We start from the raw sequence: 57,671 nt of genomic DNA on the forward strand, positions 1-57,671 counted from the left end.
GAGCGGGTTCTACGTTGGCCGCATTCACCGGCACTTCGTTGTTCCACCATTGGAATCCGTAAATGCCGTCAGGATGCGCCGCTGACACCGAGCCCGCTGCCCGCGTCCAGTTGGCCGACTGGGCTACCCAATCGGCCGGCAAGATCTGTTTGCCGTTCGGCAACCTCCCGTTATGCAGAATAAATTCGCCGAAGCGCCCCCAGTCTTCCAGCGTGGCGTTAAAGCCGTGCGCGCCCACGTCGTGCTGGCCTTTGGCGTAGGCATGCCACACGCCGTCGCTCGCCATGCCGTAGGGCTGCCAGATGCTTTGCTGCAGATAGGCCGCCAGCGGCATGCCGGTGGCGCGCTCCAGCACGTCGCCCAGCAGCCACGCGCCGCCGGAGGAGTAAGACCAGTTCTGCCCGGCCGGATGCGCACGCTGCAAACCGGCCACCAGCTTGCGCACGCAGGCGTAGGTGCCGGGCTTGGCTTCACACTCGGTCAGCTGCGCGAAGTCCGATTTCGGGTTGGTGTAATCCTCATTCCACGCCACGCCGGAGGTGTGGGTGATCAGCTGCCCGAGGGTCACGCCGTCCCACGCGGTGCCTTTCAGATCGGATTCGTATTGCGTGATGAGATCGTCGAGCGAGCGGATTTTGCCCTGTTTAATCGCCACGCCCACCAGCGTGGCCACCACGGATTTACCCACCGAGCGCGACGTCCACAGCGTGGCGTCGGTATTGCCCTGCCCCAGATATTTCCAGGCGATTTTGCCGTCTTTCAATACCAGCATGCCGCTGACGTTCTGGCGCTGCAGGTAATCCTGCAGGTGGTAGGTTTTGCCATTCACCCGATAACTGGCATCGGTTAGCTGTTTAGCGGCAGTAAGCAGCGGCGTGGCGTTGCCATGGTGAAATACATCCCCCGCATAGTTGCGGTAGTCGTTACGAAAACCGATCACCCGGTCGCTCTGGCTCCAGGTGAGCATCTTGTGCGTGTCCGGCAATTGCGCATCGAAAGGCGCCGGACAGGCGCTGAGTTCGGTGCCCGCACAGGCGGCCAGCGCGGCGGGCGCCAACAGACCGCTGCAGAGACTGATGACAACGCCCGCCAGCAGGCTGCGGTTAAACACTTTGCTTTTCATATTTTTTCTCGCTTAGCTCAGGAAGGCGTTCAGCTTAAAAAAACGCGGCCTATAATAAAAAACGCCTGATGGGGGAAAATCCCCCGCAAAATCGACGGGAGAGCCGCGTGCCAAGCCTGATTTATTCCTTTGCCCAACTGGAAGCCTTCACCGCCGTGGCCGAGCACGGCAGCCTGGCGAAAGCCGCGCTCAAGCTGGGCAAAGACCGCACGACGCTGCGCGATTTGATTGATTTTCTCGAGGATGGCTTGGGCTATGCACTGTTCCTGCGCGAGGGGCGCAGCCTGCACCTGACGCCGGAAGGCGAACAGCTGCAGCGCCAGGCGCACCTGCTGATGCGCCAGGTGAAAGCGTTTGAGGCGTTTGCTAAAGACGTGCCGAAGAGCGCAACGCAGGAAATCTCGCTGGTCTACGATCCCTTCACGCCCCGCGCGCTACTGCAGGCGCTGATTGCCGCGATGGCCCAACGCAACACGCGCCTGAGCCTGATTAACGCCTCGCGCGACGAAGCGGAAAGCCTGCTGGCAAGCGGCCAGGCCGATCTGGGCATCTGCCAGGCGCGCCATCGCAGCGTGGGCGACGCCATGGAGTGGCGCGCCTTAGGGGCGATAGCGATGGATTTTTACGCCGCCAAAACGCTTTTCCCCGGCGCGGAACAGCCGCTCTCGCTGCTGGAACTCTCGCTCACGCCGCAGGTGATCATGCACCCGGATTCTGACGAACCGGTGGCGCGCCGCCTGCAAATTTCCGGGCATACAATATTTACCAACGAGCTGGAAATGCTACGCGCCCTGCTCGAACAGGGCTGCGGCTGGGGATTCTTGCCGACGCACATGCATGCCGAACAGTGGAAAAACGTCAACACGCTGCGCACCGAAGTGGGCAGCCAGGGGATCAGCCAAACCATGGTGACCATCTGGAAACCAGGCAATGACCGACGCGCGCTGATTGATGAGACGCTGGGGTTGTTGCCGGGATTGTGGCGAAGGGGGTTGGGGTGAAAAGTCGCTGCTAGATTAGCGGTGTTGTTACTGGTAATCGAGCCTAGAACTCATCGTCTGCGTTGTTTGTCCGTTCGCTCTTAAGCGGGGATTGTTGTTTTCCCCAGTGAGTGCCTCACCGCCGTCGCTCCAGCGCTGCTGGCGCTGGTTTATTGCTTTGAATGGTGGCATTTGAAGGGCGGCTTTGAGCGAGGAACGGACTTCAAGAAAAGCACCCAACTGCGTACCGATTGCAAAATATGAAGATATGGCAGTATGACTGCATTAAGGGCTGTGAGTGCAGCCCTTAAGAAAAAAGGTTTAATAATACTTCCTAGCTTTCGCGCTCGTTTCAGTTAAGTTTATTTCATGGTAGTGATTGTTTATAAAGTCACAAAAATTACTAATTTTAACTTGGAGATTGCCCATGCTATGCGTGATTTCGTCGTATAAATCGTTCTCCTCCTGATTTCGACAGAAGTCACCGGGATTTATAAAACTAAAAGTATCTTGCGATGCTAAATAATTATATGGGGCTTTTCTAAATAAGGAAATTAGATTACTCCAGGCCGTTGCGAAATCATATATGACGCGTTCTAAATCTGCATCACTCAGCTGAAAAACTGGTGAATTTAAAGTGTTCAGAATATTATCGTATTCAGAAATAATTAATGAATGAATATATTTTGCGCCCCACTGCAAGTGGTCTATTGTTGAAGAAAAATCAATCACATTCAACAATGTCGACAAATTTGAGATATCTCTCTTACGCAAAAGTTCTTCCCTCGTCGGTTGGTGTTGTTCGAACATTTGCGGGTAGTACATTCTGAGTACACTTGGGTCTTTCCTTAAATCAAAGCTAACATCGTCCCAGAAAGCAACATCGACAGGAAACAGGCTATTTAATCGTCTGGCATCGTTGAGTGTTCTTACATAGCTCTGAATGTTGACATCCCTGGGAGCCGTCGTAGCGATGTAAAGAGCCGTGATTTTTGGGTTAAATTTTTCAGCCTTAAGTAATTCATCATCGATTATCGCTCTGCTAATTCCTGATACTGTATTTTTACACTGGATTCCAACGAAGTGCCCGAAGGAGTCAGCACCATACACATCAACTCCATCTTGCTTCTGTCCTGACCGTCCATGTCTGTTCAGATTAGGATTGGACCACCGCAGTTGGAATGAACTTTTGCACATATCCTCAAACTCGTCCCATGATTTAGGGGGTGCTAACCACATTGAATTATATGTAACCACTTACTAATCCTTTATCTAAGATGCTTCATTTTTGGAAGCACCAATATCATAATTATTCTCCACGTGCAAGATATAACCTAGCATGGTTATATGACGTGAACATAATATCTTCTGTAAGTGCATGCAGATTTGTTAATGAGGTTCCCCGCTCAATGCAACGTGTGTCACACTCTAAGGCTCTTTTTTGATAAATCAAAAGATTATGGGCAGTGAAAATAATATCGGAAATGGCGACTTTTAAATCGAAAAATGGCACATACATAGTACACATGCGTATGTGCTAATCCATTTTTCAGACGTTTTTTTTCGCCTGACATGAGATTTCGTTCGACTGGGCACCAAACCTAATTGCCACTATTTAATGAGTACAATTGCTTTACTTTAGGTCGAGTAGTAGTAACGTCCGCTCCTGGCACAAAGCAGCCATTGTTACCTAACTTCGACCATGAAACACACCTTATCAAACTCCCCGCCAACAAAATATAGCCACATAAAATAATTAAACTTACAATTAATAAACTAACGACATTATTACCTCTATATTCATTCCATTATTTTCCCTCCCCCCAACTCCCCCCTAGCACCGCCCCCGCCCTTTCCCTACAATAAGGGATCTGTTGAGGCATAACGCAAGGAAAGACGGTGTCGAAAGCCAATCCCAATGCCACTATCGTGGATATCGCCCGCCGCGCCAGGGTGACCAATATCACCGTTTCCCGCGCCTTCAATAAGCCCGAGCTGGTCAAGCCGGAAACCCGCGAGCGCATTCACGCCATCGCCAAAGAGCTGAACTATGTGCCCAACGCGTTCGCGCAGGGGCTGAAAAGCAGCAGCAGCCAGATTATCGGCATCGTCACCAGCAGCATGTACAACCCGTTCTATTCCGGCCTGATCAAGACCGTGTCGCGCATTGCGCGTCAGCAGGGTTACCAGATCATGCTGTTCGACACCGACGGCAGCGAAGAGGCGGAAATGCGCGCCATTCAGGCGCTGTTCGGCTACAAGGCGCGCGGCATCCTGCTGTCGGCGGTGCGCGACGACAAGCGCTACCGCCCCGCCTATCTCGAGCTGGCCGAGGTGTACGGCGTGCCACTGATCCTGATCGACCGCGATCTCTACGATCAGCAGCTGAGCGGCGTGTTCCTCGACAACCGCGAGATCGGCGTGCTGGCCGGGCGCTATCTGGCGGAGCAGCCGGAGCAGAAGCTGCTGATTATCGGCGGCCCGGCGGATTCGGAAATTACGCTAACGCGCACCGCCGGCATCGTCGCGGCGCTGCAGGGCAGCGGGCGTGAGATCCATATCATCAACGGCGACTACGATTTCACCTCGCAAGAGAGCGAGGTGCGCGCCTATCTGGCGCAGCCGGAGAACCGCCCGGATTACATCATCGGCCTGAATGGCATCATCACGCTGGGCGCCATCGCCATCTGCCACGAGATGGGGCTTTATGAACAGGTGAAGTTCTTCTCGATAGACGAACCGCCGCGCGCCGGCGCTTACGGCCTGCACATTCCGGGGGTGTATCACGATACGCAGAAACTGGGGGAGATCGCCGCGGAGCTGCTGTTCAGCGCCATTAACAGCCCGCGCGGCGAGCTGCCGGTGCGCAGAGAATTCTTCACCGGCTCGCTGTTGAATCGCTGACGGGCGCTATTGCCCGTAGTAGGCGTGTTTGCCGTGCTTGCGCAGGAAATGTTTGTCCAATAGCTCCGGCTGCATCGGGGCGATGGCCGGCGCCAGCTGGCGCGTCGCCATCGCCATGATCGCTACCTCCTCCAGCACCACCGCGTTGTGCACCGCATCCGCCGCGCACTTGCCCCAGGCGAACGGGCCGTGGGAATAGACCAGCACTCCCGGCACCTGCTGCGGATCGCGCCCCGCCTGACTGAAGGTTTCGATAATCACCTTGCCGGTTTCCCCTTCGTAATCGCCGGCGATCTCCGCCTCGCTCATCGGCCGGGTACAGGGAATGTCGCCGTAAAAGTAGTCGGCGTGGGTGGTGCCCAGCGCCGGGATCGGCTGCCCGGCCTGCGCCCAGATGGTGGCGTTGCGGCTGTGGGTGTGCACCACGCCGCCGATATCGGCGAAGGCGCGGTACAGCGCCAGGTGGGTGGCGGTGTCGGATGAGGGTTTGCGGTGCCCTTCGCGCACCTTGCCCTCCAGATCCACCACCACCAGATCCGCCAGCGTCATCGCCTCGTAGGCGATGCCCGAAGGCTTGATCACCACCAGCCCGCTCTGGCGGTCGATCGCCGAGACGTTGCCCCAGGTAAAGGTCACCAGCCCGTACGCCGGCAGGCTGAGGTTGGCGGCCAGCACCTGCCGCTTGAGTTCGTTCAACATACGATGCCTCCCTCAATCATCTGTTGTGCGATCCAGGCCTTGGCCTGGGCGATGCGTTGCTTATCCTGCCCGTCTTCGCGCGCCCACATCTCCAACAGGTAGGGGCCGCGATAGCCGAGCGCGTTGAGCACGGAAAAGGCGTGGGCGAAATCCACGCAGCCCTCGCCGAACGGCACGTCGCGGAACTGCCCGGCGCTGCCCGGCCCCACCGCGACGGTGTCTTTGAGATGCACGGCGGTGATGCTGCCGATGCCCAGCGCCAGCTCGGCGGCGACGTCGTTGCCCCAGGCGCTGAGGTTGCCGAGATCGGGATACACCGTGAACCACGGGCTGTTAACGTGGCGTGCGATGTCGCGCCATTTGCTGATGCTGTTGATGAACGGCGTGTCCATCACCTCCACCGACAGCATCACCTGCGCCCTGGCGGCCTGTTCCGCCGCCCACTGCATGCCCTCGATAAAGCGTGCGCGGCTGTGGCGATCGGCGGGTTCGTAATAGACGTCGTAGCCCGCCAGCTGGATGTTGCGGATGCCAAGATCCGTTGCCAGTTCCAGCGCCTTGCTCATCAGCACCCGCGCCCGCTCGCGGGTGGCGGCGTCGGCGCTGCCGAACGGATCGCGCCGGTGCGCCGACAGGCACAGGCTTGGCACCGTCACCCCGCTGTCGAGCCGCGCCTGGATAAACGCCAGCCGCTGGCGGCGATCCCAGTCCAGCCGCTGCTGGCGCGCCGGCTGCTCGTCGATCGACATCTCCACAAATTCAAAGCCCAGCTCGGCGGCGATGGCCAGCCGCTGAGGCCAGCTCAGATCGGCGGGCAGCGCCTTTTCATACAGCCCCAGACAGGCGGCGTTAGTCGTTTGCATCAGTCACCTCACTCAAAGCCTGGGCGACCGCCAGATAGCGCGCCTGCTGGGCGCGCAGGCGCCGATGGGCGGCGGTCGCGGGATAATAACAACGCAGTTTTGGCGGCGCGGCGGCGATCGCTTCAGCGAACCCGGCGTACTCCCCGGCGCCGACGGCGGCGCACAGGGCGGCGGCGCGGCAGCCGCTTTGGCGGGTTTCCACCACCTCGAGCGGCAGGTTGCCGGCGTCGGCGTACATCTGCATCCAGACCTCGGACTGCGTCGGCCCGCCGGTCATGCGCACCCGCTCGATGCGCGGGTTCAGCTGCACCATGCGCTCCTGATGAATCAGGTGCGAGAACACGATGCCCTGGTAGATCGCCTGCACCACGTCTGCCATCTCGTGGTGGGCGCTCAGGCCGATCAGCCCGCCCGGCGTGTTGCCGCCGAGGTTGGAGCCGTACAGATACGGCAGGAACAGCAGCCCGCTGGGCTGCTCGCGGCGCTCGGCCACCCAGGCGTTGAACTGGGCGTAGCGCTGCCGGTCGTCGGCGCAGAACTGGCGCAGGAACCAGGCCAGATTGCCGGCCGAGGTCGGGCTGCCTTCGTGCACGAAATAGCGGCCGTCGATGCAGTAGCGCCCCCAGGCGTAGGGGTAATCGGCGGGAATGATGCGCTCGGTCACGCAGGTGGCGATCGACCAGGTGCCCGCCACCGCGCTGAGCGTGCGATCGTCGGCCACGCCGGAGCTGAGCGCCGCACCCACCACGTCGAACAGGCCACCGTACACCGCGGTGCCTGCCCGCAGGCCGCACTGCGCCGCTGCCGCGGCCGTCACCCGCCCGGCCAGCTGCGCCGAGCCGATCGTTGGCGCGGTTTTCTCCTGCGCCTCTTCGATGCCGAAGGCCGCCATCAGCGCCGGATCGTAAGCGCCGCTGCGCTGGTTAAACAGGTTGCTGCCGGAGATGTTGGTCACCTCGGCCGCCGCCTCGCCGGTGAGGCGAAAGCGCAGGTAGTCGTGCGCCATCAGGATGCGATCGACGGCGGCGTACTGCGCCGGTTGCTGCTGCTTCAGCCAGCGCAGCAGCAGCGCCGGGTGGCTGGGCCACAGCGGCTGCAGGCTGCGCGGGTAGGTCTGCGCGTCCACCCCGGCGCGGCGCAGCTCAGCCGCCGTGGCCGCCGCGCGGTTGTCCGAAGAGAGAATGCCGTTGCCGACCGGTTTGCCGTGGCGGTCGATGGCGTACAGCCCTTTGCCGTGCGCCGAGAAGCTGACGCCGCGCACCTGGCCGGCCTCCAGCCCCGCCGCGTGCAGCGTCTGGCGGATCGCCGCGCAAACGTCATCCCACAGCGCATCCATATTGCGTTCGCTGAAGCCCGGCTGGGCGGCAATCGCCGCGCCGTCGCGCTCGGCGATCGCCAGCTCTTCGCCGCTTGCCCGATACAGCCCGGCCTTGATCACCGTGCCGCCGACGTCTATGCCAAGAAAGACTGCCATCGCGCCTCCTATTTGCGCCGCACGGAGCTGAGGTAGATGGCGGCCAGGATGATGCCGCCCTTCACCACGTTCTGGATATATGGCGACACGTTCATCAGATTGAGGCCGTTGTTGAGCACCCCGAGCATCATCGCCCCCACCAACGTGCCGACGATGGCGCCGCGCCCGCCGGAGATCGCCGCCCCGCCCAGCACCACCGCGGCGATGGCGTCCAGCTCGAAGCCTTCGCCGGCGTTGGGCTGCCCGCTCATCAGGCGCGAAGTCAGCACCAGCCCGGCCAGCGCGGCGGTCAGGCCGCTGATCACGTACACCAGCATCTTGTAGCGCGGCACGCGGATGCCGCTCAGGCGCGCCGCCTCTTCGTTGCCACCCATCGCGTAGACGTAGCGGCCGAACGGCAGCTGGTTGAGCATCAGCCAGGCCAGCAGGTACACGCCGAGCATGATCAGGATCGGCACCTGAATGCCCAGCACCGTGCCGCGGCCGAAGAAGGAGAAGACGTCGGGCAGGCCGGAGATCGGGTAGCCGCCGGTATAGAGCAGCGCCAGGCCGCGGGCGATGCCCATCGACGCCAGGGTGACGATGATCGGCGGCATGCGCAGGTAGGCGATGCAGGCGCCGTTGGCCAGGCCGAACAGCGCGCCGACCGCCAGCGCCGCCACCATCGCCAGCGGGATCGGCACCGCCGCCAGCATCAGCCCGGCGGCGACCGAGCCGGCCAGCGCCATCACCGGCCCCACCGAGAGATCGATGCCGCCGGTCAGGATGGCGCAGGTCATGCCCACCGCGATGATGGCATTGATCGACACCTGGCGCGCCACGTTGGTCAGGTTGTTGACGCTGAGGAAGCTGTCGTTCAGCAGGCTCATCAGCACGAACAGGACAGCGAAGCCGATAAACGGCAAGACCGCCGGGTGATGCAGCAGTTTTTCCCAGCGCTTGCCGAGGCTGGGGCCGGCGGCGCGGCGCGCCACGGCGGGTTGTTCAATTCCGATCATAAGGCACTCCCGGTCGCGTGAAGCATGATGTGGTTGGATTCGATGTCATCGCCGGTCAGCTCGGCGACGATGTGGCCGCCGCGAAACACCAGCACGCGGTCACACACGCCGATGATCTCCGGCAGTTCGGAGGAAATCATGATGATGGAGATGCCCTGCTGGGTCAGTTGCTGCATCAGCTGGTAGATCTCGGCCTTGGCGCCCACGTCGATGCCGCGCGTCGGCTCGTCGAAGATCAGGATGTTGCAGTCGTTGTTGAGCCAGCGGGCGATCACCACCTTCTGCTGGTTGCCGCCGCTCAGGGTGCTGACGGCGGTCCCGGCGTCCGGGGTTTTCACCCCCACGGCGCGGATCAGCCGCTGCACCACGTCGCGATCCTTCCGGGCGTTGACGAAGATCTTGCCGCGCCGGTGGTGCCGGTTGAGGGTGATGTTCTGCGCCACCGAGAACGGCAGCACCAGGCCCTCGGTTTTGCGGCTCTCCGGCAGCAGGCCGATGCCCTGCGCCAGCGCCTGCGCCGGGGAGCGCAGCGCCGCCGGTTGGCCACCGAGGCTGACGCGTTTGCGGTGGCAGCGGCCGGCGCCGATCAGCGCCGAGACGGTCTCGGTGCGCCCGGAGCCCACCAGCCCGGCGAAGCCGAGGATCTCGCCCTTGTGCAGGTGGAAGCGGTCGGTCACGCCGTGTTTCTCGCGCTGGATCTCCGCCTCCAGCAGCACCGTCGCGGTATCGACCGGGTGCTGTTTCACCGGGAAGGCGTTCTCGATTTTGCGCCCGACCATCAGCCGCACCAGCTCTTCCACGTTGGTGTCGCCGGTAGCCAGCGTTTCGATGTAGGCGCCGTCGCGCAGCACGGTGATGCGATCGCAGATGGTGAAGATCTCGTCCAGGTGGTGCGAGATAAACACCATGCCAACGCCCAGCAGCCGTAGATCGTTCATCACGCTGAACAGGTGCTCGGCCTCGCCCGGCGTCAGCGTGGCGGTCGGCTCATCCAGCACCAGCACCCGCGCCTCCAGCGACAGCGCCTTGGCAATCTCAACGAACTGCTGCTGCGCCACGCTCAGCTGTTCCACCGGGCAATCGAGATCGATAGCCACCGTCAGCCGCTTGAAAATGGCCTCGGCCTTGCGCCGCATCGCCCGCCGATCCAGCAGGCCCCAGCGGTTCCTGATCTCCCGGTTGAGGAAGATGTTGTCGATGGCGCTCATGTAGGGAATCAACGAGAATTCCTGAAAAATAATGCCGACCCCGGCCTCGATCGCCTGACGATAGTTGTTAAAGCGGCGCTGCTCGCCGTCGATAAAAATATCGCCCTCGTCCGGCTGATAGATGCCGCACATGATTTTCACCAGCGTCGATTTGCCGGCGCCGTTTTCGCCCAGCAGGGCATGCACTTCGCCGCGTTGAATGGCCAGATCGATGCCGTCCAGCGCCTTCACGCCGGGAAAGCTCTTTTTTATTCGCTTCAGTTCCAGTAAAGGTGTCACCGCATAGCCCTCCACGCCGAACGCCCCGCCGCAGCGGGGCGAACCCGGCCGCTGTTACCAGCTAAAGCCGGCCGCATTACTGCGGTCGATCAGCTTCACTTTGACCGGCACGGTTTTCGGCACCGTGGCACCCCAGTAGCGGGCCAGCGCAATGCCGAGCGCGATGCGCAGCTGGTCGCGCGGGAACTGCGCCGAGGTGGCGATGAACGGCGAGTTCGGCTTGAGGATCTCTTTGATGGCTTCCGGCTGGCCGTCGACGCTCACCAGCTTGACCTTGGCGCCGTTGCTTTCGATCGCCGCCAGGGCGCCGAGCGCGCCGACGTCGTTGACGCTGAAGATGCCTGCCAGATCCGGCGCCGACTGCAGCATGTTTTCGGTCACGGTCAGCGCGGTGTCGCGCTCCTGCTTGCCGTTTTGCTTGGTGACGATCTTGATGTCGGGGTATTTCTTCATCGCCGCTTCAAAGCCGCGCACGCGCTCCAGGATCGGCACCACCGGGATGCCGTCGAGGATCGCCACCTTGCCTTTGCCGCCCAGCGCTTTCGCCAGGTACTCGCCCGCCTGGAAGCCGGCGTCGTAGTTTTCCGAGCCGACGAACGAATCCAGCGGCCCTTCCGCCTGGGCGTCGATCGCCACCACCACCGCGCCGGCCTTATGGGCGGAGATCACCGCCGACTGCACCCCCACCGAATCGGTCGGGTTGATCAGCAGGATATCCACCTTCTTCTGCAGCATGTCTTCCACGTCGCCGATCTGTTTGGCGACGTCATGGCGCGCATCGGCCACGTACACCTTAGCGCCGATATCCGCCGCCGCCTGATCCAGCGCCTGCTTCATGGTGACGAAGTAGTCGTTGTTCATTTCCTGGAACGACATACCGATCGTGATTTGCTTGGCCAGCGCCCCATGGCTGGCCGCCAACATTCCACCGGCGACGATAAAAGGTAAGGTCTTTTTGAATAATGAAAACATAGCCAATTCTCCTGTAGGGAAGCTTCTTGTTGTGGTTATCAGAGCAACAGCATGTCTTTACGTTTGGCCGACCGGCCGGCCCCCCATTGCGAACGGGCCGGCGATCGTGACTGCAACAGCGGTACGGCGGGAGGGTCAGGGAACCAGGATCACCTTGATGGAGTCGGTCGAGTCCGCCAGGGCGAAGGCTTCGTCCCAGTCGTTCAATGAATAGCTGTGGGTAACCACGCCATTGGAGGTCACCAGCCCGCGCTCGAACAGATCGATGGCGATTTCGTAGCTGTAAGGCGCCAGGTGCGCGCCGCGAATGTCCAGTTCTTTGCGATCGCCGATGATGGACCAATCGACGGTGGTTTCCTTGCCGAACACGCTGAACTCCACGAAGCGGCCCAGCTTGCGGATCATCTGCAGCCCCTGGGTGACGCCGATCGGCGCGCCGGTGGCCTCGATGTACACGTCACAGCCGTAGCCGCCGGTCAGCGATTTGACGATCTGGTCGGCGTCTTCCTTCAGCGGGTTGATCACCACGTCGGCGCCAAATTCCTTCGCCAGCGCCAGGCGCTCGTCGATGGCGTCGATCACGATCAGTTTCTTCGGCGTCTTCAGGCGCGCCACCTGCACCATGCACAGCCCGAGCGGCCCGGCGCCGGCCAGCACCACCACGTCGTCCAGCTGGATGTCGCCGCGCGCCACGGTGTGGATGGCGCAGGCCATCGGCTCAATCAATACCGCGTCTTCATGGCTCAGGCTTTCCGGGATCTTGTGCACGATGGCGTTTTCGGAAAAACGCATGTACTCCGCCATGCCGCCCTCCGCCACGTCTTTTTGGAAACCGTAAATGTTATGCGTCTCACACATCCAGTAACTGCCGGATTTGCAATAGCGGCACTCCCAGCACGGTACGATCTGCTCGGCGATCACCCGCTCGCCGATCCGGTATTTGCCTTCCGCGCCCTCGCCCAGCGCGGCGATGCGGCCGTAGAACTCATGCCCCGGCACCACCGGCGGTTTAACCCACGGGTTCTCTCCCCAAAACATCTGCGCGCCGTTCTTGCACTTGCAGTCGCCGGCACAGATGCCGCAGCCTTCCACCTTGATCACCAGCTCGCGCGCCTTCGGTAGCGGCGTGGGCACCTGTTCGAAACGATAATCCTGCGGGCCGTGGCAAACGACCGCGCGCATTTTTTCCGGCAACTGGCTCATCTCTTCCTCCAATACACTCGTTAAACGCTTGAATTTTCTTAATGTTGACGTTGTCATTTTTATCAAACAAAAAACAATAAGCGTTATAAAGTGATAAATTTCAATTTATTAATCATAGAACACCTAGGAAAACTCAAAATGACAACGTGAACATAGAGCGACATATAACCAAAGCTGCGAAAATAATTATTTGAGCAAAATCACATATCGTTAACATCGCGGCTAAAAATGCTACAAATGCGGATCGCGATCCCATTTGCGGGATCGGCGATCCGGGGAGATCCGCTACATCAGCAGGCGCACGCGATCGTAGATCTGGCGATCTTCCAGCCGCGACGATCGCGCCTGCTGGCGCAGGGTGCGCACCAGCGTGTCGATAAACGCATGGGCGGCGGCGCTCAGAATGCTGTTGCGCCGGGTGACGATATTCAGCTGCGCCGGCTGGCAGCTCTCCCGCAGCGCCAGCGGCTGCACGCGGGAAGCGAACTGCGGCAGCGCGGCGATCGGCCGCGGGCACCAGGTACACATCTCGGCGGACTCCACCAGCGCCTGCAGCATGCCGAACGAATGCGCCTGGATGATGCGCTGGCGCGGCAGGCGCGCGCCGTGGCGGTGGAACACCGCATCGAGCAGCGCATCGAAACTTTCCTGGGTATAGCTCATCACCCAATCCTGCTCCAGCAGCTGATGCAGCGAGGTGCTGTGCGCCAGCGGGTGGCCGCGCCGCACCATATACGCCGTTTCATACTCCAGCAGCGGTTCGCAGTGAAACTCCTGCGGCGCCGACGATGCCGGCAGCGGCGTGATGGCAAAATCCATCGTGCCCTCGCGCAGCTGCGACTGGGCATTGGCCATCAGGCTTTCCGACAGTTCCAGCCGCACCGCCGGCACCTTGCTGCGAAACGCCATCACCGCCGGCGGCAACACCGTCAGCATCAGCCAGGGGGTGATCGCCGCCTTGACCAGATCCGCCGTCCGCCCGCGCAGCGCCGCCATTTCCCCCTGCGCCTGCTCCAGCTGATTCAACACCAGCCGGGCGTGCGCCAACAGGGTTTTGCCGTAGGGGGTAAAGCCCAGCCCGGTCGGGGTGCGGATCAGCAGCGGCAGCGCCTGCTCCTGCTCCAGTTCGCGCAGCGCGCGGGTCACCGCCGCCTGCGACAGCCCCAGATGCCGCGCCGCCGCGCGAATGCTGCCGCTGTCGGCGCTGGCCACCAGCGCCTGCAGTTGGTGCAGTTTCATGTTCACCTCCTGACAATCATCAGTTGTCAGCATAACCGAACGGCGGCTACCCGGCAAAAACGGAGTTTGCTAGTCTCGATGCCTATCCCTCTGCCCCATTCCCCGCCCGTTGGCCGGGACCCTTTGCCGGAGACCGTGATGAGCCCTTCACTCGTACTGCCTGAGATCGCCGCCGTTCATGATGAAATGGTCGCACTTCGCCGACACATTCACGCCCACCCGGAGCTGGGCTTCCAGGAGTTCGCGACGTCGGATCTGGTGGCGCAACGGCTGGCGGAATGGGGTTACCGCGTCACGCGCGGCGTAGGACAAACCGGCGTTGTCGCCACACTGCAGCGCGGGCCGGGAAAATCGCTCGGCATCCGCGCCGACATGGACGCCCTGCCGATTGCCGAAACGACCGGCTTGCCGCACGCCAGCACCCATTCCGGGGTGATGCACGCCTGCGGCCACGACGGGCACACCGCCATGCTGCTGGCGGCGGCGCGCTATCTGGCGCGGCAGCCGAACTTCAGCGGCACGCTGCACCTGATCTTTCAGCCGGCGGAAGAAGGCGGCGGCGGCGCCAGAGTGATGATTGAAGACGGCCTGTTTGAGCGTTTCCCCTGCGACGCGGTGTTCGCCATGCACAACGTGCCCGGCTTCCCCGCCGGCCACCTGGGCTTCGCCAGCGGCCCCTTCATGTGCTCGGCCGATACGGTACACATCACCCTGCACGGCCACGGCGGCCACGGCGCGGTGCCGCAGAGCACCGTCGATCCGGTGGTGGCCTGCGCGGCCATCGTCATGAGCCTGCAAACCATCGTGGCGCGCAATATCGATCCGCAGGAAACGGCGATCGTCACCGTGGGGGCGATGCAGGCCGGCCTGGCCGCCAACGTGATCCCGGCGACCGCCACCCTGACGCTCAGCGTGCGCGCGCTGACGGCAGCGGTGCGTGAGCGGCTGGAGCAGCGCATCACCGAGCTGGTCACGGCGCAGGCCGCCAGCTTCGGCGCCCGCGCGGAGATCGACTATCAGCACGGCTACCCGGTGCTGGTGAACCACCCGGCAGAAACCGAGCTGGCGCGCGCGGTGGCGCTGGAATGGGCCGGAGAAAACCGGGTTATCCCCACGCTGCGGCCGTTCACCGCCAGCGAAGATTTCGCCTTTATGCTGGAGAAGTGCCCAGGCAGCTATATCTCGATCGGCAACGGCCCCGCCACGCCGGGCAATTCTCTGCACAATCCCGGTTATGACTTCAACGACGACAGTCTGTCGCTGGGCGCCACCTACTGGGTCAAATTGGTCGAGCGCTTTTTGGCTCGCCCTGCGGTTTAATCGCCAACGCTGAGGAAATGACATGAAAACCATCAAAGGGCTGTTGTTGTTACTGCCGCTGGCCGCGAGCTTTCCCGCGCTGAGCGGTGAATTCAGCGGCAAAGTGATCAAGCTGGGCATCGATCCCACTTTTCCGCCGCTGGAGTATAAAACTCCGCAGGGCAAGCTGACCGGCTTCGGCGTCGATATCGCCCAGGCGCTGTGCGACCAGATGCAGGCCAAATGCGTGTGGGTAGAAAGCAGCTGGGACGGCATGATCCCCGGCCTGCAGGCGAAGAAGTTCGACGCCATCGCCTCGTCGATGACCATCACGCCACAGCGCCGGCAGCAGATCGCCTTCTCCAGCAAAGTCTCCAACGCCCCGGCGCGGCTGGTGGCGCATAAGGGCAGCAACCTGCAGCCTACCGTCGCCTCGCTGAAGGGCAAATCGGTCGGCGTGCAGCAAGGCTCCAGCCAGGAGGCCTATGCCAACGCGCTGTGGCGCCCGGCCGGCGTCAACGTGGTGGCTTACCAAAGCCAACAGGAAGTGAACGAAGATCTGGCCAACGGCCGGCTGGATGCGTCGCTGCTGGCCAGCGTCAGCGCCAGCGAGTTTTTCAAAACGCCCGGCGGCAAAGATTTCGCCTTTATCGGCGCCGAGCTGACCGACAGCAAATACTTCGGCGTCGGCGACGGCATCGGGGTGCGCAAAGACGATACCGCGCTGCTGAACGCCTTCAACGCCGCGCTGCAGGCGATCCGCGCCAACGGCACTTACAAGAAAATCAACGACAGGTATTTCGACTTCGACATGTACGGCGCGGAGCAGTAACAAGCGTTCCCCGGCGGTCACCTGCAGATCCTGCAGGATGGGGAGGCGCCTTCGGCCGCCGGGGAACGCCCCAACGGAAACGGCAGTGTCGGCAAGAACGGCAAATCAGGCGGGATAAGGATGCGGGCCAGGCAGGACGCCCGGCCCGCTAAAGCGGGTTACTTCACTTCGCCCATTGCTTTCAGCTTTTTGGACAGCTCGCGGCGCTCTTTGGACAGATCGGCATTTTTGATGATGTAGTCATCAACGCGATCTTCGTAGTCGCTGCGCATGTTGGCGATGATGCCCTGAATGTCTTCAATGCTCATGCCGGGCTTGATGTACTCACTCAGGTTGTCGAGCAGCAGCACGCGCTTCTGGTTATCACGAATTTTCTTTTCGTTGTCGACGATCTCGCGTTGCAGTTTGTTTTTGCGGCGGAACATACGCACAAACTCCAGCACGTCCTGGAAACTCGGCTTATTTGCATTATCCATCTTTATACCCTTGCTTTAGTAATACACAGATTCATTTGCTTACGGCCACATGGCACCAAGATACAGGTTTGTGGCAGTCCGGCACAACAGTGATTGCCTTATCTTACCCACTTTGCCCCGGCGGCCAAAACCCAAAGCGCCGCCTTCATGATCTGACCCCTTATTCGCGCCCGGCGGCGGTGCAGACCTGGAGCAGATCCCCCAGCTCTTCCAGCTGCTGCGCCAGCTCCATGCTGAGCCAGACATAGCCGTAAATCGGCGCTTCGCCGTGCTGGCCGAGGCTGACCTCTTGCATCAGCGTTTTCAGCTCGCCGGCGATCTCCGCCAGCTGCCCCGCCGCCGCCTGCCGCTGCGCCTGCGGCCCTTCGCGCATCAGCACCGCCAGCGATTCCAGCGAGCTCAACGTCAGCAGCTGGGTGCTGCGCAGCGTGCGGGCGTTTAACATGATGAAGTGCGTTTCACGCGAGGCCCAGTAGGCGTCGGCCATCAGCTCCAGCGTGCACACCAGATTGCGGCTGAGGGTTTGCACCGCCTCGAACACCGCTTTGGGGATGCGGGTTTCCTTGCTGGCGGGCACGATCAGGCTGCGCAGCTTCACCACCTGATTCAGCAGGTCCTTGAGCTGCGGCTCCAGCCGCGGCCGCTCAATGACGTTCGGCGAAAAATACGCGCCGTAGAGGCGGGCGGCGGTTTGCAGGCAGTCCGCCATCTGCATGCGCCACAGAATATAGGCGCGCTGTGGGTAGATGCTGGTGAACAGCAGCGCCAGCAGCGAGCCGAAGATCACGTCGCCGCTGCGCCACAGCGCGGTGTGCATGTCACCGGCGCCCGCGCCGCACACCACCGCCAGCGTGATCCCCACCAGCAGCGCCATATACGGCCGTTTGCCCAGCGTCAGGTAACCGCAGACGAACATCACCACGCCGCACCAAGCCAGCATCAGCGGCAGCGAATAGAGTTCCAGATACAGGGCGATCAGGCCGGACGCGGCGCCGAACACCGTGCCGGCAATGCGTTGCAGCGCCCGCTGCAGCACGTTGCCCCAAAACGAGATCGGCCCCATCACCACCACCAGGGTGATCAGCGGCCAGGTGCCTTCGGGCACCGCCAGCAAGCGGATCAGCAGAAAGGTCAGGATAAACGCCAACCCGATGCGCACGCCGTGGACGATGCGATAGTGGCGGTAGGTCAGCAATTCAAGGGAAGAGATTTTTCGATCGAGGCGCACAATGCCTCCGATAAAGACCAGCCAGACCGCTATTTTAGCGGAGGAAGCCCGGCAAGGAAAAGGCGAATGAGGCGTCCCCCATTCGCGGTCAGGCTCAGGCGGCGTACTTGTCGACCAGCGCGCGTAGAACGGCGGCGGTTTCGACATCCATCACGCCGTCATACTTCTGCTGGCGGAAGTGCAGCTGGAACGCGCGCACCAGCTGGCGATAGCCTTCTGCGGTATTTGCCGCCGAGGTGTCGTAGCCGTATTGGGCGAACAGTTTCAGCAGCTCGGCCTGCGCCGGCAGCCCCTGGCGGCAGTATTCCTGCTGGCGCTGCTGCTTGGTCGCCTCGTCATACCAGGCGCCGACGCCGGCCTGATACAGCTGCTGCCACGGGAACTGCGGGCCCGGATCGCTCTTGCGGCCCGGCGCGATGTCGGAGTGCGCCACCACGTTCACCGGCGAGATGTCAGGGTAACGCTGCAGGATATTCTGCGCCAGCTGGGTGACCGCCTCGATCTGCTGCGGGTTAAACGGCGGGAAGGTGATGTTTTCACCGTCGCCGCTCGCCAGGTTGACGATCTCGATGCCGATCGAGGTGTCGTTGATATTGCTGCGGGTGCCCCACTGGCTGGTACCGGCATGCCAGGCGCGCTCGTTCTCGTCCACCAGGTTGAAAATGCGCACGCCGCTAAAGCCGGCGGCCTGATAGGTGGCCTCGGTCGGATCCGGCACCAGATAGTGCGCGCTCACCGATTTTCCGGTCAACGACTTCACCGAGTCGGCAAAGTTTTGCGCCGTGTAGTGCAGCACCAGAAAGCGCACGCGGTGGCCGAAGCTGGCGACCGATCGGTAGCTATTGTAATCAATCTTGTACATCGTAAAGTCCCTCTCTCGTTTGATTTCACTGAGCGGCCTCTCATCATGACAGGCCGCTCCGCACAGGTGAACCTTTGGCTCACCCTTTTGTTTTAGCTAATTGCTAAATCATGCGCAAGTGTTTTTTAGCAAAACCGTTATTTACCTTTTTGCTAAAGAGTGCGATCATCGAACAATGGAAACTAAAGAAATCAGGCGCAACAATCTGCGCGAATTGATGGCCCGCTACGCCCGGCAAGGCGTCAACCAGAATGAGTTCGCCACGCTGGTTGAGTCTTCCGCGCCGACGCTGAGCCAAATCATCGGGGAAAAATCCTCTCGCAATCTTGGCGACAATCTGGCCAGGCGGATCGAGGCCAGGCTGAATTTGCCCAAGGGCTGGTTCGACGTGTTTCACGAAAAGCAGCTGGTGCGCCCATTTGACAACGTGGCGGCGGAGTCGGACTTCCAGCCCGCCCGTTTGAAACCGGTGGTATGGGAAGATACCGAACAGGACAAGGAAGAGTTTGTGGAGATCCCGCTGCTGGATATTGATTTTTCCGCCGGCGACGGCTGCTACGAAATCGTCGATCGCGAGGAGTTTTCGCTGATCTTCCGCCGTTACTACCTGCACAAGATGGGGGTGGCGGTCAACGCCGCACGCATCATTCGCATCTCCGGTTCCAGCATGGAACCACGGCTGCAGGACGGCGACGTGGTCGGCATCAACACCGACGACACACGCATCCGGGAAGGCAAGACCTACGCCATCCGCCACGGCAATTTGCTGCGGGTGAAGGTGCTGATCGAGCAGCCGGACGGCGGCGTCATCATCCGCTCCCTCAACCGGGAAGAATACCAGGACGAGCACCTCAGCTATCAGCAGCGCAAAGAGCAACTGGTGGTGCTCGGCCGCGTCTTCTGGTCCTCTTCGTCCTGGTAGCGAAGCAACCTCGGGCGCCCGCTGCGCCCGGCGGTTATTTGAAGTCCACCACCATCTGCTGCTGGATAGACAGCCCGCGGGTCGACTGCACGCAACCGGCGATGTAGTCGGTGAAGCGTGGCGGCTTCGGCATGCCCAGCTTGAGGATCTTCTCGTTGCTGAAACGCACGTTGAGCATGGCGAACGATCCGTACAGGCGCATCGCTTTGAGCATCAGCCGCTCGTTGCACGGGCCGAAAATGTCTTTCAGCTGGCGGCGCATTTTCACCAGCGCGTCATACGTCACCTGCGCATACTCATCACCCACCGGCGCCTTTTCCAGCGCCGCCGCCATGGCGTTGTCGATTTCGGCAAAGCTGACGCTGCTCTCCACGCCGGCGGAGATGTGATACACGTCGTTCTCCAGCGTTTCGCTGTTCATCAGCATCACCAGCGCATCCGCGCAGTAGTCCGCCGGGATCACGTCGATATTGTCCTCCAACGAGCACATGAATTTGCGCAGCATCAGCGCCATGCCGAACACCCAGAAAATGCTGCTGGAAGGCTGGCAACCCAGGCGGGTGTGCCCCACCACGATCGACGGACGAGCGATGGTCAGCGGCATTTGCGGGCAGCGTTGGCGCATCAGCTGTTCGATGGTGGATTTGGAACGCGTATATTCCACCAGGTGCTCGGCGTCTTCCTCAAACTCGCCGCTCTCCGCCACCAGCGAACCCGGCTCCGGCGAACAAGACATGGCGGTACCGACGTGCAGGAAACGTTTTAATCCCGGCACCTGCGCCATTCTTTCGGCAAAGGCCAGAGTGCCTTCTACGTTTACCTTCCAAATGAGCGGGTTATTACCAAATGAGGCAACGGCTGCACAGTTAATAACGTGCGTGACATTGTTAATACGTGCGTCAGTTAAAAAGTCGGCCGGCTCGGAAAGGTCGCCCAACAATATATTTTCTATCGTAATTTTAGACAGCAGATTCGCATCGATATTAAACTTTTCCATATTCGTGCGAATACGGGCCAGCCCTTGCTGCGCATCATCGGCGCGCACCAGTAAAAGATAATTAATAGACTGATTTTCAATCAATAATTTTTCGAGAACTGCACCACCGAGAAAGCCGGTAGCGCCGGTCAACAGTAGCGTTTTCATAATTGTCACCCACATTGGCATTGAATGTGGAAGATTGTATCTGCGGATAATTAAACAAATATTAAATAGAATTACGGCGCCCCTACTCAATTTTCTTAATATTATCTTAAGGAATCTTTTGAAACATCCATCATGGATTTCGTAACAAAAGAGTCGGGCACGCATTGCGATTAATCCCTACTGTTTAAATACCATTGATGTAGCCCCTGATTTAATTTAACGGTCAATGTTATTTCTCTTCTCGTCCGTGGAGGACTTATGACCTATAACCAAAAAGCCTGGTTGGGGGTTTTGCTGCTGTGCACCCTGTTTTGGGTGGCGGTCATCGGCGGCGCCTGTTCGCTGTATAACCGGGCGGATCGCCTCAATGCACACCAGCCGCAGAGCGAGTTCGCCGCGCGCCACAGCCTGGCCCCCTGCTCGCAGCAAGGCGCTCAGGCGTCGACCGCCCCCCGGAATGGGTAGGGACAAGACCCGCTAACGATCCTATTATGCCCTAAGGTTAACAGGGAGATAACGATGGCTCGAAAGCTGGATAGCTTACCGCAGGCACAACGCGAAAAAATAGAAACCGATTTGCTGGCCATCAGCGTGATCTACAACGAACGCTACGGCATCGCCTCCACTCAGGCGGAAACAGAACAACAGGTCCCCGACCACCTGCTCCCCTACTTTCATCAACGGCTGAATTATTATCGCCGTGCGTAATTGCGCGCATTTCGCTAACCGCCGCTTGGCATCGCTCCCCACGCCGTTACAATAGGGGCATCTTGTATCCGCCACTGAAGAGACGCGATTTTGAGCAGCAAGGCAACGGCCACATTTTACATTCACGACTATGAGACCTTCGGCAAGAGCCCGTCGCTGGACCGCCCGGCGCAGTTCGCCGGCGTGCGCACCGATATGGATTTCAACATTATCGAAGAACCGCTGGTCATCTACTGCGCCCCGGCCGACGATTACCTGCCGGAACCGGAGGCGGTGATGATCACCGGCATCACGCCGCAGGTGGCGCGCGCCAAAGGCGTTAACGAAGCCGAATTCACCCGCCAAATCCATCAGGCCTTCAGCGTGGCCGGCACCTGCATTCTCGGTTACAACAACATCCGCTTCGATGACGAAGTGAGCCGCAATATCTTCTATCGCAACTTCTACGATCCCTATGCCTACAGCTGGCAAAACGGCAACTCGCGCTGGGATCTGCTGGATGTGATGCGCGCCTGCTATGCCCTGCGCCCGGACGGCATCGTCTGGCCGGAAAACGAAGACGGCTTCCCCAGCTTCCGCCTGGAACACCTGACGCGCGCCAACGGCGTCGAGCACACGCAGGCTCACGACGCGATGTCGGACGTTTACGCCACCATCGCGATGGCCAAGCTGGTCAAGCAGGCGCAACCCCGGCTGTTCGACTTCCTATTGCAGCACCGCAACAAACACAAGCTGAACGCCCTGATCGACGTCGCCGACATGACGCCGCTGGTGCATGTCTCCGGCATGTTCGGCGCGGCGCGCGGCAACACCAGCTGGGTGTCGCCGTTGGCCTGGCACCCGGACAACAAGAACGCGGTGATCATGTGCGATCTGGCCGGCGATATGACGCCGCTGCTGACGCTGAGCGCCGAGCAGCTGCGTGAACGCCTGTATACCCGCCGCGACGACCTGGCGCCGGATCAGGCGCCGGTGCCGATCAAGCTGGTACACATCAACAAATGCCCGGTGCTGGCGCCGGCCAAAACCCTGCTGCCGGAGAACGCCGAGCGGCTGGGCATCGATCGCCAGGCCTGCCTGCAGAACCTGCAGCTGCTGAAACAGCACCCGGAAGTGCGCGAGAAAGTGGTGGCGCTGTTCGCCGAAGCCGAGCCGTTCAAAGGCTCCGACGACGTCGACGCCCGGTTGTACGACGGTTTCTTCAGCGACGCCGACAAGGCGGCAATGAGGATTATTCAGCAGACCAAGCCGCAGAACCTGCCGGCGCTGGATCTGGCCTTCAGCGACGGCCGCATGAAAGAGCTGCTGTTCCGCTTCCGCGCGCGCAACTACCCGAATACGCTGGACGATGCCGAGCAGCGCCGCTGGCTGCAGCACCGCCAGGAAGCGTTGAGCGCGGAGCGCGTGCAGAGTTACCTGCTGCAGCTCGAGTCGCTGTATAACCTGCACGAAGGCGACAAAGAGAAAACCGCCCTGCTGAAAGCGCTGTTCGATTACGGCAAAGAGTTGGTGGGGTAAAACCCGCAGCAAGCAGAAAAAGGAAAATCAATTCATTGATTTTCGGCTGATAACCACAAAAGAGGAAAAAACCGTTTTTCCTCTCTTGTCAGCACAATAAAAAGGCCGCGAATGCGGCCTTTTTGGTGGCAGAGGAGACGGCTCGCGCTTAGGCGGCGTCTTCGCTCGCTTGCGGCACCGGCAAACGGAAGCTGCGGGTGACGAAGGCCAGGTAGATCAGGCCGATAGCCGCCCAGACCAGACCCAGCGTCATCGAGCTGGCTTCCAGGTTGACCCACAGCGCGCCAACGGTCAGTGCGCCCATCACCGGCAGGATCAGGTAGTTGAACGTGTCCTTCACGGTGCGGTTCATCTTGTCGCGGATATAGAACTGCGAGATCACCGACAGGTTGACGAAGGTGAAGGCCACCAGCGCACCGAAGTTGATCAGCGCGGTCGCGGTCACCAGGTCAAACGATACCGCGGACAGCGCGATGGCACCCACCAGCAGCACGTTCAGCGCCGGGGTACGCCACTTCGGATGTACATAGCCGAAGAAGCGAGTCGGGAACACGCCGTCGCGGCCCATCACGTACATCAGACGCGAAACGCCCGCATGCGCCGCCATGCCAGACGCCAATACCGTCACGCAGGAGAACACCAGGATCACCGACTGGAAGAACTTGCCCGCCACGTACAGCATGATTTCAGGCTGCGACGCGTCAGGATCCTTGAAGCGCGAGATGTCCGGGAAGTACAGCTGCACGAAGTAAGACACCACGATAAAGATGATGCCGCCGATCAGCGCCGTCAGGAAGATGGCTTTCGGGATCACTTTCTCTGCGTCTTTGGTTTCTTCAGACAGCGAGCTGATGCCGTCGAAGCCCAGGAACGAGAAGCACAGGATGGTCGCACCGGTAATCATCGGCACCACGTGGGCGTTATCGGACCAGAACGGGCGGCTGCTGACCAGCGTACCGGCGCCTTCGCCGTGGTAAATGCCGTTGATCACCAGGCCGAGGAACACGATCATGATCGCCACCTGCACCACCACGATGATGGAGTTCAGGTTAGCCACCAGCTTGATGCCGCGCAGGTTGAAAATCGTCATCAAGCCGACCAGCACCGCCACGAAGATCCAGGACGGGACGCCCGGGAAAATCGCTTCCAGGTAAATCTTGGCCAGCAAGATGTTGATCATCGGCATGAACAGGTAGTCCAGCAGCGATGACCAGCCCACCATAAAGCCGACGTGCGGGCTGATGGCTTTCTGGGCGTAAGTGTAGGCAGAACCGGCGGAAGGGAACTTCTTCACCAGCTTGCCGTAGCTCAGGGCGGTAAACAGGATCGCCAGCAGAGCGAAGGCGTACGCGGTCGCGACGTGACCATCGGTCAGGCCGGATACGATGCCGAAGGTATCGAAGATGGTCATTGGCTGCAGATAAGCCAGGCCCATCATCACTACCGGAACCAAAGTCAGGGTTTTGCGCAGCTGAGTGCGCTGAGCCGGAGCGGCGTTGAGGGTATTATCGGACATTGTTCAGCCCCCCCTTACCTTGAGCCTTGCGGATGGCGGACACGCCAAGACTTAAGGTTGCGGGGAAACTTCGCAACGAGCGACTTAATTCTAAAAGAAGGGGGTTGTAAGCTGGATAACGGGTCGAGGAAACCTCGGCTGCTCCATAGTCGCTGCGGCCACAGCGGAAACCGGCGGGCACCGGTGCTAAAGTGAAAAATTGCCCCATCTTTCTAATCCTCATGAGTCACGACCATAAAGTTTTGTTTGATCGTGCACGAAACTATTTATCTATCCGGATCGGTGTCCGGCCTCGCTTGGTGTATGAAACGCTACGTTGGTAAAACTTAATGCAAAAAAAATAACCGACGCTTTCAAAACGTCGGCTATCTGCATTTGAGATATTTTGCACCAGAATGCCTCCGGATGACAAGATCCGGAAGCCCTCAAATACAAATTCTTTTTGTCGATCGAACGGAAAACCAGCCCGGCAGGCGAATTAATCCGCTACCGGCAGGCCGGTCGCCCGCACATACTTCTTACTTTATACGCCCATTCAGGCATTTTTCAACATCCAGTCGATCTCGGTTTCCGTCACCCGCCGTTCAAACTGCAGCAGTTCGTCCGTCTTGCAGGCGTGATAAACCTGGGTAAAACGCTCGCCCAGATAATGGGTCAGCGCGTGCTGGTGTTCGAACTCGTACAATGCGTCGCTCTGGCGGATCGGCAACGGCAGCCCCTCCTGCTCCAGCCCATTGCCGGTCACCGGCTCGGGCAGCGGCAGCGCGTTGTCCAGCCCGTACAGCATGCCGGCCAGGATCGCCGCCATCACCAGATAGGGATTGGCGTCGGCGCCGGCGACGCGGTACTCCACCCGGTGGTTCTCCGGTTCGCCGCAGGGAATGCGCAGCGCCACGGTGCGGTTGTTGTGGCCCCAGGCGGCCTGGATCGGCACATACATCCCCGGCTGGAAGCGCCGGTAGGCGTTGACGTTCGGCGCCAGCAGCGCCATCGACGCCGGCATCAGGGTGATCATCCCGGCCAATGCCTGTTTCAATAGCGGTGAATCCTCGCCTTCGGCGTCGACGAACAGGTTGTTGCCCGCCCCGTCCTGCATACTGACGTGCACGTGCATGCCGCTGCCGGCGTAATCCTCATAGGGTTTGGCCATAAAGGTGGCGTGCATGTCGTGGTTCTCGGCCACCAGCCGCACCAGCCGCTTCAGCGCCAGCGCGTGGTCGCAGGCCAGCAAGATATCGTCGGTATGACGCAGGTTGACCTCGAACTGCCCCGGCGACGCCTCCGCCACCGCACCGTCCGCCGGCAGCCCCTGCAGCTTCGCCAGCGCGTCGATGTCGTTCAGCACCTCGGCGAAATGGTTCAGGTTATCGACGGAATACACCTGGCTTTGGGTGTTGCGCTCCTGGGTGCCGGGCGCGCATGGCGGCTGCAAATCGCCCTCCGCGTCGCGCTGCCGATCGATGAGATAAAACTCCAGCTCTACCGCTGCCACCGGGAACAAGCCGCGCTGTCGCAGCGCCTGCCACACGCGGTTCAGCACATTGCGGGGTTCAACGTCAAAGGGAGTGCCATCTTCATCCAGCATGGTCAGCAGCACCTGGCCGATATGCTCGGGATCGGCGGCCGACGGCGTCAGCGAGCCGGGTACCGGCAGGCATACGCGGTCCGGTTCGCCGAGCTCCTGCCCAAGACCGGTTTCCTCCACCACGTTGCCGAGGATGTCCATGGCGAACACCGATGCGGGGAAGTAGCTGCCTTTTTCCAGTTTTTTCAACCCTGAGACGGGTATGCGTTTGCCGCGGAAGGAACCATTGAGATCGGTGAGAAGGATATCGACATACTGCGTGGCGGGATGGCGTTCCAAATAATGAGCAACCTCATTTTGGAACGCGCTACTTCGCCTCTCTTCATGATGCTGTGCAAAATGTTCAACTGCTGCGCTATTGGTTTGCATACGTCACCCGCCATTATGCTCTTAAGGCGCGTTGGCGCCCGTCCGCCGTTCGATTCAACACATGATTGGATTTCTCGCCAGGCTGCGCCGCTGCTGGGCGCTCAAAATAACATCCACAATATGAAACATAGCCTTAACAGAATAGGTTTGCAAATGTTACAATCCTGTTTGATTATTCGCCACCGGCTGCTAAATTGATAAAATATTGACCGAAAAGGCCTTGCTGTCCTTTTTGCGTCAACTATTTCGTCCAACGCACCGAGAGTGAACATGGGCAATATATTTTCCAAACCTGCCCTAACTACCGATATCATGCAGCATCGTTATCGCCCAGACAGGCGCCCGATAGCGATATTCATGTCTGCCTGTCGCCCCTACCAGAAGGAAGTACCGCTATGAGCGAAGCCAGCTTGGCACCGGGCAAACGCCTGTCGCAGATCCGTCAGCAATTGGGTTTGTCGCAGCGCCGGGTCGCCGAACTGTCCGGGTTAACCCACAGTGCGATCAGCACCATCGAACAGGACAAGGTCAGCCCGGCCATCAGCACGCTGCAAAAGCTGCTGAAGGTGTATGGCCTGTCGCTGTCGGAATTCTTTGCCGAACCGGAAGCCGCCGACGAACCGCGCGTGGTGATCGACGCCGAGGACCTGATTGAGATCGGCAGCCAGGGGGTGTCGATGAAGCTGGTGCACAACGGCAGCCCGACGCGCAACCTGGCGATGATGCTGGAAACCTACCAGCCCGGCACCACCACCGGCGAAAAGATCAAGCACCAGGGCGAAGAGATCGGCACCCTGCTGGAAGGCGAGATCGTGCTGACCATCAACGGCCAGAGCTACTGCCTGAGCGCCGGTCAGAGCTACGCCATCAACACCGGCATTCCGCACAGCTTCAGCAATACGTCGGCGCGCATCTGCCGCATCGTCAGCGCACACACCCCCACCACCTTCTGACCGCTTCTCGCACCGGCGCAGCCTGACGCGGGTTGCGCCCCTGTCCACCCACGCTTTTCATCGCCGTTATGCCATTTTGTTGGTTGCCAACGGCGCAATCTGTGTTACAACAGAGCAAAACAGCCATCTAAACATCTAAACGGCCTTACTACGCAATGTCAACCGCAACGCCTTCGCGCCTCGAGATGCGCAATATCTCGATCGCCTTCGCCGGCTTCAACGCGCTGCAAGACGTGGACTTCACGCTGCAGGGCGGCTCAATTCATGCGCTGGTCGGCGCCAACGGCGCGGGCAAGTCGACGCTGATGGCGATCCTCTCCGGCGCCCACGATCACTACCGCGGCGAGATCCTGATCGACGGCCGGGCGGTGGAAATTCATTCCCCGCTGCAGGCGCGCCGCCACGGCATCCACGTGGTGCAGCAAGAGGTGGACGTCGCGCTGATCCCCACGCTGTCGGTGGCGGAAAACATCATGCTGGACTGGCTGAACGAACCGGGCCACTGGCTGAACTGGGCGGAGCTGCACCGCCGCGCCGCGCAGCTGCTGCAGCAATGGGCGCTGCCGCTCAACCCGCGCAGACGTCTGGCGGACTGCACGTTGGCGGAAAAACAGCAGGTGCTGCTGGCGCGCGCGCTGTCGCACCGCTGCCGTTTTCTGGTGCTCGATGAACCGACCGCGCCGCTCGATCGCGCCGAGAGCGAGCGCCTGTTTAACGTGGTGCGCCGCCTGCAATCCGAAGGCATCGGCATCGTGTTTATTTCCCACCGCATCCACGAACTGAGCGACATTTGCGATCGGCTGACGGTGCTGCGCGACGGCCGCCGCGTCAGCGAAGACGCCATGCGCGGCCTCGGCGGCGAACAGATCGTCGAGAAAATGCTTGGCCACCGGCTGGACGACATTTTCCCGCCGCCGCGCCCGCCCCACCCTGAGCGAACGCTGCTGCAGGTGCAAGGCTTGCGCGATCGCCATAAGCTGCGCGACGTTTCGCTGCGGCTGCATGAGGGCGAGATCCTCGGCATCGCCGGGCTGGCCGGGGCCGGGAAAAGCGAGCTGTGCAAGGCATTGTTCGGCGCCGGCGCCGCGCAGCTGGAACGCGGCGAACTGCGCGGGCAGCCCTGGGCGCCGCGTGCGCCGCATCTGTCGGTCGAACAGGGGCTGGCGCTGGTGCCGGAAGAACGCCGCAAAGAAGGCATTTTTATCGATGAGGCGATCCCGATGAACCTGAGCGTCAGCGCCGATAACAGCTTCTCGCGCTGGAGCCTGTTCAGCCGGCGGCAAGAGCTGCGCTGGGCGCGCGAGATCATGCAGCGTCTGAACATTCGCGCCTCCGGCCCGCAACAGCGGCTGGCGCGCCTGTCCGGCGGCAATCAGCAAAAAGTGGCGATCGGCAAGTGGCTGCGCGGCGACGCCGACGTGCTGATCTTCGATGAACCGACCAAGGGCGTGGACATCAAGGCCAAGCAAGAGCTGTTTGGCCTGATCGACAGCCTGGCGCGCGCCGGCAAAGGCGTGATTTACGCCTCCGGCGAGTTCGCCGAGCTGGTTGGTCTGTGCGATCGCATCTGCGTGCTGTGGGACGGCCGCATCGTGGCGGAGCTGAACGCCGCCGACATCGACGAAGAAACCTTATTGCTCTATTCCACCGGAGGAACCCCTGCGTGAGTAAAGAATTAGCCCTGCGGCCTGCGCTGCCCTGGCGCCAACAGCTGTTCGATTTCCTCTACAAATGGGGCATGTTGCTGACCGTGGCGGCGCTGATCGCCCTGTTCGGCCTGGTGTCGGACAACTTTCTCGATGCCAACAACATCATCAATATCCTGCGTTCGATCGCCATCGTGACGGTGATCGCCATCGGCGTCTCTATCTCGCTGTCGGTCGGCGGTTTCGATCTGTCGGTCGGCTCGACCGCCTCGTTGGCCAACGCGCTGGTGATTTCGCTTTTCGTCTGGCACGGGTTCGGCACCACCGGCGCCATCGTGGTAACGCTGCTGCTGTGCACGCTGGTCGGCCTATTCAACGCCCTGCTGATCGTGGTGTTCAGAATTCCCGATATGCTGGCGACGCTGGCCAGCCTGTTCGTGATCCAGGGCGTGGCGATGACCTACAGCTACGGCGGATCCATCACCCAAAACATGGTGCTGCCGAATGGCGACATGGCGGAAGGCCTGATCCCGGAGGTGTTTTCCGCCCTCGGCCAGGTGCCGGTGATCGTGCTGATCATGCTGGCGGTCACCGTGGCGGTGCAGCTGTTCCTGTCGTTGACCAAGCATGGCCGCCGCATGTATGCCATCGGCGGCAACCCCGAAGCGGCGCGTCTTTCGGGCATCCGCACCGTGCGTTACAGGGTTGCCGCTTACGTTATTTCTTCTTGGCTGGCGGCGCTTGGCGGCATCTTGCTGGCGTCACGTATCGGCTCTTCGCAGGTCAACGCCGGCGGCGGTTATCTGATGGATGCGGTGGCGGCGGCCTATATCGGCTTCTCGCTGGCCGGGGCCGGTAAACCCAATGCGCTCGGCACCCTGATCGGCGCGGTGCTCCTCGGCGTGCTGCAAAATGGCCTGGTGATGCTGTCGGTGCCCTACTACGCCATGGACATTATCAAAGGCCTGGTGCTGGCGCTGGCGCTGGCCATCACCTACATCCAGAAACGCTGATCCTCCCCGGCGCACATCCGCTGCGCCGGTTTTCCCTTTAATTCATCCGGTTACTCTTTCTCACCAGCAGAACAAGCATACAAATGATATGAATTATCATTAGCGTTTACATTCAGAAAAAAATCCTTACAATACCCTCACGCAACGCTGATGAAGCACCGGAACTCTCAGCGAACTATGAATAATTTCTTTAGAAATTCAATTGGTTAATTACTTTCACTTCAATCCAGGAAAGGTTTACCTCATGGAAACGCCACGTTACAGCAAGCTCGCCGCTCTGGTGATCGCCTCGCTCAGCGCCACCGCCGCACTGGCCGCGCCGCAGGACGATACCCAGGACACCATGGTCGTCACCGCCTCCGGCTTTCAGCAAAAAATTCAGGACTCCGCCGCTTCCATCTCGGTGATCCCGCGCCAGCAAATTGAAGACAAAGCCTATCGCGACGTGACCGACGCGCTGAAAGACGTGCCGGGCGTGGTGGTCACCGGCGGCGCCAGCAGCAGTGACATCAGCATCCGCGGCATGTCCTCCAAGTACACGCTGATCCTGGTGGACGGCAAGCGCGTCGACACCCGCGGTACCCGTCCGAACAGCGACAACGCCGGCATCGAGCAGGGCTGGCTGCCGCCGATGGAAGCCATCGAGCGTATCGAAGTGGTGCGCGGGCCGATGTCTTCGCTGTACGGTTCCGACGCCATGGGCGGCGTGATCAACGTCATCACCCGCAAGACCTCCCGCACCGAGTGGAAAGGCTCGCTGCACGGCGACGCCACCCTTCAGGAAAACCGCGATTCCGGCGATCTGTTCCAGACTAACGCCTACGCCTCCGGCCCGCTGATTGAAGGCCTGCTCGGCGTGCGGGTTAACGGCCTGCTGTCGCGCCGCGCGGAAGATAAAATCGTCAACGGTTACAATGAACAGCGCATGCGCAGCGGCACCGCGGTGTTTACTCTGACGCCGGACGAGAAAAACGAATTCGACTTCGAAATCGGCCGCTCGCTGCAGGATCGCAACAGCACGCCGGGCAAATCGGTGGTGGCGGAACGCTGCAGCAAAGGCAAATGCACGCCAACGTCGCGCAGCGAAAGCCTGTATACGCGCACCAACTACGCGCTGACCCACAACGGCTATTACGACTTCGGCAACTCAACCAGCTACGTTCAGCGGGAAGAGACCAACAACCCAGGCCGCAATATGAAGATGTACAACACCATCTTCAACACCCAGAACCAGTTCGAGCTGGGCTCGCATATGCTGAACCTCGGCGGCCAGTATCGCTATGAAAAACTGAGCGATGGCGGCAACCAGCTTGAATCCGCAAAAGACGTCAACCAGCTGACGCGCTGGAGCTGGGCGCTGTTCGCCGAAGACGAGTGGGCATTGACCAACGACTTCAGTCTGACGACCGGCATCCGCATGGATCAGGACGAAAACTTTGGCAGCCACTGGACGCCGCGCATGTACGGGGTCTGGCACCTGACCGAACAGTGGACGCTGAAAGGCGGCGTCTCCGCCGGTTACAAATCGCCGGACCTGCGCCAATCCTCCGCCAACTGGGGTCAGGTTACCGGCGGCGGCGTGCGTAAAGGCATCATCGTCGGCAATCCGGATCTACAGCCGGAGAAGAGCCTGAGCGAAGAGATCGGCCTGATGTGGGATAGCCTGAAAGGCATCAACGCCGGGGTGACGGTCTTCAACACCGACTTCAAGAACAAGATCACCGAAGTGCGCCGCTGCGAAGACACGCCGGACTGTAAGATCGGCAACGATCTCTACGACTTTATCAGCGATCGCGTCAACGTCGACAAAGCCAATATGCGCGGTGTAGAAGCCACCTTCGGCTGGCAGATCAACAAAGACTGGAAGTGGAACACCAACTACACCTACACCGCTTCCGAGCAGAAGAGCGGCGAGTTCCAGGGCAAAGCGCTTAACCAGATGCCGAAGCACATGGTCAACACCGTGCTGGACTGGCGCGCCACGCAGGACCTCAGCCTGTGGTCGCGCGTTAACTTCCGCAGCAAAACGTCGGAATACCTGAGCCGCACCTCGATGGCCAAGAGCACGCCGTCCTACACCTTCGTCGATGCGGGCCTGAGCTACCAGGCGGCGAAAAATCTGCAGCTGACCGGCGGGGTCTACAACATCCTCGACAAGACCGTGGATTACGATCACTACCGCACCACGCTGGACGGCCGCCGTTACACCGTCGGCATGACCTACAACTTCTGATGCCCCCGGGCGCGCGCTGCGCGCCCTTTTCATTCCATCACCGTGAGGAAGCTCCATGAGATTACGCCGCTCCCCCCTGATGATCGCCCTGCTGGCCGCGATGGCGCTGGCGGGTTGCCACAGCAAAACCGACGCGCCGGTGGCTCCGGCCACCGTCAACGTCCAGCACCTGAACGGCAGCACCGAGGTGAAAAAACACCCGCAGCGCATCGTGGTGCTGGATTACGCCTCGCTTGAAACGCTGCAGCTGCTGGGCGTCGAGCCGCTGGCGCTGCCCGGCAATCGCAAGAACTTGCCGGATAGCCTGAAGCGCTATCAGGATGACAAATACCTCAATGCCGGCACCCTGTTCGAGCCGGATATGGCCGTGTTGCGCGCCGCCAAGCCGGATCTGATCCTGATCGCCGGCCGGGCGTCCAAAGCCTATGACGAGCTGAACGCGCTGGCGCCGACGCTGAACATGTCCGTCGATCCGCAGGATCAGCTGGGCAGCCTGAAACAGCGCACGCTGCAGCTGGGCGAGCTGTTCGATAAGCAGCAGCAGGCGCAGGCGGCGGTCGATAAGCTGGATGCGCAGATCGCGGCGGTCAAACCGCAGGCAGCCCAAGCCGGGCGCGGGCTGGTGGTGCTGTTCTCCGGCGGTAAGATCAGCGCCTACGCCCCCAAGAGCCGTTTCAGCTTCGTCTATGACGCCCTCGGCTTCTCGTCTGCCCTGCAGTCCGACGAAAAAGACGTGCGCGGCAACAAGCTGACGCCTGAGCAGGTGGCCAAACTGAATCCGGACTGGCTGTTCGTTATCGACAGAGACGCCGCGACCGGACGGCCAAACGCGGTAGCACCGCAGAAGATCCTTACCGGCACCGCGCTGAAGAAAACCACGGCGGTGAAAAAAGGCCAGGTGGTTTACCTGCCGGCGGCCGAGGTGTATCTGTCCGGCGGCATCGTCACCGCCCAACACGTCGTCGAACGCGTGAGCGAGGCGCTGAACCACACTGCGCGATAAAGAAAGCCCGGCGATGCCGCTCACTTAAGCCTGAGTGGCATTTTTTATCCAGCCTCTTTACGTGACGTGCAGGATAAATTGCCGTAAATACCCCGAATTTCTCTGTTATTGCAATGAACGGCAATTGGAGGGGCCGAAGGCGCGGCCCCTCCCCCCGCGCCCTTGCTTAACACCGTCTGTCCGCTGTGCGGAAATTACTCGGCCCATCCTGGGCCTCGCCCCTTCGAGGCCCAGGGATGGGCTGAGTAACGTTGGCAAAGCCAACCGTCTGATAGGGCAAAGGCGCGGGTTGCCAGGGGCCGCGCCTTCGGCCCCTGGCTCGGTCGAGGTGCAGAAGCTTCATGATGCACCTCTCATTTATCGACCGAAAACTGCACAAATACGTTCAGAAAAACGCTAACTAACCAGCATTACGGCGATGCCGGGGTTTTTCTTGCGTTAAATGGTCGGCTGGTTCACCAGGCCGTCTATCAGCACCTGCGACGTGCCCTGCGAGCAGCGTTCGATGCGCCCGCGCACGCCGTAGACCCGCGCCAGGCTCTGCGGCGTAATCACCTGCTCCGGCGCACCGTCGGCGATCAGATCGCCATCCTGCAGCATCAGCACGTGGTCGCCGTGGCGCAGCGCGATGTTGATGTCGTGCACTACCACCACCGTCACGATATTGCGCTTGCGGGTTTCACGGCGCACCAAATCCATCACGTGGAACTGATAGTTGAGATCGAGCGCGCTCAGCGGCTCATCCAGCAGCAGCAGCGAGGGCTGACGGATCAGCGACTGCGCCAATCCCACCAGCTGTTTCTGGCCGCCGGACAGTTGATCGAGGTAGCTCAGCGCCAGGTGCGCGATGCCCAACTGCTCCAGCAGGGCCATCACTTCCGCTTCGCTGCCGGCGTTGCTGCGGCCGCCCGAGGCGCGCTGCGCCACGATGATCGACTCCAGCACGTGCAGATGCACCCCGGCGGGCAGCGACTGCGGCAGATAGACCACTTTCTCCGCCCGACGGGCGAACGGCATCTGCATCAGATCGCCGTCGTCCAGCCACAGCTTGCCCTGCGCCGGGTTCAGCCCGGCCAGCGAGCGCAGCAGCGTTGATTTGCCGCTGCCGTTCGGCCCCAGCAGCACGGTAATTTGCCCGCGTGGCAGCATCGGCACCGAGAGATCGTCGATCACCGGGCGCTTCGGGTAGCCCGCCGAGAAGTTTTCTATTCGTAAGCCCTGGATCATACGTTCCCCCGATGGCGCAGAATAATGCTCAGGAAGAACGGCACCCCGACCAGCGACGTGACGATGCCCACCGGAATGATCACCCCGGGCACCAGATTTTTCGACGCCACCGAGGCCATCGACAGCACCAGTGCGCCAATCAGCGCGCTGGCCGGCAGATAGAAACGGTGATCTTCGCCGAAGATCATGCGTGCGATGTGCGGCGCCACCAGGCCGATAAAGCCGATCGGCCCGACGAAGGCCACCGCCAGCGCCGAGAGAATGCTGATGCGCAGCAGCGTGGTCAGCCGCAGACGGCGCACGTCGATGCCGAAGCTCACGGCCCGGTCTTCACCCAGACGCAGCGCGGTCAGTTTCCACGAGCTCATCATCGACAGCGGCAGCAGCACGGCGAATACGCCGAACAGGATGCCCAGCTTGTCCCACGAGGCGCGCGCCAGGCTGCCCATGGTCCAGAACACCAGCCCCTGCAGCGTGTCCTCGCTGGCGATGAACTGCATCATCGATACCAGCGCGTTGAAGGTAAACACCAGCGCGATGCCGAACAGCACCACGCCGGAGGTGGCAACCCGCGTCCAGCGCGTGATGCCGTCGAGCATCAGCGCGGCGAACAGCGCAAAGATAAAGGCGTTGGCGGAGATGAACCACTGATCGGGAATGCCCGGAATGCCGATGCCGAGCACGATCGCCAGCGCGGCGCCAAAGGCCGCGGCGGAAGACACGCCGAGGGTAAAGGGGCTGGCCAGCGGGTTATTCAGGATGGTCTGCATTTCCGCCCCGGCCAGGCCAAGCGCAAAGCCCACCACCACCGCCATCAGCGCGTAAGGCAAGCGGATGTCCCAGACGATCACCCGCGTGCCGGCATCGGCCGCGGCGGGATCGAGCAGCGTTTGCCATAAGGACGACAGCGACAGCCCGGACGGCCCCATGGTGAAATCCAGCAGCAGCGAGCCCAGGATTGCCAGTGCCAACGCGCCCATCATCAACAGGCGATGGCGAAGAATATGCTGATAACGCCCCATCACGCCGGCGTCGGGTTGCCCCTTGGCTTCAGTCGTGGGATCGGTGGATACGCTCATTAGTTAGGATACCTGTTACAACCATCATGACAGCGGCGCGAAAGCGTCCGCCGTAAACCGGAAAGCGCGCGGCGACAGCTTGCGCTCAGCCGTCAACAATAAAGCAAACGATAATACTTATCAATCATATCAATAGGTGAAAACGGCGTTATGAAAATGTAATAAATTGTTTTCTATCGCCATTTTTCATCCCCTCGCCTTTACCCCGCCAACGGCCATTAGGTTCATTATTCTGAAAGTTATTCCTGATCCGACCAGACTCTGACAAATAACGAAAAAACCACTTAGAATCCAAAACCACAGCACCGCGCGTGCAAAAAACCTTCAGGCCGCCGCAAGAGCGGCCTTTATTGACGAGGCTGTAATGAGAAGTCCATCTCCGGCGGTAACGCCCAAACGCCCGGCGCTGCTGAACTGGCTGTTGTACAGCCCGCTGCACGCCGACGACGAGCCGTTTCAACGCCAGCTGCGGCTCACGCTGACGCCCTCTCCCCTCACCCCCTGGCTGAATGCCGTAGGGCCGGCGGCGCTGTTGGTGGGGTACGCCTGGCTGAACCAGCGGCTGGTCGGCATCGGTTTGCTGCTGCTGCTGTTGCTGTTAACCGCCGGACGCGCCGGGTTGGCGCAGCGGCGCCAACCCGCCTGGCCGGACGCCATGCTGGTGACGGTGCTGCTGTGGATGCTGCTGGTCGGCGCCAGCGCCGCGCTGGCGATGCTGTCAGGCCGCTTCGTTTTAATCCTGTTCGCCGGGCTGACGATCACCGCTCTGGCCTGCTGGCTGATGCAGCGCCACGCCGCCGCGCCGCGCTTCGCGCTGCTTGAGGTGATTGCGTTGACGCTGCCCTACCTGCTGGCGGCGCCACTGTCGCGCGTGCAAAACCTGTTTGTCCTGGCGGACCTCGCGCCGCTGTGGCTGGTGCTGGCCCATGGCATGATCGCTCGCTACCATCGCCAGCGGGTACAGCACGTCACGCTGGCTTGGGAGAAGCAGCAGGCGTCGCACCGCGATCGCCTGACCGGCTTCCTCAACCGAGCGGGCGGCGAGGTGGTGATGCGCAGCATCTGCCGCCCCGCAGCGGCGCAGACGATCTCCCACCTGTTCATTCTTGAGTTCGGTCCGCTGGCTGCGCTCTACCAAAGCCACGGCGTCCAGATTGGCGATGACGTGCTGCGCACCGTCGGCGAGCGCCTCAAGACGCTGATCCGCCCCAGCGACTATGTCTGCCGCTATACCGGCGGCCTGTTTTTGATACTGGTGCACGATCTGCCCTACGGCGCGGAAAGCGAGTTCCTGGCGCGCATCGTGCCGCCGCTGGAGGCGCCCTACGATTTTGGCGCGTTCGGCGAGGTGAACATGCAGCTCAACGCCGGCATTTTGGCGCTGACGCAGGATTATGCGACGGTGGAAGATTTGATGAGCTCGGCGCAGCAGGCGCTGGCTGAAGCCAAAGGCGGGAAAAAGTAAAACCACACGCGGCGGGAACCCCCGCCGCGTCTCACTCGCCGAAAATTACTTCACGTCCATCTTCGGGAATTCCATTTCGCTGTACTTCACGACGCGGGTGCCGCGCGACAGCTTGTAACCGAACCAGATCAGCAGGAACAGCGGAATGCCGATGTAGGTCGCGGTCACGCCGTACCAGTCGATCTTGTCTTGCAGGAAGGCCTGGTAGTTCTGGCCCAGGGTAATGATCAGGCACAGCACGAAGGCGAAGATCGGCCCCAGCGGGAAGAACCCGGAACGGTACGGCAAGTCGTTCAGATCGCGCCCCTGCAGCATGTAACCGCGACGGAAGCGATAGTGGCTGATGGCGATGCCCAACCAGGCGATGAAACCGGTCATGCCCGAGGTATTCAGCAGCCACAGGTAAACCGACTGGTTACCGAACATCGACGTCAGGAAGCACAGCCCGGCCACCACGCAGGTCGCGTACAGCGCGTTGCGCGGCACGCCGCCTTTCGACAGCTTGGCGAAGATGCGCGGCGCCTTGCCTTCTGACGCCAGGGTGAACAGCATGCGGGTAGAGGCGTACATGCCCGAGTTACCGGCCGACAGCACCGCCGTCAGGATCACCGCGTTCATCACCGCCGCCGCCGACAGCAGGCCGGCATGCTGGAACACCAGGGTAAACGGGCTGACGCTGATGTCCTTCACGTCGTTGCGCAGCAGGCTCGGATCGGTGTACGGAATGATCAGGCTGATGATCAGAATGGCGAAGATATAGAACAGCAGGATACGCCAGAACACCTGACGCACCGCGCGCGGGATGTTTTTACCCGGGTTTTCCGATTCGCCGGCCGCGATGCCGATGAGCTCAGTACCCTGGAACGAGAAGCCGACGATCATGGCCACGCCGATCATCGCCGAGAAGCCACCGGCGAACGGCGCGTCCCCTATCGTCCAGTTCTGCCAGCCGGCGTGCTCGCCGCCCTTCAGAATGCCGACGATCATCAGCACGCCGACGGCGATGAAGATAATCACGGTGCTGACCTTGATCAGCGCGAACCAGTATTCCGCCTCGCCGAACCCTTTCACCGAAATGTAGTTCAGCAGGAACATCAGGCCGAGGAACAGCGCGCTCCAGATCCAGCCGGGGGTGTCCGGGAACCAGTAGCTCATCACCAACTGCGAGGCCACCAGGTCAACGGCGATGGTCACCGCCCAGTTGTACCAGTAGTTCCAGCCCAGCGCGAAGCCGAAGCCTTCTTCCACGTATTTGGCGCCGTAGGTGGAGAATGAACCGGAGACCGGCATAAAGGCCGCCAGTTCGCCCAGGCTGGTCATCAGGAAGTACACCATCAAACCGATCAGCGCGTAAGACAGCAGTGCTCCGCCGGGGCCTGCCTGAGAAACCGTGGCGCCGGAGGCGACGAACAGGCCGGTGCCGATGGAGCCACCGATGGCGATCATGGTCAAATGCCGGGCTTTCAGCTCGCGGCGCAATCCGGGTGCTTGCTGCCCCGATGTTTTTATATCCTGCTGAGCCATTCGTACCCTATCTGCTCTTTGAAAAATGAGGGCGGATTGTAACAAATACCCGCCGGTGAACTAGCAACATTGCACTGATATAAGATAGCTTCATAATTCAGAGGCAATTATTAGCCGCGGCCCTTATGGCCTTACTTACTCTCATTAATGTGAGCGCGCGCAGGTTTTTATGCTTTTTCCGGCCTGCGCGGCAGCAGAGGGCGTGACGCGCTGCCGATTACAGCGCGCAATAGCTGAGAAAACGCTGTAATGCGTTGGAAATGTGCTTTTGCCGATGGCGGATCAGGTACAGGGTGCGCCGCAGCGGCGGCAGCGGTACCGGCAGTTCTACCAGCGCGCCGCTGGCCAGCTGTTCCGCCACCACCCGCCGCGACAGGCAGCTGATGCCGATGCCGTGCCGCACCGCGTGCTTGATAGCCTCCGAGTTGCCGAGCTCCATCACCAGCTGGAAGTGCGGCAGGTGCGCCAACAGCAGATGATCCAGCACCTCGCGGGTGCCCGAACCGCGCTCGCGCAAGATCCACGGCGCATTGGCCAACGCCTCCAGCGTCGGCGGTTGATGGGCCAGCGGGTTGTCCGGCGCGGCGAACACCACCAGCTCGTCCTCCAGCCACGGCTGCGTCACCAGCTCCGGCATATGGCAAGGCCCTTCGATCAGCCCCAGATCGACGCGGAAATCCGCCACCGCCACGATCACGTCCTGGCTGTTGCCGACGTTCAGCTCCAGCGGCGTGGCCGGAAAATCCCGGCGGTAACGGGCGATCATCTCCGGCAGCATGTAGTTGCCGATGGTGCTGCTGGCGGCGATGCGCAGCGCCCCGCCGTCATGACGAAACAGCTGCTCGATCTCCCCCGCCTGCTCCAGCAGCGCCAGCGCCTTGGGATACAACAACCGGCCGTGCTCGTTGATCACCAGCCGTTTGCCGACGCGATCGAACAGCTGCACGCCCAGTTGCCCCTCCAGATCCGCCAGCGCCGCGCTGACCGCCGACTGCGACAGCGCCAGCACCACCGAGGCCTGAGTGGTCGAACCGCTTTTCAGCACTTCGGTGAAGACTTCCAGTTGACGCAACGTGATATGCATAGCCGTCCCGGTAGTGAAAAAGGGTTCTGCCAGAGAACCGCAAAATGATGTCAATATGATGTGGGTAGCCCGGCGAGGCTACCCGGTTTACAGCCAATTCGGCGCGTTACTTGCCCAAGGCGACCAGCTGCGCCGCCGCAGCCAGCACCGCCTCGCGCGGCGTGCCGGCTTCGTCCCGCTGTATTAATTGCAGCATCGCCACCAGGCGATCGCGATCGACCACCTTGTTTTCTTCAATCAACCGCCGCACCGCGCGCCCCACTTCCTGGTCTATCTGCTCTCTGCGTTGATCGTCGGTATCCATCGCCTGCTCCTGTTCAGTTGGAAAGTTGACGGCGGCTCGCCGCTCCTCCTCACCCTAGCCGCAATGCGGCTTTATGCCAATGCCTGACGCCATACCACTTATTCAGATAGGTTATAAATATATAATCAATTTCTCTTTTATTCAGCCCAAACGTACTCTTAGCAGCAAGAAACAGACTGAAGGACTGACTTTTATGGCGACTGATACCACTCACACTTATCCCGAGCGACGCTTTCCGCTGTTCGGCCTGCCGCGCCTGGTACCGGGGCTGGCGCTGACCGGCGCGCTCACCGCGCTGGCCGTCTGGGCCGGCGACATTCCCTGGGTGGCGGAGCTGGGCCTGGGGGCGCTGACGCTGGCGATCCTGTTCGGCATTCTGGTGGGCAACACGCTGTATCCCCGCTGGCAAACCGTTTGTCACGGCGGCGTGCAGCTGGCCAAACAACGCCTGCTGCGTCTGGGCATTATCCTTTACGGATTCCGCCTGACCTTTCAGCAGATCGCCGACGTAGGCGCCAGCGGCATCATCATCGATGCGCTGACCCTGACCACCACCTTCCTGCTGGCCTGCTGGCTTGGCAAGAAAGTGTTCGGCATCGACAGCCAAACCGCGATGCTGATCGGCGCCGGCAGCAGCATTTGCGGCGCGGCGGCGGTGATGGCCACCGAGCCGGTGCTGAAGGCCGACTCCAGCAAAGTGGCGGTGGCGGTCTCGACCGTGGTGGTGTTCGGCACCCTGGCGATCTTCGCCTACCCATGGCTGTATCAGCTGAACGAACACTTCCAGTGGCTGCCGTTCAGCCAGGAAACCTTCGGCATCTACGCCGGCTCCACCATCCACGAAGTGGCTCAGGTGGTCGCCGCCGGGCACGCCATCGGGCCGGACGCCGAAAATGCGGCGGTGATCGCCAAGATGATCCGCGTGATGATGCTGGCGCCGTTCCTGCTGCTGCTGTCGGGCTACATCAGCCGCGGCGGCGCAGGCAAGGCGGAAAAATCCGCCATCACCATTCCGTGGTTTGCCGTGCTGTTTATCGCCGTCGCCGGGCTGAACTCCTTCAACCTGCTGCCGGCCACGCTGGTGCGCCACCTGATCACCGCCGACACCTGGATGCTGGCGATGGCGATGGCGGCGCTGGGCTTGACCACCCACATCAGCGCCGTGCGCCAGGCCGGGATGAAACCGATTCTGTTGGCCACGCTGCTGTTCGTTTGGCTGCTGGTCGGCGGCGGCGCGATAAACCAGCTGGTGCAACACTGGCTCTAATCATCCCCTTCTGCGGCCCGCTTCGGCGGGCCGCCGCTTTTCATCATTCAATCCGCCCGCCATCAATGCCATAATGTCACCGATAACACAGGAGAATGAAGATGAAGTTTGTCGGTGCACATGTCAGCGCGTCAGGCGGCGTGGATCAGGCGGTTATCCGCGCGCACGAATTGGAGGCGACCGCGTTCGCCCTGTTCACCAAAAATCAGCGTCAATGGAAGGCCGCGCCGCTGGCCGCCGACGTGATCGATAAGTTCAAGAGCGCCTGCGCGCAGTATGGCTTCGGGCCGGGGCAGATCCTGCCGCACGACAGCTACCTGATCAACCTGGGCCACCCGGTGGCCGAGGCGTTGGAAAAATCGCGCGAGGCGTTTATCGACGAGTTGCAGCGCTGCGAACAGCTGGGGCTGACGCTGCTAAACTTCCACCCGGGCAGCCACCTGCTGCAAATCGATGAAGACAAGTGCCTGGCGCGCATCGCCGAATCGATCAACATCGCGCTGGATAAAACCGCCGGCGTGACGGCGGTGATCGAAAACACCGCCGGCCAGGGCAGCAACCTGGGCTTCAAATTCGAACATCTGGCGGCGATCATCGACGGCGTGGAAGACAAGAGCCGCGTCGGCGTTTGCATCGACACCTGCCACGCCTTCGCCGCCGGGTACGATCTGCGTACCGAAGAAGAGTGCGAACGCACTTTTAAGCAGCTTGGCGACATCGTCGGTTTCAACTACCTGCGCGGCATGCACCTGAACGACGCCAAGAGCGAGTTCAACAGCCGCGTCGACCGCCACCACAGCCTGGGAGAGGGCAACATCGGCAAAACGGTGTTCAGCTACATCATGCGCGATCCGCGTTTCAACAATATCCCGCTGATTCTGGAAACGGTAAATCCGGATATCTGGGCGGAAGAGATCGCCTGGCTGAAGGCGCAGCAGTAACCCACCTCTGGCCGCTCGCCTAGGCGCGAGCGGTTTCCCCCACCGCGTGCTCCGCCGCCAACATGGCGCTGAACTGGCGCAGCGTCTCTTCATCCAGGCCCGCAGCGCTGAACACGGCGGCGGTAAAGCTGACCGGCGCCGATCCCGGAGCCGTAATGACACGGTCATCCACGACGGCGGCGGCGCTCGCAACGAAATGGCGCTGCCCGGTGTAGCCCTCAGCATGGCGCGTCAAAAACCCGGCGTCGTTGGAAGTATGCGCCCTGCCGTTCAACAGGCCGGCCCGCGCCAACGCCAACGTTCCACCGCAAATGCCCGCCAGGGTCGCGCCGCGTTGAAACTGCTCGTTGAGCAACGCGCTGATATCCGGCGCCCGTTCGGTTTCCCACTGAGTGCCGCCGACCACCACCAGCACCTCGGGGCGCCAATCCGCCAATTCGGCCACGCTTTTTTCAACCTCTACCGTCAGCCCGCCCTGCGAGCGAAACGTTCCGACCTGCGGCGCAAAAAACGCTACCTCCAGCCCATAAAACGGGCCGCCAACGCCGGCAATCAGCGCGTATTCCCAATCGGCGAAACCGGATGCCAGTACGATCGCCATTTTTTTAGCCACGGATGAATCTCCTTGAGTCATTCCTTGTTCGCATGAACAAAGTCGCGCTGTCAGCTTAGAAAGCGTTGTGGCTTTTGGCCAGGGGTAAATCGTGCTAACTGCCTCAACCACAAACAAAAACGCGCAGCCCAGGGCTGCGCGTTTTGGCGATACCGACGTCAGTTACGCCGCGGCGGCCACCGACGTTTCAGCACGCTTCAGCAGGGCATAAGCCACGCCCGCCAGCAGGGTACCGGCGGCGATCGCCACCAGATACAGCAGCACCGGCGTGATTGCGCCCGGGATCAGCAGCACGAACAGCCCGCCGTGCGGCGCCATCAGTTTGGCACCGAACGCCATCGACAGCGCACCGGTCAGCGCCCCGCCGGCAATGCAGCAAGGCAGCACGCGCATCGGATCGCGGGCGGCGAACGGGATCGCCCCTTCAGAGATAAAGCACAGGCCCAGCACCAGTGCCGCTTTGCCGCCTTCCCGTTCGGATTTCTCGAACTTGTGGCGCGCCAGCAGCGTCGCCAGCCCCATCGCCAGCGGAGGCACCATGCCGGCGGCCATGATCGCCGCCATTGGCGCATACACCGAGGAACTGAGCAGCGCCACGCCAAAGGCGTAGGCCGCTTTGTTCACCGGGCCGCCCATGTCGGTACACATCATCGCGCCGAGAATCGCCCCCAGCAGCACCGCGTTGGCGGTGCCCAGCGACTGCAGCCAATGGGTCAGGCCTTCCATGATTTTCGCGACCGGCGTGCCGACCACGTAAATCATGATAAGACCGGTGATCAGGCTGGCCACCAGCGGAATGATCAAGATTGGCTTCAGCGCTTCCATGCTCTGCGGCAGGCGCAGCTTGCTGCTGATCGCCTTGGCGACGTAACCCGCCAGGAAACCGGCGATGATGCCGCCGAGGAACCCGGCGCCGGTGCTCACGGCCAGCATGCCGCCGATCAGGCCCGGCGTCAGGCCCGGGCGATCCGCGATGGAGAAGGCGATGAAACCGGCCAATACCGGCACCATCAGCGCAAAGGCGGAGCCGCCGCCAATCTGCATCAGCGCCGCCGCCAACGTGTCTTTGACTTCAAACGCCTTGATGCCGAACACGAACGACAGCGCGATGCACAGACCGCCGGCCACCACCATCGGCAGCATGTAGGACACGCCGGTCAGCAGGTGGCGATACGGGCCGTTGCCCTCTTTCTTTTTACCCGCCGGCGCCGCACTACCGCGCTGCTGCGGCTGGAATACCTCGGCCTCGGCCAGCGCCTTGTCCAGTTCCTGGGCTGTTTTCTTCAGCGCCAGGCCGGTGGAAGTGCGGTACATCGGCTTACCGGCAAACTTCTCCAGATCCACTTCGATATCCGCCGCGACGATCACCAGATCCGCCGCCGCCACTTCTTCCGGGGTGATGGCGTTGCCGGCGCCGACGGAGCCGCGCGTTTCCACCTTCACCCACCAGCCGCGTTTCTTCGCTTCGCTTTCAATGGCTTCGGCCGCCATAAAGGTGTGCGCCACGCCGGTTGGGCAAGCGGTGATCGCCACGATGCGTTTTTGCCCATCGGCTTTCACCGGCGCCGCCGCCTGCGGTGCCTGATAGGTTTCAGCTTCGGCCTTGGCGCGCGCCAGAAAAGCGTCCGGTTCACGCACCGCCTGCTCTACGTCGCCCACATACACCAATTTGCCGTTCAACCCGGCATCAGCAGGGGCTGACTGCCCCATCACCGCCACCAGTTCGGCGTCCTGCAGCGACTCGACCAGCGTCAGGCCGGTTTTGGCCGCGGCAGCCTCCAGCATGCGTTTCGCCAGGTGGCCACGGGCCTGCCCCAGCGAACTGTCTACCATCAGCAGCGTTTTCATTCTGCCTCCTGCTATTGATTGAAAGGTTTCAGATCGACGCGCGCCATCATCGCGGCCAACTGGGGACGATCGGTCACGCCGACGTTGCTCTGGCTGACCGCCAGCGCCGCTACCGCCGTGGCCAGACGCAGGGTGTGTTCACTGGATTCGCGCATCAGCAGGCCGTAAATCAGGCCGCCGACCATCGAATCGCCGGCGCCCACGGTGCTGACCACCTCACAGGACGGCGGTTTGGCGATCCAGGCGCCGGACGCGTTAACCCACAGCGCGCCTTCCGCGCCGAGGGAGATCACCACGTGGGCGATGCCCTGTTCGCGCAGCGCATGCGCGGCCTCGACCACGTCCGCCAGCGTCGGCAGCGGGCGGCCGGCCCAGATTTCCAGCTCGCGGCGGTTCGGTTTGACCAGCCACGGCGAAGCCTTCAGCCCGGCGACCAGCGCTTCGCGGCTGCTGTCGAAAATGATGCACGGGCACTTGGCGCGCAGCTGGGTCATCCAGTCGGTAAAGGCATCGGGATCGACGCCGGCCGGCAGGCTGCCGCTCACCGCCACCATGTCGAACTGGCCCAGCCAGCTCAGCGAGTCGCTGACGAAGCGATCCCAGTCCTGCGGCGTCACTTCAAAACCGGAGAAGTTGAAGTCGGTCACTTCACCGTCTTTTTCCGTCAGCTTGACGTTGATGCGGGTGCGGCCCGGCACCACCTGGAAGCGGTTGGCGATCCCCAGATCGCTGAACAGCAGCTGGAAACCGTCCTGATTGTCTTTGCCCAGGAAACCGCCGACGGTGACGTCGATGCCCAAATCCTTCAACACTTTGGCGACATTGATACCCTTACCGGCGGCGTGCAGGCCGGCGGTTTTTACCCGGTTGACTTCCCCGCGCTCGATCTGCGGGCAGAAGCCCACCAGATCGTACGCCGGGTTCAAGGTGATCGTTGCTACTCTTCTGCTCATGCTGCGCCCTCGCCCAGTCCTTCATTAATCGCTTCGCCGATCGCCTTCAGCGCGGCTTCAGCATCTTCTCCATTGGCGGTAAAGCGCAGGTGATGCCCTTTCTTCACGCCCAGCGCCACCACCTTCATCAGGCTGCGCCCGTTGGCCGGCTTACCGCTGCCGTCCAGGTTGGTGACGGTGATGTCACTGTTGAAACTTTTGATCACGTTGACCAGCGCCGTGCCCGGCCGTGCGTGCAGGCCGTGCTCGTTGCGGATCACAAATTCGGCGCTCAGCACGCTGCTCTCCTCGGCCACTTCGCTGGTCAGCAGCGCCAGCACCCCGGCGGCATCCGCCTTCAGCAGGCGTTCAGCTTTGTTGGCCAGCAGCAGATCGCTGAGGTAGTTGAGCACCGCCAGCGGCTGCGCATCGGCGACCGACACCGTCAGCAGCAGCGCCACCGGCTCGCCGTCTTCCACGAAAGCCTGCGCCGGGCGGCTGACGGTGGCCGCGCTGGCCAGGTTGCCTTCGACGCTGTCGCTCAGCCAGATGCCCTGCCCCAGGTTCAGCGGCTTGCGGGTGATGGCATCGCTGACGAACTGCGCGTTGACCGCGCCGGCCTTTTGCAGCCGGCCGGCGTTCAGCGCCTGCAGCGTCATCAGGCTGTCGGCCGCGACGTCGAGCGCAATCAGCGAAACGTCGAACTGGAATTCGGCGCTCTGCTGTTCGCCCATCAGCAGGCTGCGCAGCTCTTCCGCGGAGGTGGTTTTCGCCAGCCGCTCCGCCACGCCGTCATCGCTCAGCACGTGCGTGAGCTGGCGCAGCAGCGCCAAATGCTCGTCGGAGCGGGCGGCGATACCGATCGCCACATAGGCGGTCTGGCCTTCGCCCCAGGCGATGCCCTGCGGGAACTGGAATACCTGCACGCCGGTTTTCAGCACCAGATCGCGGGTATCGGTGGTGCCGTGCGGAATGGCGATGCCGTTGCCCAGATAGGTGGACGTCTGCAGTTCGCGCTGCAGCATGCCGTCCACGTAACCGGCGCTGACGCAGCCGGCTTCGGTCAGGGCGGCGGCCACCTGGCGGATGGCCTCCTGCTTACCGTCGGCAGCGGCGCCCAGATGAATGTCTTGCGGTGACAACTGGAACATGATTCTCCTCTCCTGCTGAATTGAATCGTTTCAGCTTTATTGAGAAAAAGGAGCGTAACCCGCTCGCCACAAGCGGCCGGATAACGCTGAAACGTTTCAAGTAGTGTGTAAGCAGCGCAAGGTGAAAGCAAGCTTTCTCCCTTTTGCCATTGCAGATTTTTGAGCTTACGCACACTTTCGCCGGCGCATTGGTCAGCGCCGGGGCAAAATGACATACTGTGCTGAAACTTTGCTGACGGAGAAAAGCATGAACGTAGTGACGGGCGTCGGGGTGATCATCGTCAACCCGCAGGGCGAGATTTTGTTGGGCAAACGCTGCGGCCCGCACGCGCCCTTTTGGTCGATCCCCGGCGGGCATCTGGAGGCCGGTGAAACCTTCGAGCAGTGCGCCCAGCGCGAAATCGCCGAAGAGACCGGGTTGCTCATCGACCCGCCGCGCTTCGTGGGCGTCAGCAACAATCTGCAAACCTGGCGCGCCGAAGGCAAACACACGGTGTCTGTTTGCCTGCAGGTGGATCATCCCGGCGGCAGCGCCGAGTTGAAAGAACCTGAAAAGTGCGCCGAGTGGCGCTGGTGCGCGCCGGACGCCCTGCCGGAGCCGCATTTCGAAGCCAGCCGCACCGCCATCCGCCTGTGGCTGAGCGGCCAGGCCTATGTGCCCACGGCCTGACCCATCGCGAGCGCATGTTGCGCTCTCTTCCCCTGCCGCACTGCCTCACCGCTATATAAATTATAATATAACGCTATTTTTTGAGATATATGCCCTTTTTTTGACTACGGATAACCCTATGGGGTTAACCCTCTTCTATTATTACCCCTGCAATCGACGTGGCATTCTGACCTCCGGTCGGCGGCCTTTTGGCAAGATTTTATTTTAAATTCATAATTATAAGCGGGTTTACCATGAGCAAAAAACTGACTGGCTTTGAAAAAAAGCGCCGGTGGGGATGGCTATGGCTTTTGCTGCTGGGGATTATCCTCGGCGCGGCGCTGTTGGCCGGGACCGCCACCGTCTTCCATAAAACCAGCGATACCGCCTTCTGCGTTTCCTGCCACACCATGCAACAACCGCTGGCCGAATATCAGGGCAGCGTCCACTTCCAAAACACCAAGGGTATCCGCGCCGAGTGCGCCGACTGCCACGTGCCGCACCAGCCGATCGATTACCTGTGGACCAAAATCCGCGCGGTGAAAGACATTTACGGTGAGATGGTCGGCACCATCGATACGCCGGAAAAATACGAAGCGCACAAGCTGGCGATGGCGCAGTCGGTCTGGAAAACGCTGAAAGAGAACGACTCGGCCACCTGCCGCTCCTGCCACAGCTACGACGCCATGGACATCACCGCCCAGCGCCCTGAGGCACGCCTGCAGCACCCGGTGGCGATCAAACAGGGCGAGACCTGCATCGATTGCCATAAGGGCGTAGCCCACATCCTGCCGGATATGAGCGGTGAAACCCAGGCCGGCGCCGCCGAGCTGGCGAAGGCCGCGGCGCTGACCGCACCGGACGCCATCACCCTTTACACCATCGCCACCGAGCCGTTCTTCCTCGGCGCCAACGACAGCCATAACGCCGGCAACCTGATGCCGTCCACCGAAGTGCAGGTGGTGAAGCAGGAGGGCGACAAGGTGCTGGCCACCGTGAGCGGCTGGCAGCAGGACGGCGTCAGCGAAGTGTTCTACGCCGCGCAGGGCAAACGCATCCTCAGCGTGCTGCTGGGTGAAGACGCGCGCCAACAGCTGAAGACCGCCTCCACCCAGACCGATGCGGAAACCGGCCTGGTCTGGCATCAGGTTTCTCTGCAGGTGTGGCTACCGCGTAAACAGTTGATTGACGATCAGCAAAAAATCTGGCGCTACGCCGCGGACATGATGTCGGCCAACTGCACCGGTTGCCACGGGCTGACCGCGCTCGATCGCTTCAACGCCAACCAATGGATCGGCGTCATCAAAGGCATGGCGCCGCGCACCTCGCTGACGCAGGAACAGCTGCGCGTGCTGACGCAATACGTACAAAAACACGCCAGCGACATGCCACCTGCCGCACCGGCCAAGCTTTAAGGGAGAAGCGCAATGAGCAACCAACAACCGTTAACAATGAGCCGCCGCCGCTTCCTGACCGGGGCCGCCGCGCTGGCCGCCGCCCCGCTGCTGGCAGGCTTATGGCCCAAAGCGGCGCTGGCGCAGGCCATCAGCGAAGCGCTGCCGCAGTTCATCGTCTTGCGTCAGGCGCAAAAAGGCATTCTGACCGGCGCCCACTGGGGCGCGTTCGAGGCCATCGTGCAAGACGGCAAGATGGTAGGCGTGCAGCCGGTGCAGGACGATCCGTATCCGAATGAGCTGATCACCATGGCGCCTTATCAGGTGCACGCCGAGAACCGCATCAAATACCCGATGGTGCGTAAAAGCTGGCTGGAGGGCGGCCCCGGCAGCCGCACCGAGCTGCGCGGCCGCGACGAGTGGGTGCGCGTCAGCTGGGACAAAGCGACCGAGCTGGTGTGCAATGAGATCGTTCGCCTGCAGAAAGATCACGGGCCGCAGTCGATCTACGCCGGTTCCTACGGCTGGAAAAGCGTCGGTATGCTGCACAACAGCCGCACGCTGCTGCAGCGCCTGATGAACCTGACCGGCGGTTTCCTCGGCTACGCCGGCGACTACTCCACCGGCGCGGCGCAGGTGATCATGTCGCACGTGGTCGGTTCGATGGAGGTCTACGAACAGCAGACCGCCTGGCCGAACGTGATCGAGAACAGCGAGCTGGTGATCCTGTGGGGCTGCAACCCGATGGTCACGCTGAAAAACAGCTGGAACGTGCCGGATCACGTCGGCCAGACCGGCTTCGAGGCGCTGAAGCAGAAAGGCACCCGGGTGATCAGCATCGATCCGGTGCACAGCGACAGCGCCAAGTTCGTCAATGCGCAGTGGATCGCCCCGCGTCCTTATACCGACGGCGCCATGCTGATCGGCATCGCCCACACGCTGCTGACCGAGAAGCTGCATAACCCGGACTTCCTGAAAACCTACACCGTCGGCTTCGACAAGTTCCAGGCCTACCTGCTGGGCGAGAGCGACGGCGTGGCGAAAACCGCCGAATGGGCGGCCGACATCAGCGGCGTCGATGCCGACACGCTGCGCGGTCTGGCGCGCGAGATGGCGAAGCATCGCACCATGATCATGGGCGGCTGGGGCATTCAGCGCCAGCACCACGGCGAACAGCAGCACTGGCTGCTGGTGACGGTGGCGGCGATGCTCGGCCAGATCGGCCTGCCGGGCGGCGGCTTCGGCTTCAGCTATCACTATTCCTCCGGCGGCAGCCCGACCGCCAAGGGCGGCATCATCGCCGGCATCTCCGCCGGCAACGCGCCGAAGAACTCCCCGGCACCGATCCCGGTGGCGCGCATCGCCGAATGCCTGAGCAATCCGGGCAAAACCATCGACTTCAACGGTGCCAAGGTCACTTACCCTGAGGTGAAAATGGTGTATGTGGCGGGCGGCAACACCTTCCACCAGCATCAGGACACCAATAACCTGGTCAAAGCCTGGCAGCGGCCGGACACCATCGTGGTCAACGAGCCTTACTGGACCGCCACCGCCAAGCATGCCGACATCGTGCTGCCGGCCACCACCAGCTACGAGCGTAACGATCTGGAAATGGGCGGCGACTATTCGCAGCTCTACGTGTTCCCGATGCATCAATGCGTGCCGCCGCAGCACGAGTCGCGCAGCGACTTCGACATCTTCTCGGCGATGGCGGCCAGGCTGGGCGTGCAGGAAGCCTTTACCGAGGGCAAGGACGAAACCCAGTGGCTGAAAGGCATGTACGACGACATGAAGAACCAGGCGCGCGCGGCCCGGGTGGCGCTGCCGCCGTTCGACATGTTCTGGCAATCCAACAACTACGTGCGCTTCCCGGTGCCGGAGGCCAACAAGCAGTGGGTGCGCTTCGCCGACTATCGCGACAACCCGCTGTTGAACCCGCTGGGCACGCCGTCGGGCAAGATCGAGATCTACTCCGACGCCATCGCCAAAATGCATTACGAGGATTGCCCCGGCATCCCGACCTGGATGCCGCCGCACGAGTGGTATCGCGGGCCGGAAGCGGCCAAGTATCCGCTGTCGCTCAATACCGCGCACCCGACCAACCGGCTGCACTCTCAGCTCGACAACACGCCGCTGCGCGAGAAATACGCGGTAGCGGATCGTGAAGCTATCCTGATCCATCCGCAGGACGCGCAGCCGCGCGGCATCAGCGGCGGCGATCTGGTGCGGGCGTTCAACGATCGCGGCCAGATCCTGGTGGGTGCGGTGGTCAGCGAAGACGTGCGACCGGGCGTGGTGCGCATCAGCGAAGGCGCCTGGTTCGATCCGGCCGATCCGGCGCAGCCCGGCTCGCTGTGCAAGAACGGCAACGTCAACTGCCTGACCTTCGACATCGGCTCTTCCAGCCTGGCGCAGGGCAACTGCGGGCAGATGGCGCAGCTGCAGATCGAGAAGTATCGGGGGCCGGTATTGAAAAATACCGCGCACGCGGTGCCGCAAGGCGCCTGATTTACCGGCAAGCAAGGGGGCGCAACGCGCCCCTTTTTTCTCGTCGCCGCGCGACATATCCGTTTACCCTTCGCCGAAAGGGAGCGGTTTGCGTTTCATTTCAACGGGCGTATGATGCGCGCGACCTTCCTTTTTCGACGAATTCTCAACCACCATGCCGACTTCATCCGCAGTAACGCGACGCGCGCCCGATCTCACTTCGCTGGCCTTTTTGGCGGTGGCGTTTCTTACCGGCATCGCCGGCGCCCTGCAAACCCCGACGCTGAGCCTGTTTCTGGAAACCGAGGTCAAGGTACGGCCGGCGCTGGTCGGGCTGTTCTTTACCGGCAGCGCGGTGATCGGCATTCTGGTCAGCCAGTTTCTCGCCGGCCGTTCGGATAAACGAGGCGACCGCAAATCGCTGATCTTCCTCTGCTGCATGCTGGGTGCGCTGGGGTTCACGCTGTTCGCCTGGAACCGTGATTATTACCTGCTGCTGATCGTCGGCGTGGTGCTTACCAGCTTCGGCTCCACCGCCAACCCGCAGATGTTTGCGCTGGCGCGTGAGCATGCCGACCGTACCGGCCGCGAGGCGGTGATGTTCACCTCCATCATGCGCGCCCAGGTCTCCCTGGCCTGGGTCATTGGCCCGCCGATCGCCTTCGCGCTGGCGCTGGGCTTCGGCTTTAAGGCCATGTATCTGGCGGGCGCGGCGGCCTTTGTACTGTGCGGCCTGCTGGTGTGGAAACAGCTGCCCTCGATGCCGAAAACCGCGGCGACGAACGCGCCCCTGGCCGCACCGCGGCAGCACCGCCGCGATTCGCTGCTGCTGTTCGTCGCCTGCACCCTGATGTGGACCGCCAACAGCATGTACCTGATCAACATGCCGCTGTACGTGGTGCACGAGCTGCGGCTGCCGGAGCGGCTGGCCGGGATATTGATGGGCGCCGCCGCCGGGCTGGAGATCCCGATCATGCTGCTCGCCGGCCTGGCGGCGAAGCACTGCGGCAAACGCCGCCTGATGCGCGGGGCGGTGGTCGCCGGCGTGCTGTTCTACTGCGGCCTGCTGTTTATCACCGGCAGCTGGCAGCTCATCGCCCTGCAACTGCTGAATGCGGCGTTTATCGGCGTGCTGGCGGGGATCGGCATGCTCTACTTTCAGGATTTGATGCCCGGCCAGGCCGGGGCGGCCACCACGCTGTTCACCAACACCACCCGGGTGGGCTGGATCATCGCCGGCTCAATCGCCGGCGCGGTGGCGGAAATCTGGAACTACCATGCGGTGTTTTACGCCGCGCTGGCGATGACGGTGGGGGCCACGCTGTGCCTGTGGCGGTTGAAAGACGCTTAGGGCGCGGTGTCCGCTTCCAGCCTGGCGAGATAAATCAGCGCCTGATCGCGGTGATCGTGGCACATGTCGCGGCTCGGCTGCAGGCTGCCGCACACTTTGGGCCGCAGCGGCGAATGAAACAGGCCGCAGCGCAGCCGTTCATCCAGGTGAATGCAGCGGGTATTCGCGGGCTTGCCGTTCGGCATGCCGGGGATCGGGCTGGATATTGACGGCGCGATACAGCAGGCGCCGCAGTCGCTGCGACAGTCCATCACGCTACTCCTGGTGGGCTGGGGAAAAGAAGCGCGACAATAGCAGCCGCGCGCGGCTGCCGCCAGCAGAATCCCTGCGCCCCGGCGATCTTTACACTCATCGCCCTGCGCCGGCCGGCGTCATCCTATGGCGAATAAACGCCCAACACACCTTGATTTAAAGACAAAAACGCGTGAAACGTGCAATTACCCCGCTTTACATGCGCCATACACCCATGTACCATTGAGCTAGTACAAAAGAACCTCTTCCATCAGGAGCACGCATGTCTACGGACACCATCCAGAAGCTGGCCCGCCCTTCCGTCCTCGGCGGCGCGATGATCATTGCCGGAACCGCCGTTGGCGCCGGCATGTTTTCCATTCCGATCGTCACTTCCGGTGTCTGGTTCAGCGGCTCCGTCGCGCTGTTGGTGTATACCTGGGCCTGCATGTTGCTTTCCGGCCTGATGATCCTCGAAGCCACGCTGCACTATCCGAGCGGCGCCAGCTTCAATACCATGGTCAAGGACCTGCTGGGTAAAGGCTGGAACGCTGTGAACGGCCTGTCGGTGGCGTTCGTGCTGTACATCCTGACCTACGCCTATATCTCCGCCGGCGGCTCGATCATCGCCCACACGCTGGAGGGCATCGTCGGCGTCGGCCAGACCACCGCCGGCCTGGTGTTCGCGCTGGTCGTGGCGTTTATCGTCTGGCTCTCCACCCGCGCGGTCGATCGCCTGAGCACCATTCTGATCGGCGGTATGGTGATCACCTTCGTGATGTCGGTGGGTGACATGTTCACCCACGTGCAGCCTGCGGTGCTGTTCAACACCGGCGATGATCAGGCCAGCTATCTGCCTTACGCCCTGGCGGCGTTGCCTTACCTGCTGACCTCGTTCGGTTACCACGGCAACATTCCCGGGTTGGTGAAGTACTACCACAAGGACAGCGGCTCCGTGGTGCGCAGCCTGGTGTACGGCACCCTGCTGGCGCTGGCGATCTACATCCTGTGGCAGTATGTGATTCAGGGCAATATCGCGCGCGACGCCTTCAAGCAGGTGATCGCCGAGGGCGGCAATATCGGCAGCCTGCTCAAGCAAATGGGCAACGTCTCCAGCAGCCAGACCGTCAGCCAACTGCTGAACGCCTTCTCCTATATGGCGCTGGCCAGCTCGTTCCTCGGCGTGTCGCTGGGCCTGTTCGATTACCTGGCGGACTTCTGCAAGTTCAAGGACGACGCCGTCGGACGCAGCAAGACCGCGCTGGTGACCTTTGTGCCGCCGACCCTGGCCGCGCTGCTGTTCCCGAACGGTTTCCTGTACGCCATCGGCTTCGCCGGGCTGGCCGCCACCATTTGGGCAGTGATCGTGCCGGCGCTGATGGCGCGCGCCAGCCGCCGCCGCTATCCGCAGGCGGGATACCGCGCACCGGGCGGCAACGGCGTGGTCCTGTTCGTCATCCTGTTCGGGCTGATCAACGCCGCCGCGCATATTCTGTCGCTGTTCGGTCTGCTGCCGGTCTTCCACTAATCTCCGAAGGGAGAGCATCTGCTCTCCCTTTCCCGCACTGTTTTTACGCCGGGCTATTGCCTGAAATCAGCGGCGCGAGTACCTTGTCGCAACTTCTCTAATACTCTTCATTGCGGATGAATTGAAATGGCAAGAGCTAACGAAATTAAGCGCGGCATGGCGATCAGCTACAACGGCAAGCTGCTGCTGGTAAAAGATATCGACGTGCAGAGCCCGAGCGCCCGCGGCGCCAGCACCCTATACAAAATGCGCTTCTCCGACGTGCGCACCGGCCTGAAAGTGGAAGAACGCTTCAAGGGCGACGATATCCTGGACACCATTTCCCTGTCGCGCCGCAAGGTGAACTTCTCCTATATCGACGGCGAAGAATACGTGTTCATGGATGACGAAGACTACACGCCGTACATCTTCAAGAAAGACCAGATCGAAGACGAGCTGCTGTTCATTCCGGAAGGCGGCCTGCCGGGCATGCAGGTGCTGACGCTGGACGGCCAGGTGCTGGCGCTGGAGCTGCCGCAGACCGTGGATATGGAAATCGTCGAGACCGCACCGGGCATCAAAGGCGCTTCCGCCAGCGCCCGCAACAAACCGGCCACCATGGCGACCGGCCTAGTGATCCACGTGCCGGAATACCTCAGCGCCGGCGACAAGATTCGCATTCATATCGCCGAACGCCGCTACATGAGCCGCGCCGACTAGTCGACGCCAGCGGGGCCGAGTCCCGGCCCCGTTTCATTTTCCGCTACGGCAATTCCGGGAAAAAGCGCCGCTTGAGTGCCAGCTCGACGCCGCGCAGCTCCGCCAGCCCTTTCAACCGCCCGATGGCCGAATAGCCCGGATTGGTTTTCTTTTTCAAGTCGTCCAGCATCTGATGTCCATGATCGGGGCGCATCGGGATCGGCCGCCGATCGCCTGCCCGTTGCCGACGCAGCTCTTCGGTCAGGATCGCTTCGATCACCGCCACCATGTCCACATCGCCCTGCAGGTGCGCCCCTTCGTGGAAGCTTTTCGGGTTCTCCTCGCGGCAGGTGGCGCGCAGGTGGGTAAAGTGAATGCGATCGCCGAAGGTCTCAATCATCCGCACCAGATCGTTATCGGCGCGCACGCCGTATGAACCGGTGCATAGGGTGAAGCCGTTATAAATGCTGTCGACGGTCTGCTTCAGCCACTGCATGTCTTCAATCGTGGAGACGATGCGCGGCAGGCCGAGGATCGGCCGCGGCGGATCGTCGGGGTGCACCGCCAGCCGGATGCCGGCCTCTTCCGCCACCGGCACGACAGCGCGCAGAAAGACCGCCATGTTTTCGCGCAGCCGCGCCTTGTCGATGCCGTCGTATTCCGCCAACCGGCGGCGGAACTGTTCCAGCGTGTAGCCCTCCTCCGCCCCCGGCAGCCCGGCGATGATGTTACCGGTCAGCCGATTTTTTTCTTCCTCACTCATGGCGGCGAAACGGGCCGCCGCCTGGCTGCGTTCCTGCGGCGTATAGTCCGCCTCGGCGCCGGCGCGCTGCAGGATATGCAGCTCGAACGCGGCGAAGGCTATCTGATCGAAACGCAGCGCTTTGGAACCGTCCGGCAGCGGATAGGCCAGATCGGTGCGCGTCCAGTCGAGGATCGGCATGAAGTTGTAGCAGACGGTGTCGATGCCGCAGGCCGCCAGGTTGCGCAGCGACTGCTGGTAATTGGCGATGTACCGCCGCCAGTCGCCGCTGTGGGTTTTGATCTCCTCATGTACCGGCACGCTCTCCACCACCGACCACACCAGCCCCTTTTCCGCCAACAGCGCCTGCCGCGCGCGGATTTCGTCGATCGGCCAGACTTCACCGTTCGCGATATGATGCAGCGCCGTCACCACCCCGGTCGCCCCGGCCTGACGCACATCGTCCAAAGAAACCGGATCGTTCGGGCCATACCAACGCCATGTTTGTTCCATGTTTTGTCCTTATACCTGTCTCGCACCGCAATGCTGTTATACCAGTTTAATTTAGATGTCAGTTATCTTTAACTTACTCTTTCGGCCTGCGCTGTCAAAACCGATCCCCTCATTGGTTGATCCACTTCACGATTCTGGCTTATTTTGGACTGACCAATTCCTTTAACTGGCCGACATCTTTACACTGGTCGCAGTTTTTTATCACCGGTGCCACCCTGCCTGCACGGCGGAAAACTGGTCTGCTAACTTGGCGCAAGTGGCCCGCAAGCTGTCTTACCCGTTTTGGAGATGAGATGAAAACGATCGCCAACACCCCGCTGCCGAGCGCCGTCCGGCAGCCGGACTATGACCGCCGGGCCCTGCGCAGCCGCATCGTGCACCTTGGCTTCGGCGCGTTCCACCGCGCGCATCAGGCGCTGCTGACCGATCGGCTGCTGAGCGCCCAAGGCGGCGATTGGGGCATTTGCGAAATCAGTCTTTCCGGCGGCGTGCCGCTGTTTGAGGCGCTGCGGCAACAGGATCATCTGTACAGCGTGCTGGAGAAAGGCGCGGACGGCCATCAGGCCATCGTGGTCGGTGCGGTGCATGAGAGCCTGCATCGCAAGCTGGAAGGCATCGCCGCGGTGCTGGAGAAGCTGGCCGAGCCGCAGGTGGCGATCGTTTCGATGACCATTACCGAAAAAGGCTATTGCATCGAGCCCGGCAGCGGGCGGCTGGATCGACAGCATTCGGGGATCGTCGCCGATCTGGCGTGGCCGCATCAGCCGCAGACCGTGCCCGGCATTTTGGTGGAAGCGCTGCGGCTGCGGCGCGAACGCGGCTTGCCCGCCTTCTCCCTGCTCTCCTGTGACAATATTCCGGAGAACGGCCACGTGCTGCGCCGGGCGGTGCTCGATCTGGCGCAGGCGCGGGATCCGGCGCTCGCCGACTGGATCGCCACCGCCGCCACCTTCCCCTGCACCATGGTGGATCGCATCGTGCCGGCCGCCACGTCGGCCACGCTGGATGAGATCGCCGCCGCGCTGGGCGGCGTGCGCGACGAATGCGCCATCGCCTGCGAGCCCTTCATCCAATGGGTGGTGGAAGACAACTTTACCGCCGGACGCCCGGCGTGGGAGCAGGCTGGCGTCCAACTGGTCAGCGATGTACTGCCGTTTGAACACATGAAGCTGCGCATGCTGAACGGCAGCCATTCGTTCCTGGCTTACCTCGGTTACCTGGGCGGCTACCGCTATATCAACGAGTGCATGGCGGATGAGCACTACCGCCGCGCCGCCCTGCGGTTGATGCTGGACGAACAGGCCCCGACGCTGAGCGTCACCGGCATCAGTCTGGCCGACTACGCCGCACAGCTTATCGCGCGCTTCAGCAATCCGGCGCTGCAACACCTCTCCTGGCAGATCGCCATGGACGG

Annotated in this window: 51 protein-coding genes (2 of these 51 running past the window's edge); 24 read left to right on the forward strand and 27 right to left on the reverse strand. The window is 61.5% G+C overall.

Translation table 11 applies throughout. The features are described from left to right. A protein-coding gene (locus C3F38_RS19185) for a serine hydrolase (RefSeq protein ID WP_055316165.1) crosses the window boundary here: on the reverse strand, positions 1 to 1,123 show its 5' portion. Its footprint begins 185 nt before the window's first position; 1,123 of the gene's 1,308 nt are visible here — the first part of the coding sequence; its start codon is at positions 1,121 to 1,123; the stop codon falls past the left edge of the window. 107 nt (positions 1,124 to 1,230) lie between these two features. Between C3F38_RS19185 and C3F38_RS19190 the strand changes: the two genes are divergently transcribed. Then, positions 1,231 to 2,124, forward strand: a complete 894-nt coding sequence (locus tag C3F38_RS19190) for a LysR family transcriptional regulator (protein WP_055316167.1) — start codon at positions 1,231 to 1,233, stop codon at positions 2,122 to 2,124. 300 nt (positions 2,125 to 2,424) lie between these two features. Here the strand turns inward: C3F38_RS19190 and C3F38_RS19200 are convergent, their stop codons facing one another. Further along, on the reverse strand, positions 2,425 to 3,360 hold the full coding sequence (locus C3F38_RS19200; RefSeq protein ID WP_055316169.1) for a hypothetical protein: 936 nt from the start codon (positions 3,358 to 3,360) through the stop codon (positions 2,425 to 2,427). Positions 3,361 to 4,002: 642 nt separating this feature from the next. On the opposite strand from C3F38_RS19200, the gene C3F38_RS19205 reads away from it, so the two are divergent. Next, complete coding sequence (locus tag C3F38_RS19205) at positions 4,003 to 5,007, forward strand: LacI family DNA-binding transcriptional regulator (protein ID WP_043147707.1); 1,005 nt, start codon at positions 4,003 to 4,005, stop codon at positions 5,005 to 5,007. A 6-nt stretch (positions 5,008 to 5,013) separates the two neighbouring features. On the opposite strand, the gene araD is transcribed toward C3F38_RS19205, so the two are convergent. The 8 genes from araD to C3F38_RS19245 form a co-directional block, all read right to left on the reverse strand. Beyond that, positions 5,014 to 5,706: an L-ribulose-5-phosphate 4-epimerase gene (gene araD, locus C3F38_RS19210; protein ID WP_055317626.1), complete on the reverse strand. Its 693-nt coding sequence runs from the start codon at positions 5,704 to 5,706 to the stop codon at positions 5,014 to 5,016. After that, positions 5,700 to 6,569, reverse strand: coding sequence for an L-ribulose-5-phosphate 3-epimerase (locus C3F38_RS19215; protein ID WP_055317627.1), 870 nt, complete (start codon positions 6,567 to 6,569; stop codon positions 5,700 to 5,702). The genes araD and C3F38_RS19215 overlap by 7 nt, the downstream gene beginning before the upstream one ends. Then, positions 6,556 to 8,043 carry an FGGY-family carbohydrate kinase gene (locus C3F38_RS19220; RefSeq protein ID WP_055317628.1) on the reverse strand — a complete coding sequence of 496 codons (1,488 nt, stop codon included), beginning with the start codon at positions 8,041 to 8,043 and terminating at the stop codon, positions 6,556 to 6,558. The genes C3F38_RS19215 and C3F38_RS19220 overlap by 14 nt, the downstream gene beginning before the upstream one ends. Positions 8,044 to 8,051: 8 nt before the next feature. Next, a complete protein-coding gene (locus C3F38_RS19225) occupies positions 8,052 to 9,041 on the reverse strand; it encodes an ABC transporter permease (protein ID WP_055317629.1) in 990 nt (329 codons plus the stop codon). After that, positions 9,038 to 10,528 (reverse strand): sugar ABC transporter ATP-binding protein, encoded by a 1,491-nt coding sequence (locus C3F38_RS19230; protein WP_055317630.1) that lies wholly within the window; start codon positions 10,526 to 10,528, stop codon positions 9,038 to 9,040. Before C3F38_RS19230 ends, C3F38_RS19225 begins: the two co-directional genes overlap by 4 nt. Positions 10,529 to 10,582: 54 nt before the next feature. Next, positions 10,583 to 11,500: an ABC transporter substrate-binding protein gene (locus tag C3F38_RS19235; protein ID WP_015378502.1), complete on the reverse strand. Its 918-nt coding sequence runs from the start codon at positions 11,498 to 11,500 to the stop codon at positions 10,583 to 10,585. A 135-nt stretch (positions 11,501 to 11,635) separates the two neighbouring features. Then, complete coding sequence (locus C3F38_RS19240; RefSeq protein WP_016927009.1) at positions 11,636 to 12,703, reverse strand: erythritol/L-threitol dehydrogenase; 1,068 nt, start codon at positions 12,701 to 12,703, stop codon at positions 11,636 to 11,638. A 285-nt stretch (positions 12,704 to 12,988) separates the two neighbouring features. After that, entirely contained in the window at positions 12,989 to 13,942 is a 954-nt protein-coding gene (locus tag C3F38_RS19245) for a LysR family transcriptional regulator (protein ID WP_057523726.1), read from the reverse strand. A gap of 138 nt (positions 13,943 to 14,080) precedes the next feature. Here C3F38_RS19245 and C3F38_RS19250 point away from each other — a divergent pair, with 138 nt between their 5' ends. Further along, positions 14,081 to 15,262, forward strand: coding sequence for a M20 aminoacylase family protein (locus tag C3F38_RS19250; protein ID WP_055317222.1), 1,182 nt, complete (start codon positions 14,081 to 14,083; stop codon positions 15,260 to 15,262). A gap of 22 nt (positions 15,263 to 15,284) precedes the next feature. After that, complete coding sequence (locus C3F38_RS19255) at positions 15,285 to 16,073, forward strand: ABC transporter substrate-binding protein (RefSeq protein WP_038877877.1); 789 nt, start codon at positions 15,285 to 15,287, stop codon at positions 16,071 to 16,073. Between the two features lie 158 nt (positions 16,074 to 16,231). Here the strand turns inward: C3F38_RS19255 and tmaR are convergent, their stop codons facing one another. The 3 genes from tmaR to C3F38_RS19270 all read right to left on the reverse strand — a co-directional run bounded on the left by tmaR (position 16,232) and on the right by C3F38_RS19270 (position 18,639). After that, positions 16,232 to 16,549 (reverse strand): PTS system regulator TmaR, encoded by a 318-nt coding sequence (tmaR, locus tag C3F38_RS19260; protein WP_004935612.1) that lies wholly within the window; start codon positions 16,547 to 16,549, stop codon positions 16,232 to 16,234. A 160-nt stretch (positions 16,550 to 16,709) separates the two neighbouring features. Next, on the reverse strand, positions 16,710 to 17,777 hold the full coding sequence (locus tag C3F38_RS19265; protein ID WP_033632575.1) for an FUSC family protein: 1,068 nt from the start codon (positions 17,775 to 17,777) through the stop codon (positions 16,710 to 16,712). Positions 17,778 to 17,871: 94 nt separating this feature from the next. Continuing rightward, positions 17,872 to 18,639 carry an N-acetylmuramoyl-L-alanine amidase gene (locus C3F38_RS19270; RefSeq protein WP_038877875.1) on the reverse strand — a complete coding sequence of 256 codons (768 nt, stop codon included), beginning with the start codon at positions 18,637 to 18,639 and terminating at the stop codon, positions 17,872 to 17,874. Positions 18,640 to 18,814: 175 nt separating this feature from the next. On the opposite strand from C3F38_RS19270, the gene C3F38_RS19275 reads away from it, so the two are divergent. Next, on the forward strand, positions 18,815 to 19,561 hold the full coding sequence (locus C3F38_RS19275; RefSeq protein WP_019453597.1) for a helix-turn-helix transcriptional regulator: 747 nt from the start codon (positions 18,815 to 18,817) through the stop codon (positions 19,559 to 19,561). 34 nt (positions 19,562 to 19,595) lie between these two features. On the opposite strand, the gene C3F38_RS19280 is transcribed toward C3F38_RS19275, so the two are convergent. Continuing rightward, on the reverse strand, positions 19,596 to 20,705 hold the full coding sequence (locus tag C3F38_RS19280) for an SDR family oxidoreductase (protein WP_038878027.1): 1,110 nt from the start codon (positions 20,703 to 20,705) through the stop codon (positions 19,596 to 19,598). A gap of 258 nt (positions 20,706 to 20,963) precedes the next feature. Between C3F38_RS19280 and C3F38_RS19285 the strand changes: the two genes are divergently transcribed. The 3 genes from C3F38_RS19285 (at position 20,964) to sbcB (ending at position 22,931) form a co-directional block, all read left to right on the forward strand. Beyond that, on the forward strand, positions 20,964 to 21,170 hold the full coding sequence (locus C3F38_RS19285; RefSeq protein WP_038877873.1) for a hypothetical protein: 207 nt from the start codon (positions 20,964 to 20,966) through the stop codon (positions 21,168 to 21,170). Between the two features lie 54 nt (positions 21,171 to 21,224). Next, positions 21,225 to 21,413, forward strand: coding sequence for a DNA polymerase III subunit theta (locus tag C3F38_RS19290; protein WP_033643787.1), 189 nt, complete (start codon positions 21,225 to 21,227; stop codon positions 21,411 to 21,413). A gap of 90 nt (positions 21,414 to 21,503) precedes the next feature. Then, positions 21,504 to 22,931, forward strand: a complete 1,428-nt coding sequence (sbcB, locus tag C3F38_RS19295; protein ID WP_038877872.1) for an exodeoxyribonuclease I — start codon at positions 21,504 to 21,506, stop codon at positions 22,929 to 22,931. Positions 22,932 to 23,079: 148 nt separating this feature from the next. On the opposite strand, the gene C3F38_RS19300 is transcribed toward sbcB, so the two are convergent. Continuing rightward, entirely contained in the window at positions 23,080 to 24,447 is a 1,368-nt protein-coding gene (locus C3F38_RS19300; RefSeq protein ID WP_038877871.1) for an APC family permease, read from the reverse strand. A 535-nt stretch (positions 24,448 to 24,982) separates the two neighbouring features. Continuing rightward, positions 24,983 to 26,401 carry a glutamine synthetase family protein gene (locus tag C3F38_RS19310; protein ID WP_038877870.1) on the reverse strand — a complete coding sequence of 473 codons (1,419 nt, stop codon included), beginning with the start codon at positions 26,399 to 26,401 and terminating at the stop codon, positions 24,983 to 24,985. Here C3F38_RS19310 and C3F38_RS26440 point away from each other — a divergent pair. From C3F38_RS26440 to C3F38_RS19335, 6 genes are all read left to right on the forward strand, one after another. After that, positions 26,315 to 26,599 (forward strand): hypothetical protein, encoded by a 285-nt coding sequence (locus C3F38_RS26440; RefSeq protein WP_162215439.1) that lies wholly within the window; start codon positions 26,315 to 26,317, stop codon positions 26,597 to 26,599. The two genes, C3F38_RS19310 and C3F38_RS26440, sit on opposite strands and share 87 nt — an antisense overlap. A 197-nt stretch (positions 26,600 to 26,796) precedes the next feature. Continuing rightward, entirely contained in the window at positions 26,797 to 27,354 is a 558-nt protein-coding gene (gene puuR, locus C3F38_RS19315) for an HTH-type transcriptional regulator PuuR (RefSeq protein WP_055317221.1), read from the forward strand. Positions 27,355 to 27,509: 155 nt separating this feature from the next. Then, the gene (locus tag C3F38_RS19320; RefSeq protein WP_055317220.1) at positions 27,510 to 29,021 is read left to right on the forward strand and encodes a sugar ABC transporter ATP-binding protein; all 1,512 of its coding nucleotides are present in this window, start codon (positions 27,510 to 27,512) and stop codon (positions 29,019 to 29,021) included. After that, complete coding sequence (locus tag C3F38_RS19325) at positions 29,018 to 30,013, forward strand: ABC transporter permease (protein ID WP_038877863.1); 996 nt, start codon at positions 29,018 to 29,020, stop codon at positions 30,011 to 30,013. The genes C3F38_RS19320 and C3F38_RS19325 overlap by 4 nt, the downstream gene beginning before the upstream one ends. 244 nt (positions 30,014 to 30,257) lie before the next feature. Next, positions 30,258 to 32,246 carry a ligand-gated channel protein gene (locus tag C3F38_RS19330; protein WP_038877862.1) on the forward strand — a complete coding sequence of 663 codons (1,989 nt, stop codon included), beginning with the start codon at positions 30,258 to 30,260 and terminating at the stop codon, positions 32,244 to 32,246. 55 nt (positions 32,247 to 32,301) lie between these two features. Beyond that, positions 32,302 to 33,249, forward strand: coding sequence for a siderophore ABC transporter substrate-binding protein (locus C3F38_RS19335; RefSeq protein ID WP_038877861.1), 948 nt, complete (start codon positions 32,302 to 32,304; stop codon positions 33,247 to 33,249). 438 nt (positions 33,250 to 33,687) lie between these two features. Here the strand turns inward: C3F38_RS19335 and C3F38_RS19340 are convergent, their stop codons facing one another. Both C3F38_RS19340 and C3F38_RS19345 read right to left on the reverse strand, forming a co-directional pair. Then, positions 33,688 to 34,476, reverse strand: coding sequence for an ABC transporter ATP-binding protein (locus C3F38_RS19340; RefSeq protein ID WP_055317219.1), 789 nt, complete (start codon positions 34,474 to 34,476; stop codon positions 33,688 to 33,690). Beyond that, on the reverse strand, positions 34,473 to 35,555 hold the full coding sequence (locus tag C3F38_RS19345; RefSeq protein ID WP_038877855.1) for an iron ABC transporter permease: 1,083 nt from the start codon (positions 35,553 to 35,555) through the stop codon (positions 34,473 to 34,475). Before C3F38_RS19345 ends, C3F38_RS19340 begins: the two co-directional genes overlap by 4 nt. Positions 35,556 to 35,919: 364 nt before the next feature. On the opposite strand from C3F38_RS19345, the gene C3F38_RS19350 reads away from it, so the two are divergent. Further along, positions 35,920 to 37,020, forward strand: a complete 1,101-nt coding sequence (locus tag C3F38_RS19350) for a diguanylate cyclase domain-containing protein (RefSeq protein WP_038877854.1) — start codon at positions 35,920 to 35,922, stop codon at positions 37,018 to 37,020. Between the two features lie 45 nt (positions 37,021 to 37,065). Here the strand turns inward: C3F38_RS19350 and C3F38_RS19355 are convergent, their stop codons facing one another. The 3 genes from C3F38_RS19355 to C3F38_RS19365 all read right to left on the reverse strand — a co-directional run bounded on the left by C3F38_RS19355 (position 37,066) and on the right by C3F38_RS19365 (position 39,932). Next, a complete protein-coding gene (locus tag C3F38_RS19355) occupies positions 37,066 to 38,544 on the reverse strand; it encodes an amino acid permease (protein WP_025160186.1) in 1,479 nt (492 codons plus the stop codon). A gap of 217 nt (positions 38,545 to 38,761) precedes the next feature. Further along, positions 38,762 to 39,628, reverse strand: coding sequence for a DNA-binding transcriptional regulator YeiE (gene yieE, locus C3F38_RS19360; protein ID WP_038877850.1), 867 nt, complete (start codon positions 39,626 to 39,628; stop codon positions 38,762 to 38,764). A 106-nt stretch (positions 39,629 to 39,734) separates the two neighbouring features. Then, complete coding sequence (locus tag C3F38_RS19365; protein ID WP_038877849.1) at positions 39,735 to 39,932, reverse strand: hypothetical protein; 198 nt, start codon at positions 39,930 to 39,932, stop codon at positions 39,735 to 39,737. Between the two features lie 193 nt (positions 39,933 to 40,125). Between C3F38_RS19365 and C3F38_RS19370 the strand changes: the two genes are divergently transcribed. Beyond that, positions 40,126 to 41,199: a YeiH family putative sulfate export transporter gene (locus tag C3F38_RS19370; protein ID WP_038877848.1), complete on the forward strand. Its 1,074-nt coding sequence runs from the start codon at positions 40,126 to 40,128 to the stop codon at positions 41,197 to 41,199. 101 nt (positions 41,200 to 41,300) lie between these two features. After that, on the forward strand, positions 41,301 to 42,140 hold the full coding sequence (gene nfo / locus C3F38_RS19375; RefSeq protein ID WP_038877847.1) for a deoxyribonuclease IV: 840 nt from the start codon (positions 41,301 to 41,303) through the stop codon (positions 42,138 to 42,140). Between the two features lie 19 nt (positions 42,141 to 42,159). Here nfo and C3F38_RS19380 read toward each other — a convergent pair whose 3' ends face one another. From C3F38_RS19380 to fruB, 4 genes are all read right to left on the reverse strand, one after another. After that, complete coding sequence (locus C3F38_RS19380) at positions 42,160 to 42,753, reverse strand: DJ-1/PfpI family protein (protein WP_080479005.1); 594 nt, start codon at positions 42,751 to 42,753, stop codon at positions 42,160 to 42,162. Between the two features lie 162 nt (positions 42,754 to 42,915). Further along, a complete protein-coding gene (gene fruA / locus C3F38_RS19385) occupies positions 42,916 to 44,601 on the reverse strand; it encodes a PTS fructose transporter subunit IIBC (RefSeq protein WP_048234464.1) in 1,686 nt (561 codons plus the stop codon). 11 nt (positions 44,602 to 44,612) lie between these two features. Continuing rightward, positions 44,613 to 45,554, reverse strand: a complete 942-nt coding sequence (fruK, locus tag C3F38_RS19390; RefSeq protein ID WP_015378523.1) for a 1-phosphofructokinase — start codon at positions 45,552 to 45,554, stop codon at positions 44,613 to 44,615. After that, positions 45,551 to 46,684 (reverse strand): fused PTS fructose transporter subunit IIA/HPr protein, encoded by a 1,134-nt coding sequence (fruB, locus tag C3F38_RS19395; protein ID WP_047730248.1) that lies wholly within the window; start codon positions 46,682 to 46,684, stop codon positions 45,551 to 45,553. Before fruB ends, fruK begins: the two co-directional genes overlap by 4 nt. A gap of 247 nt (positions 46,685 to 46,931) precedes the next feature. Between fruB and C3F38_RS19400 the strand changes: the two genes are divergently transcribed. The 4 genes from C3F38_RS19400 (at position 46,932) to C3F38_RS19415 (ending at position 52,565) form a co-directional block, all read left to right on the forward strand. Next, positions 46,932 to 47,354: an NUDIX hydrolase gene (locus C3F38_RS19400; protein WP_046687518.1), complete on the forward strand. Its 423-nt coding sequence runs from the start codon at positions 46,932 to 46,934 to the stop codon at positions 47,352 to 47,354. Positions 47,355 to 47,587: 233 nt separating this feature from the next. Beyond that, the gene (locus C3F38_RS19405) at positions 47,588 to 48,748 is read left to right on the forward strand and encodes a NapC/NirT family cytochrome c (protein WP_055317217.1); all 1,161 of its coding nucleotides are present in this window, start codon (positions 47,588 to 47,590) and stop codon (positions 48,746 to 48,748) included. Between the two features lie 12 nt (positions 48,749 to 48,760). Continuing rightward, a complete protein-coding gene (gene torA / locus C3F38_RS19410) occupies positions 48,761 to 51,235 on the forward strand; it encodes a trimethylamine-N-oxide reductase TorA (RefSeq protein WP_047730247.1) in 2,475 nt (824 codons plus the stop codon). Between the two features lie 154 nt (positions 51,236 to 51,389). Beyond that, positions 51,390 to 52,565 (forward strand): sugar efflux transporter, encoded by a 1,176-nt coding sequence (locus tag C3F38_RS19415; RefSeq protein WP_047730246.1) that lies wholly within the window; start codon positions 51,390 to 51,392, stop codon positions 52,563 to 52,565. Here the strand turns inward: C3F38_RS19415 and C3F38_RS19420 are convergent. After that, on the reverse strand, positions 52,562 to 52,816 hold the full coding sequence (locus tag C3F38_RS19420; protein WP_015378527.1) for a YkgJ family cysteine cluster protein: 255 nt from the start codon (positions 52,814 to 52,816) through the stop codon (positions 52,562 to 52,564). The genes C3F38_RS19415 and C3F38_RS19420 overlap by 4 nt on opposite strands. A 263-nt stretch (positions 52,817 to 53,079) precedes the next feature. Between C3F38_RS19420 and mtr the strand changes: the two genes are divergently transcribed. Beyond that, positions 53,080 to 54,324 (forward strand): tryptophan permease, encoded by a 1,245-nt coding sequence (gene mtr / locus C3F38_RS19425; protein ID WP_038876290.1) that lies wholly within the window; start codon positions 53,080 to 53,082, stop codon positions 54,322 to 54,324. A gap of 126 nt (positions 54,325 to 54,450) precedes the next feature. Next, the gene (gene yeiP, locus C3F38_RS19430) at positions 54,451 to 55,023 is read left to right on the forward strand and encodes an elongation factor P-like protein YeiP (RefSeq protein ID WP_004935725.1); all 573 of its coding nucleotides are present in this window, start codon (positions 54,451 to 54,453) and stop codon (positions 55,021 to 55,023) included. Between the two features lie 43 nt (positions 55,024 to 55,066). On the opposite strand, the gene uxuA is transcribed toward yeiP, so the two are convergent. Then, positions 55,067 to 56,257 carry a mannonate dehydratase gene (gene uxuA, locus C3F38_RS19435; protein WP_047730243.1) on the reverse strand — a complete coding sequence of 397 codons (1,191 nt, stop codon included), beginning with the start codon at positions 56,255 to 56,257 and terminating at the stop codon, positions 55,067 to 55,069. Between the two features lie 293 nt (positions 56,258 to 56,550). On the opposite strand from uxuA, the gene C3F38_RS19440 reads away from it, so the two are divergent. Beyond that, on the forward strand, positions 56,551 to 57,671 hold the 5' portion of the coding sequence (locus tag C3F38_RS19440) for a mannitol dehydrogenase family protein (RefSeq protein WP_057523691.1). The gene runs 352 nt beyond the window's last position; only the first 1,121 of its 1,473 coding nucleotides appear in the window; the start codon lies at positions 56,551 to 56,553; the stop codon falls past the right edge of the window.

It is taken from the genome of Serratia sp. SSNIH1, assembly GCF_002935055.1.
GTDB lineage: Bacteria > Pseudomonadota > Gammaproteobacteria > Enterobacterales > Enterobacteriaceae > Serratia > Serratia nevei.

Coding starts and splice junctions, on each gene's coding strand:
- araD (WP_055317626.1), bottom strand. CDS start 5,706: ATGTTGAACGAACTCAAGCGGCAGGTGCTGGCCGCCAACCTCAGCCTG.
- C3F38_RS19215 (WP_055317627.1), bottom strand. CDS start 6,569: ATGCAAACGACTAACGCCGCCTGTCTGGGGCTGTATGAAAAGGCGCTG.
- C3F38_RS19220 (WP_055317628.1), bottom strand. CDS start 8,043: ATGGCAGTCTTTCTTGGCATAGACGTCGGCGGCACGGTGATCAAGGCC.
- C3F38_RS19225 (WP_055317629.1), bottom strand. CDS start 9,041: ATGATCGGAATTGAACAACCCGCCGTGGCGCGCCGCGCCGCCGGCCCC.
- C3F38_RS19235 (WP_015378502.1), bottom strand. CDS start 11,500: ATGTTTTCATTATTCAAAAAGACCTTACCTTTTATCGTCGCCGGTGGA.
- C3F38_RS19240 (WP_016927009.1), bottom strand. CDS start 12,703: ATGAGCCAGTTGCCGGAAAAAATGCGCGCGGTCGTTTGCCACGGCCCG.
- C3F38_RS19245 (WP_057523726.1), bottom strand. CDS start 13,942: ATGAAACTGCACCAACTGCAGGCGCTGGTGGCCAGCGCCGACAGCGGC.
- C3F38_RS19250 (WP_055317222.1), top strand. CDS start 14,081: ATGAGCCCTTCACTCGTACTGCCTGAGATCGCCGCCGTTCATGATGAA.
- C3F38_RS19255 (WP_038877877.1), top strand. CDS start 15,285: ATGAAAACCATCAAAGGGCTGTTGTTGTTACTGCCGCTGGCCGCGAGC.
- tmaR (WP_004935612.1), bottom strand. CDS start 16,549: ATGGATAATGCAAATAAGCCGAGTTTCCAGGACGTGCTGGAGTTTGTG.
- C3F38_RS19270 (WP_038877875.1), bottom strand. CDS start 18,639: ATGTACAAGATTGATTACAATAGCTACCGATCGGTCGCCAGCTTCGGC.
- C3F38_RS19275 (WP_019453597.1), top strand. CDS start 18,815: ATGGAAACTAAAGAAATCAGGCGCAACAATCTGCGCGAATTGATGGCC.
- C3F38_RS19280 (WP_038878027.1), bottom strand. CDS start 20,705: ATGAAAACGCTACTGTTGACCGGCGCTACCGGCTTTCTCGGTGGTGCA.
- C3F38_RS19285 (WP_038877873.1), top strand. CDS start 20,964: ATGACCTATAACCAAAAAGCCTGGTTGGGGGTTTTGCTGCTGTGCACC.
- C3F38_RS19290 (WP_033643787.1), top strand. CDS start 21,225: ATGGCTCGAAAGCTGGATAGCTTACCGCAGGCACAACGCGAAAAAATA.
- C3F38_RS19300 (WP_038877871.1), bottom strand. CDS start 24,447: ATGTCCGATAATACCCTCAACGCCGCTCCGGCTCAGCGCACTCAGCTG.
- C3F38_RS26440 (WP_162215439.1), top strand. CDS start 26,315: ATGAGCAACCTCATTTTGGAACGCGCTACTTCGCCTCTCTTCATGATG.
- C3F38_RS19310 (WP_038877870.1), bottom strand. CDS start 26,401: ATGCAAACCAATAGCGCAGCAGTTGAACATTTTGCACAGCATCATGAA.
- puuR (WP_055317221.1), top strand. CDS start 26,797: ATGAGCGAAGCCAGCTTGGCACCGGGCAAACGCCTGTCGCAGATCCGT.
- C3F38_RS19320 (WP_055317220.1), top strand. CDS start 27,510: ATGTCAACCGCAACGCCTTCGCGCCTCGAGATGCGCAATATCTCGATC.
- C3F38_RS19330 (WP_038877862.1), top strand. CDS start 30,258: ATGGAAACGCCACGTTACAGCAAGCTCGCCGCTCTGGTGATCGCCTCG.
- C3F38_RS19335 (WP_038877861.1), top strand. CDS start 32,302: ATGAGATTACGCCGCTCCCCCCTGATGATCGCCCTGCTGGCCGCGATG.
- C3F38_RS19340 (WP_055317219.1), bottom strand. CDS start 34,476: ATGATCCAGGGCTTACGAATAGAAAACTTCTCGGCGGGCTACCCGAAG.
- C3F38_RS19345 (WP_038877855.1), bottom strand. CDS start 35,555: ATGAGCGTATCCACCGATCCCACGACTGAAGCCAAGGGGCAACCCGAC.
- C3F38_RS19350 (WP_038877854.1), top strand. CDS start 35,920: ATGAGAAGTCCATCTCCGGCGGTAACGCCCAAACGCCCGGCGCTGCTG.
- C3F38_RS19355 (WP_025160186.1), bottom strand. CDS start 38,544: ATGGCTCAGCAGGATATAAAAACATCGGGGCAGCAAGCACCCGGATTG.
- yieE (WP_038877850.1), bottom strand. CDS start 39,628: ATGCATATCACGTTGCGTCAACTGGAAGTCTTCACCGAAGTGCTGAAA.
- C3F38_RS19365 (WP_038877849.1), bottom strand. CDS start 39,932: ATGGATACCGACGATCAACGCAGAGAGCAGATAGACCAGGAAGTGGGG.
- C3F38_RS19370 (WP_038877848.1), top strand. CDS start 40,126: ATGGCGACTGATACCACTCACACTTATCCCGAGCGACGCTTTCCGCTG.
- nfo (WP_038877847.1), top strand. CDS start 41,301: ATGAAGTTTGTCGGTGCACATGTCAGCGCGTCAGGCGGCGTGGATCAG.
- fruA (WP_048234464.1), bottom strand. CDS start 44,601: ATGAAAACGCTGCTGATGGTAGACAGTTCGCTGGGGCAGGCCCGTGGC.
- fruK (WP_015378523.1), bottom strand. CDS start 45,554: ATGAGCAGAAGAGTAGCAACGATCACCTTGAACCCGGCGTACGATCTG.
- fruB (WP_047730248.1), bottom strand. CDS start 46,684: ATGTTCCAGTTGTCACCGCAAGACATTCATCTGGGCGCCGCTGCCGAC.
- C3F38_RS19400 (WP_046687518.1), top strand. CDS start 46,932: ATGAACGTAGTGACGGGCGTCGGGGTGATCATCGTCAACCCGCAGGGC.
- C3F38_RS19405 (WP_055317217.1), top strand. CDS start 47,588: ATGAGCAAAAAACTGACTGGCTTTGAAAAAAAGCGCCGGTGGGGATGG.
- torA (WP_047730247.1), top strand. CDS start 48,761: ATGAGCAACCAACAACCGTTAACAATGAGCCGCCGCCGCTTCCTGACC.
- C3F38_RS19415 (WP_047730246.1), top strand. CDS start 51,390: ATGCCGACTTCATCCGCAGTAACGCGACGCGCGCCCGATCTCACTTCG.
- C3F38_RS19420 (WP_015378527.1), bottom strand. CDS start 52,816: ATGGACTGTCGCAGCGACTGCGGCGCCTGCTGTATCGCGCCGTCAATA.
- mtr (WP_038876290.1), top strand. CDS start 53,080: ATGTCTACGGACACCATCCAGAAGCTGGCCCGCCCTTCCGTCCTCGGC.
- yeiP (WP_004935725.1), top strand. CDS start 54,451: ATGGCAAGAGCTAACGAAATTAAGCGCGGCATGGCGATCAGCTACAAC.
- uxuA (WP_047730243.1), bottom strand. CDS start 56,257: ATGGAACAAACATGGCGTTGGTATGGCCCGAACGATCCGGTTTCTTTG.